Annotated in this window: 55 protein-coding genes and 4 pseudogenes (1 of these 59 only partly in view); 22 read left to right on the top strand and 37 right to left on the bottom strand. The window is 67.3% G+C overall.

Annotated elements, in window-relative coordinates; translation table 11 throughout:
* The 5 genes from H0B43_RS17140 to H0B43_RS17120 all read right to left on the bottom strand — a co-directional run.
* A protein-coding gene (locus tag H0B43_RS17140; protein ID WP_185726836.1) for a hypothetical protein crosses the window boundary here: on the bottom strand, positions 1–24 show its beginning. The gene continues 678 nt to the left of window position 1, outside the view; the window shows 24 of its 702 coding nt (coding positions 1–24); it begins with the start codon at positions 22–24; its stop codon lies beyond the left edge, outside the window.
* A 279-nt stretch (positions 25–303) separates the two neighbouring features.
* Positions 304–468 carry a hypothetical protein gene (locus H0B43_RS17135; RefSeq protein WP_185726837.1) on the bottom strand — a complete coding sequence of 55 codons (165 nt, stop codon included), beginning with the start codon at positions 466–468 and terminating at the stop codon, positions 304–306.
* A gap of 376 nt (positions 469–844) precedes the next feature.
* Positions 845–1,870 (bottom strand): patatin-like phospholipase family protein, encoded by a 1,026-nt coding sequence (locus H0B43_RS17130; protein WP_185726838.1) that lies wholly within the window; start codon positions 1,868–1,870, stop codon positions 845–847.
* 301 nt (positions 1,871–2,171) lie between these two features.
* Entirely contained in the window at positions 2,172–3,335 is a 1,164-nt protein-coding gene (locus tag H0B43_RS17125) for an MFS transporter (protein WP_185726839.1), read from the bottom strand.
* Positions 3,336–3,366: 31 nt separating this feature from the next.
* A complete protein-coding gene (locus H0B43_RS17120; protein WP_185726840.1) occupies positions 3,367–4,077 on the bottom strand; it encodes a GntR family transcriptional regulator in 711 nt (236 codons plus the stop codon).
* Between the two features lie 164 nt (positions 4,078–4,241).
* On the opposite strand from H0B43_RS17120, the gene H0B43_RS17115 reads away from it, so the two are divergent.
* A complete protein-coding gene (locus H0B43_RS17115) occupies positions 4,242–4,601 on the top strand; it encodes an acyl-CoA thioesterase domain-containing protein (protein WP_312037643.1) in 360 nt (119 codons plus the stop codon).
* Between the two features lie 426 nt (positions 4,602–5,027).
* Positions 5,028–7,577 (top strand): LuxR C-terminal-related transcriptional regulator, encoded by a 2,550-nt coding sequence (locus H0B43_RS42850; RefSeq protein ID WP_312033716.1) that lies wholly within the window; start codon positions 5,028–5,030, stop codon positions 7,575–7,577.
* Positions 7,578–7,742: 165 nt separating this feature from the next.
* Here H0B43_RS42850 and H0B43_RS41605 read toward each other — a convergent pair whose 3' ends face one another.
* Entirely contained in the window at positions 7,743–8,636 is an 894-nt protein-coding gene (locus tag H0B43_RS41605) for a hypothetical protein (protein WP_252189768.1), read from the bottom strand.
* On the opposite strand from H0B43_RS41605, the gene H0B43_RS41600 reads away from it, so the two are divergent.
* Entirely contained in the window at positions 8,626–11,517 is a 2,892-nt protein-coding gene (locus tag H0B43_RS41600) for an Ig-like domain-containing protein (RefSeq protein WP_312033717.1), read from the top strand. The two genes, H0B43_RS41605 and H0B43_RS41600, sit on opposite strands and share 11 nt — an antisense overlap.
* Before the next feature lie 87 nt (positions 11,518–11,604).
* Here H0B43_RS41600 and H0B43_RS17100 read toward each other — a convergent pair whose 3' ends face one another.
* The 4 genes from H0B43_RS17100 to H0B43_RS17085 form a co-directional block, all read right to left on the bottom strand.
* A complete protein-coding gene (locus H0B43_RS17100; protein WP_185726843.1) occupies positions 11,605–12,264 on the bottom strand; it encodes a GntR family transcriptional regulator in 660 nt (219 codons plus the stop codon).
* A 126-nt stretch (positions 12,265–12,390) separates the two neighbouring features.
* Positions 12,391–13,380: a transketolase family protein gene (locus H0B43_RS17095; RefSeq protein WP_185726844.1), complete on the bottom strand. Its 990-nt coding sequence runs from the start codon at positions 13,378–13,380 to the stop codon at positions 12,391–12,393.
* On the bottom strand, positions 13,377–14,207 hold the full coding sequence (locus H0B43_RS17090; protein ID WP_185729925.1) for a transketolase: 831 nt from the start codon (positions 14,205–14,207) through the stop codon (positions 13,377–13,379). The genes H0B43_RS17095 and H0B43_RS17090 overlap by 4 nt, the downstream gene beginning before the upstream one ends.
* A gap of 68 nt (positions 14,208–14,275) precedes the next feature.
* The gene (locus H0B43_RS17085) at positions 14,276–15,634 is read right to left on the bottom strand and encodes an MFS transporter (protein ID WP_185726845.1); all 1,359 of its coding nucleotides are present in this window, start codon (positions 15,632–15,634) and stop codon (positions 14,276–14,278) included.
* Positions 15,635–15,814: 180 nt separating this feature from the next.
* Here H0B43_RS17085 and H0B43_RS17080 point away from each other — a divergent pair, with 180 nt between their 5' ends.
* Together H0B43_RS17080 and H0B43_RS17075 are read left to right on the top strand one after the other, a co-directional pair.
* Positions 15,815–16,681 (top strand): sugar phosphate isomerase/epimerase, encoded by an 867-nt coding sequence (locus tag H0B43_RS17080; protein WP_185726846.1) that lies wholly within the window; start codon positions 15,815–15,817, stop codon positions 16,679–16,681.
* 25 nt (positions 16,682–16,706) lie between these two features.
* Positions 16,707–17,480, top strand: a complete 774-nt coding sequence (locus H0B43_RS17075; RefSeq protein ID WP_185726847.1) for an SDR family NAD(P)-dependent oxidoreductase — start codon at positions 16,707–16,709, stop codon at positions 17,478–17,480.
* Positions 17,481–17,593: 113 nt separating this feature from the next.
* On the opposite strand, the gene H0B43_RS17070 is transcribed toward H0B43_RS17075, so the two are convergent.
* Positions 17,594–19,276: an ABC transporter permease gene (locus H0B43_RS17070; protein WP_185726848.1), complete on the bottom strand. Its 1,683-nt coding sequence runs from the start codon at positions 19,274–19,276 to the stop codon at positions 17,594–17,596.
* The gene (locus H0B43_RS17065; protein ID WP_185726849.1) at positions 19,273–20,208 is read right to left on the bottom strand and encodes an ABC transporter ATP-binding protein; all 936 of its coding nucleotides are present in this window, start codon (positions 20,206–20,208) and stop codon (positions 19,273–19,275) included. Before H0B43_RS17065 ends, H0B43_RS17070 begins: the two co-directional genes overlap by 4 nt.
* Positions 20,209–20,346: 138 nt before the next feature.
* Here H0B43_RS17065 and H0B43_RS17060 point away from each other — a divergent pair, with 138 nt between their 5' ends.
* Positions 20,347–20,562: a DUF5652 family protein gene (locus H0B43_RS17060; protein ID WP_252189769.1), complete on the top strand. Its 216-nt coding sequence runs from the start codon at positions 20,347–20,349 to the stop codon at positions 20,560–20,562.
* A 103-nt stretch (positions 20,563–20,665) separates the two neighbouring features.
* Here H0B43_RS17060 and H0B43_RS43170 read toward each other — a convergent pair whose 3' ends face one another.
* Complete coding sequence (locus H0B43_RS43170) at positions 20,666–21,079, bottom strand: DUF2848 family protein (RefSeq protein ID WP_397517462.1); 414 nt, start codon at positions 21,077–21,079, stop codon at positions 20,666–20,668.
* Between H0B43_RS43170 and H0B43_RS17050 the strand changes: the two genes are divergently transcribed.
* The 3 genes from H0B43_RS17050 to H0B43_RS17040 all read left to right on the top strand — a co-directional run bounded on the left by H0B43_RS17050 (position 20,990) and on the right by H0B43_RS17040 (position 24,838).
* Positions 20,990–21,541, top strand: coding sequence for a TetR/AcrR family transcriptional regulator (locus tag H0B43_RS17050; RefSeq protein WP_185726851.1), 552 nt, complete (start codon positions 20,990–20,992; stop codon positions 21,539–21,541). The genes H0B43_RS43170 and H0B43_RS17050 overlap by 90 nt on opposite strands.
* Before the next feature lie 129 nt (positions 21,542–21,670).
* Positions 21,671–23,266, top strand: coding sequence for a GMC oxidoreductase (locus H0B43_RS17045; protein WP_185726852.1), 1,596 nt, complete (start codon positions 21,671–21,673; stop codon positions 23,264–23,266).
* 165 nt (positions 23,267–23,431) lie between these two features.
* Positions 23,432–24,838, top strand: coding sequence for a DUF222 domain-containing protein (locus tag H0B43_RS17040; protein ID WP_397517463.1), 1,407 nt, complete (start codon positions 23,432–23,434; stop codon positions 24,836–24,838).
* Positions 24,839–25,125: 287 nt separating this feature from the next.
* Here H0B43_RS17040 and H0B43_RS17035 read toward each other — a convergent pair.
* The 5 genes and pseudogenes from H0B43_RS17035 to H0B43_RS43165 all read right to left on the bottom strand — a co-directional run.
* A pseudogene (locus H0B43_RS17035) lies at positions 25,126–25,788 on the bottom strand (FAD-binding oxidoreductase); the annotation flags it as partial.
* A 1-nt stretch (position 25,789) separates the two neighbouring features.
* Positions 25,790–26,471 (bottom strand): annotated as a pseudogene (locus tag H0B43_RS17030) (2-keto-4-pentenoate hydratase); the annotation flags it as partial.
* Positions 26,472–26,477: 6 nt separating this feature from the next.
* A pseudogene (locus H0B43_RS17025) lies at positions 26,478–26,900 on the bottom strand (IclR family transcriptional regulator); the annotation flags it as partial.
* A 167-nt stretch (positions 26,901–27,067) separates the two neighbouring features.
* Entirely contained in the window at positions 27,068–27,982 is a 915-nt protein-coding gene (locus tag H0B43_RS17020) for an exodeoxyribonuclease III (RefSeq protein WP_185726853.1), read from the bottom strand.
* Positions 27,903–28,157 (bottom strand): annotated as a pseudogene (locus tag H0B43_RS43165) (hypothetical protein); the annotation flags it as partial. The pseudogene H0B43_RS43165 and the gene H0B43_RS17020, both read right to left, overlap by 80 nt.
* A 300-nt stretch (positions 28,158–28,457) precedes the next feature.
* Between H0B43_RS43165 and H0B43_RS17015 the strand changes: the two are divergent.
* Positions 28,458–30,011, top strand: coding sequence for an AMP-binding protein (locus tag H0B43_RS17015; RefSeq protein ID WP_185726854.1), 1,554 nt, complete (start codon positions 28,458–28,460; stop codon positions 30,009–30,011).
* Positions 30,012–30,185: 174 nt separating this feature from the next.
* Here H0B43_RS17015 and H0B43_RS17010 read toward each other — a convergent pair whose 3' ends face one another.
* Positions 30,186–31,643, bottom strand: a complete 1,458-nt coding sequence (locus H0B43_RS17010; RefSeq protein ID WP_185726855.1) for a wax ester/triacylglycerol synthase family O-acyltransferase — start codon at positions 31,641–31,643, stop codon at positions 30,186–30,188.
* A 332-nt stretch (positions 31,644–31,975) separates the two neighbouring features.
* On the opposite strand from H0B43_RS17010, the gene H0B43_RS17005 reads away from it, so the two are divergent.
* Positions 31,976–32,608 (top strand): nucleoside/nucleotide kinase family protein, encoded by a 633-nt coding sequence (locus H0B43_RS17005; protein WP_185726856.1) that lies wholly within the window; start codon positions 31,976–31,978, stop codon positions 32,606–32,608.
* Position 32,609: 1 nt separating this feature from the next.
* On the opposite strand, the gene H0B43_RS17000 is transcribed toward H0B43_RS17005, so the two are convergent.
* The gene (locus tag H0B43_RS17000; protein WP_185726857.1) at positions 32,610–33,611 is read right to left on the bottom strand and encodes a Gfo/Idh/MocA family oxidoreductase; all 1,002 of its coding nucleotides are present in this window, start codon (positions 33,609–33,611) and stop codon (positions 32,610–32,612) included.
* Between the two features lies 1 nt (position 33,612).
* Positions 33,613–34,797, bottom strand: coding sequence for a Gfo/Idh/MocA family protein (locus tag H0B43_RS16995; RefSeq protein ID WP_185726858.1), 1,185 nt, complete (start codon positions 34,795–34,797; stop codon positions 33,613–33,615).
* A gap of 86 nt (positions 34,798–34,883) precedes the next feature.
* Between H0B43_RS16995 and H0B43_RS16990 the strand changes: the two genes are divergently transcribed.
* Complete coding sequence (locus tag H0B43_RS16990; RefSeq protein ID WP_312033719.1) at positions 34,884–35,939, top strand: LacI family DNA-binding transcriptional regulator; 1,056 nt, start codon at positions 34,884–34,886, stop codon at positions 35,937–35,939.
* A gap of 23 nt (positions 35,940–35,962) precedes the next feature.
* Here the strand turns inward: H0B43_RS16990 and H0B43_RS16985 are convergent, their stop codons facing one another.
* On the bottom strand, positions 35,963–36,325 hold the full coding sequence (locus tag H0B43_RS16985) for a universal stress protein (protein ID WP_185726859.1): 363 nt from the start codon (positions 36,323–36,325) through the stop codon (positions 35,963–35,965).
* A gap of 33 nt (positions 36,326–36,358) precedes the next feature.
* On the bottom strand, positions 36,359–37,777 hold the full coding sequence (locus tag H0B43_RS16980; protein ID WP_252189770.1) for a sugar porter family MFS transporter: 1,419 nt from the start codon (positions 37,775–37,777) through the stop codon (positions 36,359–36,361).
* Between the two features lie 177 nt (positions 37,778–37,954).
* Between H0B43_RS16980 and H0B43_RS16975 the strand changes: the two genes are divergently transcribed.
* Positions 37,955–38,593 carry a TetR family transcriptional regulator gene (locus tag H0B43_RS16975; RefSeq protein WP_185726861.1) on the top strand — a complete coding sequence of 213 codons (639 nt, stop codon included), beginning with the start codon at positions 37,955–37,957 and terminating at the stop codon, positions 38,591–38,593.
* Entirely contained in the window at positions 38,590–39,252 is a 663-nt protein-coding gene (locus H0B43_RS16970; RefSeq protein ID WP_185726862.1) for an enoyl-CoA hydratase-related protein, read from the top strand. The genes H0B43_RS16975 and H0B43_RS16970 overlap by 4 nt, the downstream gene beginning before the upstream one ends.
* A 28-nt stretch (positions 39,253–39,280) precedes the next feature.
* Here H0B43_RS16970 and H0B43_RS16965 read toward each other — a convergent pair whose 3' ends face one another.
* Genes H0B43_RS16965 through H0B43_RS16955 form a run of 3 tightly spaced genes read right to left on the bottom strand, consistent with a single transcriptional unit; the run spans position 39,281 to position 41,939 of the window.
* Complete coding sequence (locus H0B43_RS16965) at positions 39,281–40,480, bottom strand: acetyl-CoA C-acetyltransferase (protein WP_185726863.1); 1,200 nt, start codon at positions 40,478–40,480, stop codon at positions 39,281–39,283.
* A gap of 32 nt (positions 40,481–40,512) precedes the next feature.
* Positions 40,513–41,175 carry a 3-oxoacid CoA-transferase subunit B gene (locus tag H0B43_RS16960; protein ID WP_185726864.1) on the bottom strand — a complete coding sequence of 221 codons (663 nt, stop codon included), beginning with the start codon at positions 41,173–41,175 and terminating at the stop codon, positions 40,513–40,515.
* On the bottom strand, positions 41,172–41,939 hold the full coding sequence (locus H0B43_RS16955; RefSeq protein ID WP_185726865.1) for a CoA transferase subunit A: 768 nt from the start codon (positions 41,937–41,939) through the stop codon (positions 41,172–41,174). The genes H0B43_RS16960 and H0B43_RS16955 overlap by 4 nt, the downstream gene beginning before the upstream one ends.
* A gap of 197 nt (positions 41,940–42,136) precedes the next feature.
* On the opposite strand from H0B43_RS16955, the gene H0B43_RS16950 reads away from it, so the two are divergent.
* Entirely contained in the window at positions 42,137–42,919 is a 783-nt protein-coding gene (locus H0B43_RS16950) for an IclR family transcriptional regulator (RefSeq protein WP_185726866.1), read from the top strand.
* 26 nt (positions 42,920–42,945) lie between these two features.
* Here the strand turns inward: H0B43_RS16950 and H0B43_RS16945 are convergent, their stop codons facing one another.
* The 4 genes from H0B43_RS16945 to H0B43_RS16930 all read right to left on the bottom strand — a co-directional run bounded on the left by H0B43_RS16945 (position 42,946) and on the right by H0B43_RS16930 (position 44,994).
* A complete protein-coding gene (locus H0B43_RS16945; protein ID WP_087555278.1) occupies positions 42,946–43,185 on the bottom strand; it encodes a DUF6400 family protein in 240 nt (79 codons plus the stop codon).
* Between the two features lie 146 nt (positions 43,186–43,331).
* Positions 43,332–43,886, bottom strand: a complete 555-nt coding sequence (locus H0B43_RS16940) for a YceI family protein (RefSeq protein WP_185726867.1) — start codon at positions 43,884–43,886, stop codon at positions 43,332–43,334.
* A 123-nt stretch (positions 43,887–44,009) separates the two neighbouring features.
* Entirely contained in the window at positions 44,010–44,486 is a 477-nt protein-coding gene (locus H0B43_RS16935; RefSeq protein ID WP_185726868.1) for a carboxymuconolactone decarboxylase family protein, read from the bottom strand.
* A gap of 46 nt (positions 44,487–44,532) precedes the next feature.
* A complete protein-coding gene (locus H0B43_RS16930; protein ID WP_185726869.1) occupies positions 44,533–44,994 on the bottom strand; it encodes a MarR family transcriptional regulator in 462 nt (153 codons plus the stop codon).
* Between the two features lie 101 nt (positions 44,995–45,095).
* Here H0B43_RS16930 and H0B43_RS16925 point away from each other — a divergent pair, with 101 nt between their 5' ends.
* The 5 genes from H0B43_RS16925 (at position 45,096) to H0B43_RS16905 (ending at position 48,588) form a co-directional block, all read left to right on the top strand.
* Positions 45,096–45,605: a VOC family protein gene (locus tag H0B43_RS16925; RefSeq protein ID WP_185726870.1), complete on the top strand. Its 510-nt coding sequence runs from the start codon at positions 45,096–45,098 to the stop codon at positions 45,603–45,605.
* Positions 45,606–45,627: 22 nt separating this feature from the next.
* Positions 45,628–46,416, top strand: coding sequence for a pirin-like bicupin family protein (locus H0B43_RS16920; protein ID WP_185726871.1), 789 nt, complete (start codon positions 45,628–45,630; stop codon positions 46,414–46,416).
* 206 nt (positions 46,417–46,622) lie between these two features.
* Positions 46,623–47,210: a hypothetical protein gene (locus H0B43_RS16915; protein WP_213015163.1), complete on the top strand. Its 588-nt coding sequence runs from the start codon at positions 46,623–46,625 to the stop codon at positions 47,208–47,210.
* Between the two features lie 122 nt (positions 47,211–47,332).
* Entirely contained in the window at positions 47,333–47,551 is a 219-nt protein-coding gene (locus tag H0B43_RS16910) for a hypothetical protein (protein ID WP_185726872.1), read from the top strand.
* Positions 47,552–47,649: 98 nt separating this feature from the next.
* The gene (locus H0B43_RS16905) at positions 47,650–48,588 is read left to right on the top strand and encodes a dioxygenase (RefSeq protein ID WP_185726873.1); all 939 of its coding nucleotides are present in this window, start codon (positions 47,650–47,652) and stop codon (positions 48,586–48,588) included.
* 6 nt (positions 48,589–48,594) lie between these two features.
* On the opposite strand, the gene H0B43_RS16900 is transcribed toward H0B43_RS16905, so the two are convergent.
* From H0B43_RS16900 to H0B43_RS16885, 4 genes are all read right to left on the bottom strand, one after another.
* Positions 48,595–49,200: a hypothetical protein gene (locus tag H0B43_RS16900; RefSeq protein ID WP_185726874.1), complete on the bottom strand. Its 606-nt coding sequence runs from the start codon at positions 49,198–49,200 to the stop codon at positions 48,595–48,597.
* 129 nt (positions 49,201–49,329) lie between these two features.
* Positions 49,330–50,385 carry a diguanylate cyclase gene (locus H0B43_RS16895; RefSeq protein ID WP_185726875.1) on the bottom strand — a complete coding sequence of 352 codons (1,056 nt, stop codon included), beginning with the start codon at positions 50,383–50,385 and terminating at the stop codon, positions 49,330–49,332.
* 69 nt (positions 50,386–50,454) lie between these two features.
* Positions 50,455–51,348, bottom strand: coding sequence for a carbon-nitrogen hydrolase family protein (locus tag H0B43_RS16890; RefSeq protein WP_185726876.1), 894 nt, complete (start codon positions 51,346–51,348; stop codon positions 50,455–50,457).
* Between the two features lie 3 nt (positions 51,349–51,351).
* Entirely contained in the window at positions 51,352–52,857 is a 1,506-nt protein-coding gene (locus H0B43_RS16885) for an APC family permease (RefSeq protein WP_185726877.1), read from the bottom strand.
* A gap of 128 nt (positions 52,858–52,985) precedes the next feature.
* Between H0B43_RS16885 and H0B43_RS41590 the strand changes: the two genes are divergently transcribed.
* Both H0B43_RS41590 and H0B43_RS16875 read left to right on the top strand, forming a co-directional pair.
* Positions 52,986–53,606 carry a TetR/AcrR family transcriptional regulator gene (locus tag H0B43_RS41590; RefSeq protein WP_185726878.1) on the top strand — a complete coding sequence of 207 codons (621 nt, stop codon included), beginning with the start codon at positions 52,986–52,988 and terminating at the stop codon, positions 53,604–53,606.
* 180 nt (positions 53,607–53,786) lie between these two features.
* On the top strand, positions 53,787–54,026 hold the full coding sequence (locus tag H0B43_RS16875; protein ID WP_252189771.1) for a hypothetical protein: 240 nt from the start codon (positions 53,787–53,789) through the stop codon (positions 54,024–54,026).
* Here H0B43_RS16875 and H0B43_RS16870 read toward each other — a convergent pair.
* From H0B43_RS16870 to H0B43_RS16860, 3 genes are all read right to left on the bottom strand, one after another.
* On the bottom strand, positions 53,988–54,371 hold the full coding sequence (locus tag H0B43_RS16870) for a hypothetical protein (protein WP_185726879.1): 384 nt from the start codon (positions 54,369–54,371) through the stop codon (positions 53,988–53,990). The two genes, H0B43_RS16875 and H0B43_RS16870, sit on opposite strands and share 39 nt — an antisense overlap.
* A 273-nt stretch (positions 54,372–54,644) precedes the next feature.
* A complete protein-coding gene (locus H0B43_RS16865) occupies positions 54,645–55,724 on the bottom strand; it encodes an alkene reductase (protein ID WP_185726880.1) in 1,080 nt (359 codons plus the stop codon).
* 162 nt (positions 55,725–55,886) lie between these two features.
* A complete protein-coding gene (locus tag H0B43_RS16860) occupies positions 55,887–56,351 on the bottom strand; it encodes a hypothetical protein (RefSeq protein ID WP_185729930.1) in 465 nt (154 codons plus the stop codon).
* Positions 56,352–56,416: the final 65 nt, after the last annotated feature.

Genomic DNA, 56,416 nt, shown 5'->3' with positions numbered 1-56,416 from the left:
GGGCGCGGTGTCGGGGCGCGTCACGCGACGCTCCGGACGAGTGTGGGGCGGGCGGGGGAGTGCATGGGCGAACCGGTCCTCGGGGTGAAGTGCGCGAACGAGATGTCCGCACAGGTCAACGGGTGCGGTTGTTGGCGCGCGCTGCCCCGGCGCCAATCTGCGGAAGCTGGTCAGCCCCTGGAGTGGGTGCCGTCGTCGAGGAGGCGGTGTGCCGATGTGCCCACGAAACGGTCTCCTCTCGAACTGGGTGCTCACAGCTGTTCCACAGAATGTAGCTAAGCCTGCCCTTCATTTGAGGGCTGCTCAAGTAAAAATGTTCGGATCGCCGAAGTCAATACATGTGGTGGCGATCACAGCGGCCGAAGTCGGAGTAACGAAGCGGCGGTTACCAACCGCGATGACGTAACTGATGGTCAGCGGGCCTCGGTCGTAAAATTCTGCACGAAGGTCGTCGAAGGCAGTGAGCATGGCGTCGCACCCCCATGTGGTGAACTACCTACGGCTCGTGCAGGGCGCCCCGGGTCTTTCACGGGGACTGGCTGGTGCGCCAGACCAATCGAGTTACTCGCCGCGCTGGGCCGCCCCCCTCCCCTGGATGCGTACCGGATGACATTCACAGAGCGCGACCTCGACCCGATATCGCCCAGGCGCGGCTGTCGCGACTGTTGCACGAGGAGATCGCCCTGCTGACGGGCGGCCGGCAAGTTCTTCGCCGCCCTCGGGGCGGGGCCACGACGTCGTGCAATGGGCGGTCAAACAGATCAAGTCAAGCAGGTCAGGTAAGTCGTGTCGGTGTGCACGGTGACCGAGGCGGTTCCCGGGCGGATACGCAGCGCAGGGGGAGCTATCCGGGCGGCACCGGCCGGAACCTCCGAACATACGATGCCCAATCCCAGGTGGACAGGAACGCTTGCGCCGCTTCGTATCCGTTCCGGTGCAGAGCCTCGACGTCCTTCTGTCGAAGGTCGAAGTCGAGGACCCCCACCTCGGTGGAGTCCACCCTGATCGCCCGGACACTCACCCACGGCTGGTTGAGGTACGTCTGATCGCGGCCGACGAGCATGGTGCTCAGAACGCTCTCGAACAGGTGCGGTGGCCGGAGCAGGCGCAGAAGTTTGAGATAGGGGATGACGTCATCGTTTCCGGCCGGCAGATTGGGCAGCACGGTGACCCCGAAGGTGGGCCGGCGCGGCACCTGTCCATCGGTCCGGTCCAGCGAATCGATCGGGAAGTTCGAGAGCACCCCGCCGTCCACCAGCGTCGAGGTCATTCCGGCGGCACTGGTCAACGAGACGGGACGGAAGAAGAACGGGATCGCCATCGACGCCCGCACCGCGTCGGCGACGGACTGGGTGTCGGGGTCGAGGCCGTAGACCCGTTCGAAGTCCCAGGGCAATCGCACCAACTGCCCGGTCGTCACGTCGGTCACGGTGACCACCAACCGGTACCGCTGGTTCGGTGGCAGGGTGTCGTCGTCGATCTGCAGGTCTTGGAAGGTCGAGACCCCGAGCCCCGCGAGCGTGTCCTGGAGCCATTGGTGGACACGATCGCCCCGGTAGAGTCCGGTGCCCCGCAGCAGCGCCCACGACTGCCCGACGACCGGGATGCTCTCGAGCAGGCCCGGATCGAGAAACTCGCGGTAGTTCAGATGGGTGAGCTGCTTCAGCTGCTCCCCGGTCATCGGTTCCCCGCCGGCGGTGGCGGCCGCCAGGACGGCGCCCACCACCGCGCCCGCCGACGTACCGGAGACGCGATGAATCGTGTAGCCGGCATCGAGGAGCGCCGAGGCGGCGCCGACCAATCCGATTCCCTTGACGCCACCGCCCGCGAGGACGAGGTCGGCTTCTCTGCTGTCCCCTGATGCGGTCACATCATTCACCCCTGGCCGTCTGTGTCCTCGCTGCGTCGCCGGTGAAGCACGGATTCGAGGGCTTCCGCACCTGGCGTCCAGATTTCAAGTCATCAGTATCACTGGGTGCCGACATGTACATCGTCCGGTTTCCGGCATGCCTTACACGTGGATTCGCACCTGTCGCGTCACCCGGGCATCCGCACCGATGGTGGCGCGGAACCATCGAGCGAGGTAGTTGTCGGTGACCAGCTCCGGATGCGTGCGCAGGTATTCGACGAACCATCCGGCCAGTCCGTCCCACTTGCTGTAATCGCAATGGCTATCGTCGCGTGAGCGCCCGCCATGTCGAGAACGCGGCGCCCGCGAGAAGACCGCCGGTCAGCACGAAGACGGCGTCGGCGCCGGCGGAGCCGGCGATTGCCCCGGCGGTGAGGGGGATGAAGACCTGTCCGAGCCGGTTGCCGGTCAAGCGGAGGGACAGCGCGGAGGCGCGGTTCGGGGGCGGGACCAGTCCAGCCACCCAGGTCATGGTGAGGGGTTGCGCGAGGCCCCAGAAGAACCCGGCAACCGACATGAGGACGGCGACGACGACCGGTTGCGGTACAGCGGGAATGAGGGCGACGGGCAACGCGGAACAGAGGGTACCGGAAATCAGCAGCCATCGGCGTGGGGCGAAATGGAGAAGCTGCGTCAAGAACATGCGGGAGACGATGGCAGCGATCGCACGGGCGGTGAGGATCGCGGTCACGGTCAGCACCGAGAATCCGTACTGCTCACCGAGCACGGGGAGGTACGCGGTGGTCAGATCCATCGAGGTCAGCACGATCAGGCTGCTGAAGACGGCAGGGCGCATGCCGGTGGTGGAAAGCATCGCGATCGTCGACTGCTGTTCGCGTGACTTCGATTTGCGGTGCATCGCGGTGGGGATTCGAAAGTATGGCGAGAGGCTCGCCGTGGTGGCGAGTGTTGCGAGCACCAGCATCACGAGCAGGGAGGCGGTGGTGTCGACGTGCCCTTCGTGGCTGCGGGAGGCGATGAGACCTGCCACCGGAATGCCGATGGACTGGCCTACCGAGATCCACACCGTCAGCCCACCGAAGCGCCGGTCGTACTGGTCGGGTGTCGACATCAGCGGGACGTATCCCTGCCCGGAGACCAGGGTCAAGATGTGGCCGAAGCCGAGCAGGATGGCGCCGAGGGCGAGAACAATCAGGTCGGTGCTGAGGAGAATCGCGCCGACCGCGGCGACGGAAATCGCTGCTCCGAGGCGCAGTACCGCGGCGGCGTGGCGGCCGTCCACGGCCCGGCCTATGGGAATCGCCGCGACGAGGGGGACGAGCGAATACAGCGCTGTCAAGATCCCCACGGTCGCTCCGTCGCCGCCGAGTTCGAGGGCTCGGTACGAGATCATCACGCGGACAGCGGCATAGACCGCCTGAAGGAGAGCCGTGACGATGCAGAGGGAGACGAACCAGGACTTCACTCCCGGGGCCGGCTCTGTGTCGGTCTCACCGTCAGGCCGTCCCGAAGTCTTCGCGCTCGTCCGAACCGGCGGCGCGCAGCTCGGGCTGGCTTTCGCGAATCTTGTACGCGCGCTGGATGTGCTGTGCCATGTAGGCGCCGGCGGCCTTGGCATCTTTGCGCACGATGGCCTCGAGGATGAGGTCGTGGTCCTTTTCCAGCTCGTGCGCGTCCACCGGGTGTCGCCATACCGTGGTGCTGGGAGTCAGCCGGGACCAGAGCAGTTCGATGTGCTGGACGACCAACGGTGACGTCAGGCTGTAGATGGCGAAGTGGAATGCCCGGTTCATCAGGGACAGCTCGGCTGCCGACGCGGTGCCGTCGCGCTGTGCCCGGTCGAGATCGGCGTGCTTCGCTTTGATCAGCTCGAGTCCCGGCGGGGTCATCCGCTCCACCGCCATCTCCGTTGCCTCACGCTCGGCCGCGGCTCGAAGGCGATACAGGTCGCGTGCGGTGTCCGGGGTCATCTCTCGCACGGAGGCGCCCTTGTGGGGGGAGTAGGTGAGCACCCCGTCGGCCGCGAGCAGGCGCATCGCCTCCCGTACGGGTGTGGCACTGACGCCGTATCGCTTCGCCAGCACCGTCTGTTTGATCAGTTCACCTGGTTTGATCGCGCCGGAGGCGACGTCCTGCTTGAGTCGTTCGGCGACGTACTCGGTCCGGCTGACCGGGGGCGCCACCGATCCTGTGTCGCTCGACGTCATGACGACCCCTTCCGCTTCTCCCGGTGAGCAGCTGACACGCCACTCTATTTTCTGTACTCCACACAGTGTGCACGATCGACGTGGCGGTCGCCCGTCTGACTGCTATATGAACAGTAGACCACTCTCTATAGAGTATGTAGCGTCTGTCACGTAGGCTGCGGTAGATAGATGACGACACCGTCGTCGATGCGCCGATCCGGCGCTTCTGGTTCCGCGCCGAACCACTCGGGCACTCGGCCCCTCAGAATCTGCACCGAGCGATCGTGGCGTTCGCGTCCGACCGATCCCTACTGCCCGTGATCGCCAAGACACGCGGCGACCTGGGCAGTGCCGGCGAACAGAAGGTAGCCAGCGTCGATCATGCTCTGTGGTTTCACCAGGACGTCCAGATCGGCGAATGGCTGCTGTACGTCCAAGACAGCCCACACAGCGCAGCACGCGGGCTGGGTACCGCGCGCGGGCTGATCTACTCCTGCACAGGCGATCTCATAGCTACGGTGACCCAGCAGGGGTTTCGGCAGTGATGTTTTCGCAACCAAATCGCCCACCGAGAGGATCCGCTGTAGCGGCTCAACGTCAGAACGCCACAACAGCGGGGGTTTCGCGTTATCGGTCGTGGGCTGGACAATTTCAATCCGCGCACAGACACCGATACCGGCCACGATGCACACGCCCACACTGACCGGATCGCGACCGTGAAACGTCACATGTGACGAAATTCCCGAATGAGCAACCTAAACCATGGAAGCAGTGCGGAATTGGACATATCGTTGTTAGCCGCAATTAGGTATCATTGCGCAGCAACACATTTCACAGCTCGTGTCGACCGCTGACAGCTACCGGCTCGCTCAGGCCGGAGGATTCGTCGCGCCAACTACCGCTGGAAACCCAAAGCATCAGGGATCGATGATTTCCCGCGCGCCTACTAACGCAGTAGCTAAGATTGCGCAGTGGACTGTGTATGGCCACTTATTGGCAGGGATGAAGAACTGCGGCGCATCTGGGCGACTATCGAAGGCTCTGGTGATGGCTCTGGGGTTCTTGTGGCGGGCGGTGCCGGTGTTGGCAAGAGTCGGTTGGCGAGTGCTGCCGTCGCCGTACTTGCCAAACGTCACACCGTCCGGTGGGTCACCGCTACGGCCTCGGCCCGAACTCTTCCGTTGGGAGCGTTTGCTCAATGGGCACCGATCTCGCAGGCCGACCCGATGATGGTCATCCATACCGTCATCAAAGCGCTCACTGCCGGCGACAAGCCCGTAGTCGTGGCCGTCGACGACGTTCACCTGCTCGACGACCTGTCCGTCGTCGTCATCCAACAACTCGTGCAGCGCGGCCTTGCCAGGGTCGTGCTCACCCTGCGCAACACCGAACCGGCCCCCGACACCATTACCACCCTCTGGAAAGACGGGTTCCTCGACCGGCTCGATTTAGATCCCTTGCGCGAGAACGACACTGAACGCCTGCTTTCGCAGGCGCTCGCTGGGCCCGTCGCCCCCGCAACGGCGGCCGAACTGTGGAACCTGACCCGCGGCAATGTGCTGTTCCTGCGGCATCTCGTTCGCCAGGAACGGGACGCCGGACGGCTCGTGAGCGACGTCGGCACCTGGCAGTTGAGCGGTGAACCCGTCGTCTCACCCACCCTCGCCAAACTCATTACCGGCCAGCTTGGTTCGCTGACCGATGACACGGCAGAAGTCCTCGACTACCTCGCGATTGGCGAACCCATTGACGGCACGGTGTTGGAAATCCTCACCAGCCCGCATGCGGTCAAGGATGTGCATTCCCGCGGCCTCATCGACATGACCAGCGACAACGGCGAGATCGCCGTCCGCCTCAGCCACCCCCTCTACGGTGAAGTCCGTCGCAGCACTGGCAACCTCCTGCAACTGCGCCGCCTGCGCGGTCGTCTCGCAACCGCCCTTTCCGCCCGCGCTGATCCAACACCCGCAGCTTTGTTGCGACGGGCATTGCTGACACTCGAATCCGACCTGCCGCCCGACCTGGGGCTTTACCTCGCCGCAACTGCCACCGCACTACGGCTCCACGATGCTCTCCTCGCCCTTCGTTTCGCGGACGCCGGACACATATCTGACAGCGGCTTTCAAGGCGCGATGCTGCACTACTGGGTGCTCAATTACGTTGGTCGGGCACAGGATGCACTCACCCTGCTCGAGGCGCTCGATCAGAACGCGCTAACGATCGAGGAGCAACGGCGACTGTCCGTTATGCGTGTCGGCACCCTATGCTGGAGCCTCGGCGATCCCGAACGGGCGAGACAAGAACTGACAATCGCCAAGGAAGCGCCCCATAATCACAAATCATCCGAGCTAGCCGCATTCGAAGCACTCCTCGAGTCGGTGCAGGGCCGACCTGACAGCGCGATCGCCGCAGGAAACGTAGTCTTTCAGGCTGCGCCGAGCGATATGGCATTCGTGCTCACCTCATGCGCCCTGGTCATTGCCCACGGTTACTCGGGAAAGGCCGCCAAGGTTTTTCCGTTGACCAAGCGAGCCTCCGCTTTAGTCGCAACATCCAGCGATGCTGCCGCGCTGGAGTACGGGATCGTCTACTTCCACATCGAAGCAATGTTCATCGCGGGGTACCTTCAGGCCGCGGAACAAGTCATGACCCAGTTTGTCGAGTATGCCGCGAACACTCCCGGAACCATAGGTTTGTTTGTCTCATTACTCCACAGCTACGTTGACCTGTCCCAAGGTCGCCTGGACGCTGCGCTCGAGGTTCTGAACAGGGCGGATCGCGAATTCCGTACCACCACGTACGACAGATCAGCTGTCGTCAGCTGCCGGGTTTACCTGATTCTCGCGGTATCGCATCGCGGGGACGGGAAACGCGCAGCGGAGCTGGTTCGCGATCTCGACACGCTGAATCCATACGGCTTCCTCCGATCAGCGTGCATCCTCGCCAAAGCATGGGCTGCGGCCGCCCAGCAGATGATCGCCGATGCAATCCGCCTCGCCCGGAAGGCGGCCGCGATCGCGGCCGATCGCGGCCACTTCGGCCAAGAACTCATGTGTCTGCAAGCCGCATCGCAATTCGGCGATCGCACCACAGCGCACCGGCTGAACGAGCTCACCGCCCTCGTCGACGGGCCACGCGTCCACGCCGTTGCACTGCATGCCAGCGGCCTGACCAGAGCCAACGCCGAAAAACTCGCCGAAGCCTCACGACGGTACGAAGAAATCGGTGACATCGTCGCAGCGACCGATGCCTCCGCCCAGGCCGGAACTCTCTTCCGCGAACAGCAACATCACGGTTCCGCACTGACCGCTATCGAACGTGCGAGGACGCTGGCAGGCACCCACCGCGGACTCAACACCCCCGCACTGCGCCAAGCCGGCGAAACCACCCCACTCACGAGGCGGCAGCGCGAAATCGTCGCCCTCGTCTCCCAGGGCCTCACCAACAAAGAGATCGCCGAACGCCTCGGAGTCTCCGTCCGCACAGTCGAAGGCCACCGCTACCACGCCAGGCTGCGCTGATCGCGCGTTGCCGCAGTAATTAGAAATCGCGTAGTCGACTACGCGGTTCAGATCCGCGACTGAGCGTGACGATCATTGCTGTCCCATGCAACTCGAGAAGCGCTTCGGGGCGATAAGTCAGCCCCGCCTCCGGATGGTGCGTCCGGACTGCAGTGCGAAGCGTCCTCATGGAGGAGTAACCATGAATAACGACAAGCACCTCAAGCACCTCGGTGAGCTGGCGGTGGCAGTGGGCATAGGGCTTGCGGTCGCGCCGGCCGGCATAGCGGTGGCAGCACCGTCCGTCGGCGACTCGTCCACGTCGAGTTCCGACTCCTCTGACCAGGCATCGTCCGACGGGAGATCCACGGACCGATCCACGGACGGGACCTCGTCGGACAGGACGTCATCCGACGCATCGCGTACCGACTCGGACTCGTCGAGCGGCAGATCCGGATCGTCGACGACCGAGGACTCGACCACGGATTCGCAATCCACGTCCGGCACGGATTCGCAATCCACCTCCGGCACCGATACCCGATCTACCACGGGCACCGAATCCACGTCCGCCACCTCGAGCGACGACATGGACGGGTCCGGCGCGACGATCCCCGACCCCCCCACGACACCCGACCCCACGACACCCGACAGCTCGTCGACTGCAAACGACGGTGGCATGCCGGATTCGGGCACGACAGCAGACGAGTCCGAGCAGGTCGGATCGAGTTCTGCGACCACGGCACCGGCCACGATCGACGAGTCCGGTGCCGCGGTCGCGCCGGACGACCGGCCTCCGGCTGGAGCAGTCACCGGGCGATCGGATTCGTCCGCGTCATCGATCCCCGCACCGGGTGACGACCGCGCACCCGCGGGCAGCGTCATCGCGCCGAACCCCCCGACGACCCCGGTGACGGGCAGCTCCGGCACGGCACTCGACCCGTCCGCCACGGCGGAGGCCCCGGCAGCGCGCGGACCCGTCCCGGACGCGCCGGCAGCAATTCCGGAAGCAGTTCCGGCGACGGCTCCCGCGAACACCGCGATAGACGGGGCGACAGTCCTTACGCGGTCAGTGTCCGACATCCGTGCCGATGCGGCACAGGTCGGGACGCAGGCATTGGCCCCGGCTCTCCCCACCGCGGCGGTGGACGTCGCATCGAGTGTCGTGTCGAAGGTGCTCGGCGCGCTCGGGCTACGCCCATTCCTGTCGAACGATCCACAGGTACCGATCGAGTCGCCGACGTTCTGGGCGCTGGCCGCGGCATGGTGCCGTCGACAGGAGAAGGTGTTCACCACCGACGCGAACCCAGCGCTGGCTGCCGCCCCCGCCACGACCAGCCAGCCGATCGAATCGTTCGCCGTCACGAGCACCACATCCACCGTCACGAGCTCTGCGTCCACTGCCGGGCCGATCGTCGGTGTGCCCGACCGCAGCACCGGTTCGGTGCGCGGCTCGATCAATGCGTCCGGAAACCAACTCACGTACGCGGTCACCGGACCCCCGAGCGGGGGAACGGTCACCGTAGACGCGACCGGCGGCTTCACCTACACCCCCACGCAGGTAGCGCGCCAGGCCGCTGCGCTGAACCCGGACGCCAATTACGACTCGTTCACCGTCACCGTGACCTCCGGGCAGTCCAGCACCCCGGTGACCGTGCAGGTGCCGGTGTCGGCGGCACGGATGCAGGTCGCGCAGTCCACCACTGTCGGGTCCAACCCGTCCGGTGCGGTGTTCGCCGGCACCAGAACCTATGTGGCAAACCAGGGTTCGAAGAGCGTCTCCGTCCTCGACGCAACCAACGCCGTCGTCGGCTCGGTGTCCGTCGGCACCTCGCCGACCGGCGTCGCGGCCAATCCGGCCGGGACCCGGGTCTACGTCACCAACAGCGGCAGCGGCAACGTGTCGGTGATCAACACCGCCACCAATACCGTCGTGGCCACCGTCAAGACCGGCACCACACCCAATGCTGTCGCTGTCAATCCCGCCGGGACCCGCGCGTACGTCACCAACAGCGGCAGCGGCAACGTGTCGGTGATCAACACCGCCACCAATACCGTCGTGGCCACCGTCAAGACCGGCACCACACCCAATGCTGTCGCTGTCAATCCCGCCGGGACCCGCGCGTACGTCACCAACAGCGGCAGCGGCAACGTGTCGGTGATCAACACCGCCACCAATACCGTCGTGGCCACCGTCAAGACCGGCACCACACCCAATGCTGTCGCTGTCAATCCCGCCGGGACCCGCGCGTACGTCACCAACAGCGGCAGCAACACCGTCTCGGTCATCGACACCGCCACCAACACCGTCGTCGCCACCGTCGCTGTCGGTTCCCAGCCGACCGCCGTACGTGTCACCCCCGACGGAAGCGCAGCCTATGTCGTCTCCGATCCGGACAGGCTGACCGTCATCGACACGCGCACCAACACTGTCGTGTCCACACTCTCCCTCGACTCGCCCGCCGAGTCCGGTCCCCACTCCATCGCGCTGAGTGCCGACGGTTCCCGGATGCTCGTCACCGATGCGGCCGACGGGCGGGTGCGGGCCCTGACGCTCACATACGTGAACTCCGCGCCCACAGCGAGCTGGACGGCCGGCGCACCTCGGGCGTCCGACGGCGCGGTCGTCGTCACCCTCGTCGACCCCAGGGACCCGGATGGTGATCCGGTGACCTTGACGAACGCTGCGCCCGGGTCCGGATCGGTCCTCTCCGACGGCCCGACCTTCACCTACACCCCGACCGCCGCCGCCCGCGACCTCGCCCTGCAAACGCCGGGAGAGGACGCCGACCACTTCACCATCACCCTCACAGACAGCGGCCAAGCGGTGACGAACATCGTTGTCACCGTTCCGATCACGCCGGCGCCTGCCGCGGGTGTGTTCGACATCGACTCGACATCGATTCCGGCGGGAGGCAGCCCGACCGGGGCGGTTCTCGTCGGCGATCGGCTCTACGTCGTCAGCGAGGACGGCTTCGTGCAGGTCGTCGACCGCGACACCAACGCGGTCGTCGGGGCGCCGATCGCGGTCGACTGGGCGTCGTCGAACATCGCGGCCGCCTCGACGTGGGTGTACGTCAACAGCCCCTATACCGGCACCATCTCGGTGATCGACACGAGCACCGGCACCGTCGTCGACACGATCTCGGTTCCCACCACTCCCGACTACCAGGGCGGGACCCTGGCGCAGGAGTTGGCCGTCAGTCCCGACGGGACGCGCCTCTACGCCAGCGGTGAGGACGGCACGGTGTCGGTCATCGACACCGCAACGAACGAGGTGATCACCTCCGAACCCCTCGGATACTTCACCGATCTGGCCGTCAGCGAGGACGGCCGTCGCCTGTACGGCACGAGCGGCGCGTCCGTTACCGTGATCGACACCGAGTCCATGGCCAGGACGGCGGATGTCACTATCGGGCCTGCGTGGGACCTCACCCGCTCGAGCAGCGAGTTCACCGATGTCACCAGCAGTGTCGCGGTCAACGCGGACGGCACGCGAGCGTACGCCACGTACCACGTCAGCACCGTGGAGCTCGCCACCGGCGGCTACTCCAACGGACAGTTCATCACCGACGGCACCGGACGGCTCTGGCGTGTGACGGGCGGATACGAGGTCGTCGCGGTGATCGACGTCGACCCGTCCAGTACCACCTACGGGACCCAGCTCGCCGCGGTCCGGCTGCCAGAGGGAGCGCAAGACGTGGCGATCAGCGCGGACGGCGATCTGCTGTATGTCTCCGGCGCGGACGGCCGGACCGTCTCGGTGGTCGACACCTCGACATACGCCGTCCTCGGGACCTTCGTGACCGACCCGAACGGCTCGACCTCCGGGGCGTACGGGCCCTACCGATCCCTGCTCGTCGATCCGGACACCGGAACGCTGTATGTCACCGACTACACCGACGGCAAAGCGTATGCAGTCACCGGCGCACCGGGCGGCGCACCCGCCGCTGTGCTCACCTGACCGAAAAGACACGCTGGATGACGCGAACGGCCCCCGATCCCTTTGCGGGAGCGGGGGCCGTTCCGGCGGGTGCGACCTGTCACCGGGCTATGCGACGAGATTGCTTGCAGCCCAGGCCATGTGGGTACGTACGGCTTCGGCTGCGGCATGGGGGTCGCCGGTGTCGATGGCGTCGACGACCTCGTAGTGGCGGTCGGCGTCCATGTTTCCGACTGCTCGGTCACGGCCGGCGTACATGATGGACATGCGGATCGAGCCTTCGAGGTTCGTCCAGGAATGCAGCAGGGTTTCGTTGCCCGCGGACCGGCACAGCAGGCGATGGAAATCGAGGTCGGCTTCGATGCGGTCGTCCAGCGTTTCGTCCTTGGGCGCTTTGCTCATCAGGTCCAGCACGCCGCGGAGTTCTGCGGTGATCTTCGGGCGATCGCTGCTCACCGCGACGATGGACGCGGCAAGGCCCTCCAGCGCGGCCCGGACGGCGAAGATGTCGTTGATCTCCGTGGTGTCGAGATGCCGCACGTGGAGGCGCCCACGAGCCCCGGTGACCACGAGTCCTTCCTGCTGCAGCTGGCGAAGTGCTTCACGAAGGGTGCCTCTGCTGATCTGGAGGCGTTCGGAGAGTTCGGTCTCCACGAGGGCGCTGCGTGGGCGGAGTTCGCCGCTGGTGATGGCCGTGCGTAGCGCCGCCACGGCTTGCTGACGGAGGTTTGTCTTCTGCAGTCCGAGGAGAGCGCCGGGTTGCCCCATCGTGGAGACTCCTTTCGTCGGAGACGTCACCTGCGCCTCACTGCAGACAGTCAACCGCTGGCTGTCGACAGTGAGTCTACGGGAGGGTCTTCTCTCATCGGACTGCAGAGACATCGTGCCGCTTTCCTAGAGTTCGGCGAGGATGCGGGCTTCGACGCTGGAAGTCGACAGGCCGTACCGATCGTGGAGGGTGGGGAGCGCCCCGGCGTCGAGGAACTCGTCGGGCAGGGAAATCGAACCGACCTTCTTTCCGATTCCGCGTTCGACGATCGCCGAGGCGACCGTCTCGAACAGTCCACCGATCTTGGTGTGGTTCTCGAGAGTGAACGCAAGACGCGGGGTGTCGAGTTCGGCGAGTACCGTCTCGGCGTCGAACGGTTTGATCGTCGGGGTGTGCACGACAGCGACGTCGACGTTGTGCTTCTCCAGGTTGCTCGCGGCCTGGAGTGCCCGCATCGTCATGAGGCCGCTGGAGACGAGGACGACGTCGTTGCCGGGCCGGATGACTTTCGCCTTGCCGAGTTCGAAGGTGTAGTCGTACTCGTCGAGCACGGTCGCGACCTTGCCTCGCAGCAGCCGCAGATACGTGGGTCCATCGGATGCGGCGAGTTGCGGGACGGCCTGCTCGATGTCGAGGGAATCGCAGGGGTCGACGATCGTCAGGTTCGGCATGCCCCGGAAGATCGCGATGTCTTCGGTGGCTTGATGGCTGGGGCCGTAGCCGGTGGTCAGGCCGGGGAGGCCGCCGATGATGTTGACGTTGAGGTTCGGCTCGGCGATGTCGAGGCACAGGAAGTCGTAGGCGCGGCGCGCCGCGAACACCGAATAGGTGGACGCGAACGGGATCAGGCCGGTTTCGGCCATCCCGGCGGCGGCGCCCAGCAGGAGTTGCTCGGCCATGCCCATCTGGAAGAACCGGTCCGGGAAGGCCTGCGCGAAGATGTGCATGTCGGTGTATTTCGCGAGGTCCGCGCTCAATCCGACGATCTTGTCGTTGCTCTCGGCGGCCTTGACCAACGCGTGCCCGAACGGTGCGGTGGCGGTGCGCTGGCCCGGGTCGACGAAGGAGGCGATCATCGCCGAGGTCTTGAGTTTCGGGGGAGTGGTGGTGGTCATGCCTGGACCTCGTTTTCCTGCAGGTAAGCGGTGTCGGTGAAGCGGTTCGTCAGCTGGTCGCGGCAGACGGCCCACTCGTGCTCGTCGATGCGCATGAAGTGTGCCTTCTCGCGGGTCTCCAGCAACGGGACGCCGAATCCGATCTTGGTGTCGCAGATGATCACCGACGGTGTGCCGACGGGTGCTGCGGACGCACAGGCGGAGTCGAATGCCCGATCCAGTGCCGCGGGGTCGTTGCCGTCGACGCGGTGAACGTTCCACCCTGCGGCGGCCCACTTGTCGTGAACGGGCTCGATGCCCAGAACACCTTCGGTAGGACCGTCGGCTTGGAGCGCATTCATGTCGACCATGGCGATCAGGTTGCCGAGGCGGTGATGGTGGGCGCCCATGGCCGCTTCCCACGTCGAACCCTCGTCGAGTTCGCCGTCGGAGAGAAAGTTGAAGACGCGGGACGACGAATTCTGTAACCGCAGGCCGAGTGCCATGCCGACGGCGACGGCGAGTCCGTGACCGAGGGATCCGCCGGAGATCTCCATCCCCGGCGTGTAGCTGGCCATTCCGGACATCGGAAGCCGGGAGTCGTCGGAGCCGTAGGTGTCGAGTTCGGCGACGTCGACGATGCCGGCTTCGCCGAGCGCGGCGTAGAGGCCGATGGCGTAGTGCCCGGTGGAGAGCAGGAAGCGGTCGCGTTCGTCCCAGTGCGGGTCTTCGGGCCGGTAGTTCAGGCGGTCGGCATAGACGGCAGCGAAGATGTCGGCCGCGCCGAGTGCCTGCCCGACGTATCCCTGACCTTGGGCCTCGCCCATGTCGATGATGTGATGGCGCATGCGGTAGGCGAAGCGGGCTGCGTTCTCGATCCGAGCCTGCGGGTTCTGAACCGGGGCGGTTGTGGTTGTCACAGATGTTCCATTTCACGTGTGGGGACGACGGAGGGCTGAGGGGTGTCGCGTTCGGCTACCTCGGCGAGCCGGCGTTCGGTCGGGCCCCAGGTTTCCTTGGTGGCGATTGCGGATACGAGTCCGATCAGCGCGTAGACGATGAACAGCAGTGCCGGGCCCAGCCATCCGAGCCAGACGAACAGCAGTGTGGTGATGAACGGGGTGAAGCCGGAGACCATGGCCGAGATCTGGTAGGCGAGCGAGGCGCCCGATGCGCGCCGGGATGCGGTGAACAGTTCGGGGAACCAGGCGCCCTGGGCGCCGGCGAGTGCGTTCTGGCAGACGGCGTAGGACAGGACGATCGTGGCGACGACGAAGAAGAACAGGCCGGTGTTCACGAGCAGGAACATCGGAACGCCGAAGAGCGCTGAAAATGTGCAGATCCCGATGTAGAGGGGTCGTCGGCCGATGCGGTCGGTCAGTGCTGCCCACCCCACCGTGGCGAAGATGCCGATGCCGGACGCGATGCACAGGGCGGTGATCGTCTCCGAGGTCGATGCCAGGCTCTGGGTGTGCAGGTAGGAGATCATGTAGGTGACCGACACTGCGTAACCCGCTGTCTCGGCGACGCGAAGGCCGATGCCCCGCAGAATGTTTCGCCAGTCGTGCTTGATCGCATCCTTGATGGGGGAGGCGGTGACGCCGGCTTCCTTGACGTCGTCGAAGACGGGGGATTCGGGGACCTTGGAGCGGATGATCAGCCCGACCGCGACGAGGACGATGCTGAACAGGAACGGAACCCGCCACGCCCAGTCGCCGCCGAGGTGGACGCTGCCGAGGAAGACGAGGTTCGCCAGGAGCAGTCCGACGGGGAACCCGGCCTGCACGATGCCGGTGAATCTGCCCTTCTTACGCCAGGGAGCGTGTTCGTAGCTCATCAGGATCGCCCCGCCCCACTCGGCGCCGAAAGCGAGGCCCTGGATGATTCGGACGGCGACGAGCAGGGCCGGGGCGATGATGCCCACCTGGGCGTAGGTGGGGAGCAAACCGATCGCGAACGTGGCGATTCCCATGAGGATCAGTGATCCGACGAGGACCGGCTTGCGGCCGACCTTGTCGCCGAGGTGTCCTCCGACGATGCCGCCGAGCGGGCGGGCCGCGAACCCGACGCCGAGGGTGGCGAACGCGGCCAGGGTGCCGGTCACCGAATTCTCGCCGGGAAAGAACGCGGTACCGAAATACAGTGCGGCGGCGGTGCCGAAGCCGATGAAATCGTAGGTTTCGATGACGGCACCGACCGAGGACCCGACGGCGACGCGCTTGGCGTCTTTGGTGCCGTGGACCGGTCCGCGCATCTCGAGAGCGTTTTCGCCCATTGGGAACCCTCCTCCAGAGGTAGTGATAACAACTCGTCCAGCGTGACCGTCGACTGTCAACAGTAACTATTGTGACCCACTGCACTATCACTGTCAACAGTCAACCGTCGCCGGTTGACTGTTGGCCGAATGGGACCTACTGTGGGCCGCATCACTGATGAGGCAGCAAGGAGAACGGCGATGATCGACGCTCGACTCGGGTGCTCGACGATCTCGTTCCGGCATCTGGACCTCGGAAGCGCACTGTCCGAGATCAGCCGACTCGGTTTCGGTGAAATTGACCTGGGTTCCCTACCGGGCGTCTGCGAACACGTCCCGATCGCGCTCACGAAGTCCGACGTCGACCAGGTCGCGGACCTGGTAAAGCGGTCCGGTCTCACCGTCCGATCCATCAACTGCGATGTCGGCGACCTGAACGATCCGCGAGTCGACGTTCCGACGTCCGGTCACCTCACCGGGTTACTGGAACTGGCTGCAGCGACGGGAGCACGAGCACTCGTGCTGCCGAACGGTGCACTCGACCACGCACCCATCGCAGACCTCGACTCGGACTTGGACCGCGTCGCCGACAACCTGGCCTACGTCCTCGGGCGAGCCCGGCCCTACGGCCTCGACGTGTGGACCGAATCGCTGCACGTGTTCCGGTTGTGCTGCAACCTGGACCGGGCGGCGGAGCTGACGTCCCGGTTGGATCCGGCAATCGGCATCGTCATGGACTTCAGTCACATCGTGGCCTCCGGCGGCGACCCGGTGCGATTCGTCGGCACCTTCGCCGAGCGCATCACCCACGTCCACATCAGGGACGCCACATTCGGCCGGGTCGTACTCGACCGAGACTGTGTTGTCGACGAACCGGGCAACATCAACTGCAGTGTCGGGCGCGGCGCCGTCGCGTTCGGCGCCGGCATCGATGCGCTGCACGCCGCGGGTTTCGCCGGGCACTACACCCTCGAACTCGAAACCCGAGACATCACCGACGACGAACGACCCGCGGCGGCCGCGGACGCGGCACGCACCGTCACGGCACTTCTCAATCGCAACAGCTGATCACACGACAAACCAGGAGACACACATGAGCACCACGATCCGCACCGCAGTCGTCACCGGCGCTACATCCGAGAAGGGAATCGGCCGGGCCACGGCCGAACGCTACGCCGAAGACGGTTGGGCCGTAGTCATTCTCGACCTCGACGGGGAACTGTCGGCGAAGGTTGCCGCCGAGATCGGCAGCACCTACAACGTGCCGGCATTCGGTCATGCCATCGACGTCTCCGAGGAAGCATCGGTTCAGTCGGCCTACGCCGCCACCGAGGCCGAGGTCGATGCCGGATCCTTGCCGCCGGTCGGGGCGCTTGCCAACATCGCGGGGATCACCTCGCCGGTCCCGTTCCTCGAGACCACCCTCGAGCTGTGGAACAAGGTCTTCGCCGTGAACGCAACCGGGACCTACCTGGTGACCAAGGCCTTCCTGCCGGACATGATCGACCAGGGTTGGGGCCGTATCGTGACGATGTCTTCGGTGTCCGCGCAGCGTGGCGGGGGAGTGTTCGGCAAGGTTCCGTACTCGTCGGCCAAGGCCGCGGTTCTCGGGTTCACGAAATCCCTTGCTCGCGAACTCGAGGACACCGGTGTGACCATCAATGCCGTCACACCGGGAGCGGTAGACACGAACATCCGGGTCGGTAGCACCGAGGAACAGGAAACCACGATCGCGCAGGGCATCCCTCTCGGACGCACCGCGACCACACGCGAAGTTGCCTCGGTCATCACCTTCCTGTCCTCGGAAGACGCCGCCTACCTGACAGGTACGACCATCGACATCAACGGTGGAAGCCACATGCACTGATCCGCCCGAGTGCTCGGCGACTGGCCGACGTGTGCTGAGTGACGCAATATTCGTTATCCGCAGGCAAAACAATTGTGGCGCAACGGCCGCCGACGGCTACGTCGCAACGGACACTAGGAGGTAGTGAGGTCGCGCCGGCGGAACAACATGACCCCGGTGGCACCGACGCCGAGCGCGAGCACCGTGAGCCACACCAGCGGGGTCGCGGTCACGTCTGCGGCCGGCACCGCGGGGACGTGGGTGAAGGGGGACAGGTCCCGGATCTTCTGGGGTAGCCCCAGCAGTGGCCCGAAGAATCCGAAGATCAAGCAGGCTGCGAGCACACCCCAGGACAGCCCCGCCGACCAGGCCGGGGCACCTCCGAACAGCAGCACGACCAGGGCCGCGACCACGGCGATCGCTGGTACGAAGACGAGGGCCGCCCCCGTGAGACTCACAACATTCCCGGGCACGTCCTCGGTCACCAGACCGTAGGCGAGTCCGCTCGCGGCGCCGGTGACCATCTGCAGGACGACGATGCCGGTCACGACCAGGCCGATGTGCGCGAGCATCCACCGCGGACGCGAGACCGCTGTCGCGAGAACGGGTTCGAGCCGACCGGCCGTCTCCTCGGCACGCATCCGCAGCAGCGCCTGCACGGCGTAGCCGGCGACCGCGATCGCCATCATGCCGAAGATCGTGGCGAAGTAGGCGTCGACCATGTCCGTGGTGCCGCCGCCCAGCTGCTCCATCATGTCGGCCACCTGGTCGCCCTCGCCGAGGAAGTCGTCGATCTGGTTGCCGATCGCCCCGTACACCACCGCGAGCACGGCGATGCCGAACGCCCACCAGAACAGGATCGTCCGCTGCATCCGCCACGCCGATCCGACTGCCGTCGGCAGCGAACGGGGCGCCCGGGCGGGCCCCGGTCGGGTCGGGACCAGTCCCGAGCCGACGTCCCGGTGCTCGGTGAGGACGAATGCGCCGGACCCGACCACCAGCGCGAACACTACGGGCAACGCCAGGACCCACCAGGCGTTGTCGTCGTACGGCCGGATCTGCTCGGCCCAGCCGATCGGCGACACCCACGTCGGCCAGCCGCTGATCACCCGGGTGCCGTCCTCCGTCACAGTGCCCGTCATGTCGCCTACCGCGCGCAACAGGAACGCCACCCCGAGCGCGGCACCGGCCAGGCCGTTCGCGGTCCGGGCGCTGTCCGTCACCTGTGCCGTGACCGCGGCGATCGCCGCGAACGCGATGCCGACCCCGGCCACCGCCGCGCCGAGCGCCAGGGACCCGTCGAGCGGCAGGCCCTGTGCCACCAGGACGACGACGTTGAGGAGTCCGAGCACCAGGTTGGCCCCGACGGCGACCACCAGAGCGGCAGTGAGTAGTGCCGCGCGCCCGACAACGGCGGACTCGACGAGTTCGGCGCGGCCCGTCTCCTCGTTCTGGCGGGTGTGCCGCACGACCAGCAGCGTGGTCATCAAGGCGGCGGCGAGCGACAGCGGCATGACGATCTGACACGCGAGCAGGGCCCCGGCGCTGTAGCCGGAGACGAGACCGTTGGTGGCCAATGCGACGGGCGATGCCGCGGTGGCGATCGCGAAGCTGCGCAGGTCGGCCTCCGTGGGATACAGACCGAGCACGCTCGAGGCCGAGAACACCTGCAGCGCGGTGAGGGCGAGCAGCCACACCGGCAACTGGACACGGTCGCGGCGCAGGGCGAGTCGCACGAGCCGGGCAGTGCCCGCGTATCGGCCCCGCCCCGTCGACTCGGAGGGCGGTGCCGGTGCCGGTGCCGTCCGGGTACTCATGGCGTCCGCGTCCCGGATTCGGCTTGCCGGTGGTTCTCGCCCTCCCGGGCCGGTTCGTCGCCGTAGTGCCGGAGGAACAACTCCTCCAGTGTGGGCGGCGTCGACGTCAGCGACAGGACACCGAACGGCAGCAGCTGCCGGAGCACCCCGTCGATCGCACTGGTGTCCACCTCACAGCGGGTGTGCAGGCCGTCGACCCGCACATCGTGCACACCCTCGACGGCGTCGAGTCCGGTCACCGGCCGCTGCGTCTCGGCGGTGATGGACGTGCGTGTGAGGTGGCGCAGTTCGGCGAGTGTGCCGGTCTCCACCGTCCGGCCCTCGCGGATGATGCTCACCCGATCGCACAGCGCCTCGACCTCGGCCAGGATGTGACTCGACAGCAGAACCGTCTTTCCCGCGTCCGACATCTCCTCGACACAGTCCTGGAACACCGACTCCATCAAGGGATCGAGCCCCGACGTGGGTTCGTCGAGAACGTACAGTTCGACGTCAGACGCGAAGGCCGCCACCAGAGCGACCTTCTGCCGGTTGCCCTTGGAGTACGCGCGTGCCTTCTTCGTCGGATCGAGTTCGAACCGTTCGAGCAGTTCGGCGCGCCGCGACTCGTCCAGCCCGCCGCGCAAGCCCGCGAGAAGATCGATCGCCTCACCGCCGGAGAGATTGGGCCACAAATTCACGTCACCCGGAACGTAGGCGAGCCGCCGATGCAGCGACACCGAGTCGCGCCAGGGGTCTCCGCCCAGCAGTTGGACGTCGCCCGAGTCCGCACGCAGCAGGCCGAGCAGCACGCGGATGGTCGTCGACTTGCCGGAACCGTTGGGGCCGAGGAAGCCGTGTACTTCCCCGGGGCCGACGTCGAGGTCGAGGCCGTCGAGCGCGCGGGTCGGCCCGAACGTCTTGACGAGATTCTGCACCGAGATCGCAGCCATGCTGGCGACGCTACGCCGGTCCGCGGGCGGTGACACCAGCGTTGCAGCCGCGACGCGCAGCCGGTGGTGGCTACTGTGGAAGGCACGCAGCGAGCGAACTGTGGGAGGTTGAGGATGCCGGCCAGGCGATGGAGCGAATTGAGTGACCGTGAGCGCCGGTGGCTTCTCGTTGCCTCCGTCGTCGAGGGGGTCTTGAAGATCGCGGCACTGGTCGACATCAAACGTCGGTCGGCGGATGAGATCCGGGGATCGAAGGCGGCGTGGGCTACCGCGGTGGTGCTGGTCAACTCCGTCGGTGTCATCCCGATTGTGTACTTCTTGCGCGGGCGGCGGCCACTGAGAAACGCCGGCTGAGCGACCCGACACCTCCCCGGTCAGAACAGCCAGGGCACCTCGTCGTTGCCGATGTCGTGGGCGCTGTGGACTATGCATTCGAGTTGGGCCAGAGCATCTTTGATCATCGGCAGGCCCGGGCGGCTGTGGTCGCACGGCAGGTCGTCGAAGCTGCGACGAGCTTCTCCTGCACACTGGAGACGAGGAGCGAGTCGGGTTCGTCGTGGCGGCAGGTCAGGGGGTAGTCGAACGAGCTCGTCGCGGCCGGGATGTACGGGCGGCGGACGTAACGGTGAAGATCTGCAGAAGGTTGTGGGGCCCAGTCCGCGATCTCGACCACGCGGGGGCCGACCGGCTTCGGGCAGGCGCGCTTCGAGTCGCCGATGTCGACGGTCGCGAGTTGGCGGTCGGTGTGATCGGAGCCTCGCTCGTGCTCGATAATGGGCGCATGCGATCGCGGAGGAAGATCTTGGGCGCCACCCTCGAGTTGATCGCGAGCGACGGTTTCGAGGGGGTCACCATCGCGGCGGCGGCACACGCTGCCGGCGTCACCCGGCAGACCGTGTACTCCAACTTCGGGTCGCGGGAGGAACTGGTGTCGCAGGCGATCGCCGGTGTCGCCGTCGAGGCGCTGAGCGGGATCCACTCCCACTTGGCGACCACCGAGACGACGGGCGAGTACGTGGTCGAGCTCATCGTCGCGGGTCGTGCCGCGGTGCGCGCACATCCGGTCCTGGCCACGCTGCTCCAGGCGGAACGAGGCAACCCGGTCTTCGACACGGGCATGATGTCTCGCGCGAAACCCGTTGCGCACGAACTGCTCGCGCCGCTCGCCGAGCGCGACCCCGGTGTGGAACCGAATCTGGACGACATCGTCGAGATCGCCCTTCGCCTCGCGTTGTCGGTCGTCCTCTTCGACGACGACGCCGTGCACACCGACGACGACCTCCGCCGGTTCCTCACCCGCTGGCTATTGCCGGCGATGCCGTCCAGCTCGTAACGGCAGTTACAGTAACTTCTTGACACATCTGCCTCAGGGTGTCTAGTTTGAGCTCGCCTGAGAAACGCTCCACACCGATCTTTTCGACATCTCGCCGCGTGAGTTCCGTCTGTGATCTGGGGGAAAGCTGTGTCTGCATTCAATCGCCGGTCCTTCCTGACCGGGGCCGCCGCCGCGGGGGTCGCGCTGGCGAGTCCCCGTATCGCTGAGGCGAAGCCCGGACGCGCGGAACGGGGGAGCGCCGTTCCGCTCACCCGCGAAGACCACCGGGTCATCGTCGTCGGATCGGGATTCGGCGGCGGAGTTGCCGCCCTGCGGCTCGCCGAGGCCGGTGTGCCGGTCCTGGTGCTCGAGCGTGGGATGCGCTGGCCCACAGGGCCGAACGCGGACACCTTCCCGCGCGCGACGGCCCCCGACAAACGCATCCTCTGGTACCGATCCAGCCCGCAACTCTTCGGTGCCCCGGTGGCTCTGGAGCCGCACACAGGCCTGCTCGAGGCGGTGCCCGGCGACAACATGACCGCGCTGTGCGCCGCGGGCGTCGGCGGTGGGTCGCTGGTCTACCAGGGGATGACCCTGCAGCCGGCGGAGGACGTGTTCAACGCGCACCTTCCGGAAGCGCTCGACTGGACCACCATGGACCGGGTCCACTACCCGCGGGTCGCGCGGATGCTGCAACTCGCGGTCGCGCCCGACGAATTGATCGACAGCCCGAACTACCAGGCCGCGAGGGTGTTTGCGCAGAACGTGGAACGCGCCGGCCTGCCCGTGTCGAAGATTCCGATGCCGATCGACTGGAACTACGCGCTGGGTGAACTCCGCGGCGACATGACGCCGTCGTACACCAACGGCGACGGCGCCCTCGGGGTCAACAACGGCGGCAAGCACTCGGTCGATGTCACCTACATCGCCGCCGCGGAGGCTACCGGACTGGCGACGGTGGCAACCCAGCACGAGGTCACCGACGTCGAGCGCGCCCCGGACGGCCGCTGGACGGTGTACGTCGACAGGATCGACACCACCGGCGCGGTGCTGGAGAACAAGATCCTCACCGCGAACGCCCTGGTGATGGCCGCGGGCAGCCTGAACACCACCAAGTTGCTGGTGCGGGCGGCAGCGAAGGGCAAGATCCCCGATCTGCCGGACGAACTGGGCGCCGGCTGGGGCACCAACGCCGACCGCATCTACATCTGGACGAGCGTCGACCAAGCATTCGGCGCCCCGCAGGGCGGCCCCGTCGTCTACGGCAGCCTGAACTGGGACGACCCCACCTCCGCCGTCACGGTCATCCAGGCATCCATCCCGCCGCTGTCCTTCGATGCGCGCAGCACCATGCTGGTCGGCTACGGCGTCAGCGAGGGACGTGGACGATTCGAATACGACTCGGCGAGAGACGAAGCGGTGCTTCGCTGGCCGCGAGAGGGCGACGCCGTCGTCCAGAACGGCCGCATCGATCCGATGGTGCGGAAGATCGCCGGTCCGGGGAGCATACTCACCGACACCAACGCGGTGTTCCCGTCCACGTGGCATCCGCTGGGCGGGGCGTCGATGGGCCCGGTCTGCGACCTCGAGGGCCGCGTGCACGGCCAGCACGGACTGTATGTGCTCGACGGTGCGCTGATGCCCGGCAACACCGCCGCGTGCAACCCCTCTATGACCATTGCGGCCGTGGCCGAACGCGCGCTGGATCAGTTGGTCGCCCACGACGTCGGAACGGTGATCTGATACACGAACGACCACAAGTCCCTGGTTCGGGGTCATGCCGCCGATCCCCTGGTGTGGCCGACCACTTGGGCAGGTCTGATGAGCGAGACATCGAGGCGGGAGTTCGCCTCCAAAACGTGTCGGACCCCCGCGGTAGTATTCGCGCATGAGTTCGACTGGGGGTCGGTGAAAAGCCACGTGGCGCAGCATCTGTCGATGCTCGCTGCCGCGGTCGACGGGCTCCTCGATGCGGGGTTGACGGAATTGTCGGACGGTGAGGTAGTCGACGTGATGCGCGGGGTGGAGCAGTCGCTTCGCCGAGCGGATGCCCTCTCGCACCGGCTGATCGTGGAGAGTGTGGAGCGCTCGGTCCCGGCGAGTCTGGGTTACAACTCACCGAAGAAGATGCTGATCGACGTGCTCCGGATCTCGGCGGCGGACGCGTCCGCCCGTGTCACCTCGGCCCGCGAACTGGGGGTGTGGCACACCCTGTCCGGCGACCCGATGCCGCCGGTGTTACCGGAAACCGCTGCAGCGCAGCGTGACGGCGACATCGGTGTGGGCCATGCGCGCGCGGTCGCGAAGGTGATGCGCAAGATCCCCCACGCCGTGGGCAACGAGGCGCTCGCCGACGCGGAGGAGGTGCTGGCCCGTCTTGCCCGGGACGGCACCCCGGAGGACGTGGAGCAGGCCGGGCACCGGTTGCTGGCATATCTGAATCCGGACGGGAACCTCGGCGACGACCGTGACCGGAAACGCCGGCGGGGTATCTCGATCGGGCGGCAAGACACCGAACTGATGTCGAAGATCTCCGGTGAACTCGACCCTGTCGCGCGGGCGCTGCTCGATCCGATTCTCGCCAAATGGGCCCGGCCGGGGATGAACAACCCGGACGATCCCGCGTCGCCGACCGGCGACGCCGAAGACCCGTCGGTCGATCGAGAGGTGTTGGCGGCGGCGGCCGCCCGCGATACCCGCACCGCGGCGCAACGTCATCACGACGCGTTCAGCGCGATGTTCCGCGTACTGCTCGCCTCGGGGGTGCTCGGCCGGCACCGGGGACTGTCGACCACCGTGATCGTCACGATGACGCTCGAACAATTGGAACGAGCGATCGGCGGTCTCGCCACGACGGCGACAGGCGGACTACTCCCGATCGAGGACGCCTTGGCCCTGGCCGAGGACGCGCATCCGGTGCTCGCGCTGTTCGACCATGCGGGTCGTCCGCTGCACCTGGGGCGGCGGCGTCGTCTGGCCGGCGCCGATCAGCGCCTCGCCCTGATCGCGGCAGACGCGGGATGCACCCGGCCCGGGTGCGCAGCACCGGCGAGTCTGTGTGCGGTGCACCATGTCACGGACTGGCACAAGGGTGGGCGCACCGACATCGACAGCCTGGCCCTGGTGTGCGACGCCTGCCATGCCCAGGTCAACGACGGCCCAGCCGGGTGGTCGACGAGGTCCGCGCCGGAACATTCCGCGCACCCGGGCCGGACCGAATGGATCCCGCCACCGCACATCGACCCCACCCGAAGACCGCGTGTCAACCACCGACATCACCCCGGTGAGTTGATCGCGCATGCGCGACGGCAGTAGGGTGCCCAGCCTGTCTGAGTTCAGGACATCGAGGAAACTGACGAGCCGTGCCCGTGACACCCGAACACTATCTCGCCGTGGCACCGTGGTGTGCATCCTGCAGATTTTGGACGACCAGCCGATGGCCGTGTCGGCACCGCGAGATTCATGAGTGGCCCAGAGCCGGCAAGGCAAAGCCGCAGCCCCGTTACCGTTTAGGTGGTCCTGACCTATGGGGCCAGGGTCGCCAAAGTCGGTATGCCGTCTCGCCCCTGCCTCTCGCGTCGGATCGACGGGGGACTGCGGGATCACACGGCCTCGACCACCTGGCGCGGCGCGCTCACGGTGAACTCCTCCTTGAAGATCAGCCGTGGCGACATGCGTCGGCGTTTGAGCGCCTTGACGGCGGCGACGACCATCGCGGGCGGTCCGCACAGGCCCGTCGCTCCGTTCCAGGACTCCTCGCTGAGGACCGGGTGATAGTGGAAGCGGGAATCGGCCGCCGCGACCGCGCGGAAATGCTCGACGTCGTAGAGATCCGCTTCTCGGCGACCGCCGTGGTAGAGGTGAATGTCCGGGAGCAGATCGCCGTCCAGTGCATGCCGGACAATCGATTTGAGCGGGGCGAGCCCGGTTCCTCCGCCGATCAGGATGGCCGGCTCTTTCCGGGGTTCGGTGACACCGAATTGACCGAGCGGTCCACGCAGATCGATTCGATCGCCCACACGGAGTGTGTCGAAGATCCAGCCTTCGGTGGCGAGGCCGCCCGCCGTGTTACGGACGTGGAACTCGAGCATCCGCCCCTCGGACGGCGGATTCGCCATCGAATACTGCCGTGCGACGCCGGATCCCGGCACGATCAGCTCTGCGTACCGGCCGGCGTCGAACTCCATCGGCTCGTCCAGTTCGACGAGGAGCCTGCGAGTCTGGCGAGCGATGTCCGACAGTTCCCACACGATGCCGTTGTAGTCGCACCACATGGCCGGGCTCGAGCGTCACGCCCATCGGTCCCATCGTGTTCGCCAGCCACACCAGTGCGTTGAGCGGCGAACCGAGGACGGCACCACCCGCGCCGGTGGCCACGAGTTCCCCACCGATGTGCAGTGTGCAACCCGCGAGCCGCAGGTCCACATCGTTCAGCGCGACCGGGCGGCTGCCCAGGATCACTCCACCCGACGACGCGTTGTCGGCGACGGTGTCGAAGATGCCGATCTTCCAGTCCCGGATCCGGGACTCCGACGATCTCGAGCGCGGGCAGCACGAAGTCGACGGCTCGGACGGCCTCGGCCACGGTGACCCTGGGCCCGGACAGCGGCCTGCCCAGCACGAACGCCACCTCGGGCTCGATCCGCGGTTGCAGGAACTGGTCCGCGGGGATGGGCTGGTGCTCGAGGTGGAACATGCTCGCGGTCAGGTGCCCGAAGTCGGGTTGGTTCACGCCCATCTGCCGTTGGATGGCCCGCGACGCGAGGCCCACCTTGTGACCTTTGACGGTGTCGCCGCCCAGCGTCCACGCCTCGACCTGCAGTTGCTGGATTCGGTAGGCGAGTTCGATCGACGCGTCGGGGTGTTCCGGGGTGAGGGGGTCGATCGGTTCGCCCGTCCGGTACACCTCCAGTAACCGGTCGGCGGCCTTGCGTGCGTCGGTATCCATGGCACCTCTGTTCACCGCGGTGCAGTGCGCTTCGAGGCGGGCGCCGACGCGGGCCCCCTGCACGGTGATGTTGTGCGTGCCGACCACCCTGTCGACGTACAGCACATGCCACCGCTCCATCACCGCGAGGTGGCTGGTCTCGCCGAACCGTTCGACGAGACTTTCGATGATCGGCGCCGCGCAGGACCGCACGTCGACGGTGCCCCGCAGAGTCTCGCCGAGTTCGATGACCCGCCAGCCGATCCGATAGCGACCCCGGGTGGGCCATTGCAGCAGTCCGGTGTCGACCAGACTCGACAGCAGCGCGTGCGCACTCGATCGGGGAACGTCGATGGCAGCCGCGACTTCGGAGACTCCCCATTCCGGTTGCGCTGCGGCGAACAGGTCCAACACCGGCCCGATCTTCTGGACCGTCTGCAGTGTCGCCACGGTGTCCGTCCTTCCATCCCACGGCTCAACGGGAATCGCACGTGCGCATCACGTCGAGCGTCTGTGATCTGAAACACTAGGAAGGACGGCGCGGCCGGACATGACCACCAGCGCATGAATGGATGACTGCACGCGCACCACCGCGTCAGGGCGAAGAATCTCCGCGATCAGAAGTCGTAGTCCACGACGACCGGGGCGTGGTCGCTCATCCGGAGGTCGGCGGCCTGCTCGCGGTCGGTGCCGGCGGTGACCGCCGCCCGGGCCAGGTGGGGCGTCGCGAGGTGGTAGTCGATGCGCCACCCGGTGTCGTTCGCGAACGACTGCCCGAGCCACGACCACCACGAGTACGGACCGTCGATGCCCGGATGATGTTGCCGGACGACGTCGATGAGGGTGCGCGGCGACAGGATGGAGTCGAACCACCCCCGCTCCTCCGGCAGATAGCCCTCGACCTGATTGCTGCGCCGCCAGTTCCGGACGTCGTGGCGGGTGTGCGCGATGTTGAGGTCGCCCATCAGCAGGAGTTCCCGGCCCTGCGCGCGTGCCGTGCGGCGGGTGCGGGTCAGCTGTCGCGCGAACGCGGACAGGAAACGCATCTTGCGGTCGTAACGGGCGCCGCCGTCGGGCGCCTCCCGCATGCGCCCGGGCTTCTGGAGGTGCGCCGGAAGCCCGCCTTTCGGCAGGTACATGGACGCGATGGTGATGGGGGCGTCGGCGAGATCGACCTCGACGTAGCGGCCCTGGTTCGCGAATTCTCCCAGTCCCCGAGCCAACGGCTGCGGGTCCAGTTCGACTCTTTCGGTGTGCAATTCGCCTGGTTTACGCAGCAGTGCGGTACCGCTCCACGTCCGAACCGCGACGGGCGCGTGCCGAGTCAGGACTGCGACACCGTTGCGGCCCGCGACGTCCCCCTCGTCATATGCGAGGTGATAGTCGCCGAAGACGCCGGGAGGGATCGCGGCGGCACGAGCCCGCACCTCCTGCAGCGCGACCACGTCGGGTTCACGGTGTCCCAGCCACTCCTCGATCCCACGCCGCTGCGCCGCGCGGATCCCATTGACGTTGAAGGTCGCAATCCGCACCCGTCACAGTGTAGGGATCCCACTCGCGGCCCGGGCCTCGGTATGCGAAGGCCGCGTCGAGTTGGTACAGCAGTTCCGGACTCTGGGCGAGTGCCGTCGCGCCGAGGGGAGGCCCCTTGGACAGCAGTCCACCCGAGGGGTTGGTGACCGCCCGGCCGCCGTACGTGTGGTCGCCGCCGCGGCCGCACCGCACGTTGGCGGGCAGCACTGCAACCGGGTCAGCGGCCCGTAGATCTTCGAGGACGCGAGCACCTCCTCGACGGTGACGAGGCCCGCTGCGCTGTGGCGTAGTCGACGCCTGCATCGGCGAGGGCTGCTCGGGCCGCCGCCTCGCCCGTCTCGGAATAACTGGCGCTTTTCCGGCACACCTGCCGGTTTTCGGTTCGACCGGCCCCGCCCCACGGGCGGAGACCGTACCGTCAGAGGTGGTTCGGTTCGTGCCCCTTGTCGACGTATGGAATCCGTAGGAGAAGTCGTGTTTATCCCGTTCAGCGTCACCGATTTCCTCGACCGCGCCGTCACCGTGTACGGCGACCGGATCGGTGTGGTCGACGAACCCGAGCAACCCGCACCGAGTCAGGGCTCGCTGACGTACTCCGAGATCGGCGACCTCGCGCGCCGGCAGGCCGCCCGACTCGACGACCTCGGCATCGATGTGGGCGAGCGGGTCGCGATCGTCAGCCACAACTCCAGCCGGCTGCTGACCTCCTTCTACGGGGTCAGCGGCTGGGGCCGGGTGCTGGTCCCGATCAACTTCCGGCTGAGCCCCGCCGAGGTCCGCTACATCATCGAGGACTCCGGCGCCCGCGTCCTCTACGTCGACCCCGAACTCGCGGACACACTGAGCGAGGTCGAGTGCGAGCACAAGTTCGTCCTCGGTTCGGACGCTGATCTCTACGCCGCCCCCGACGCGGAGCCGCAGCCGTGGGAGCCGGACGAATCCGCCACCGCCACCATCAATTACACCTCCGGGACCACCGCCCGCCCGAAGGGTGTGCAGATCACTCACCGCAACATCTGGGTCAACGCGGTCACCTTCGGCCTGCACGCCACCATCAGCGACCGGGACGTATATCTGCACACCCTGCCGATGTTCCATTGCAACGGGTGGGGTCAGCCGTTCGCGATGACCGGCGTCGGCGCCCAGCACATCATCCTCCGCAAGATCGACGGCGCCGAGATCCTGCGGCGGGTGCGTGATCACGGGGTCACGTTGATGTGCGCGGCCCCGGCGGTCGCGGCCGCGGTCCTCGACGCCGCCCAGACCTGGGACGGCGAGATCCCCGGCCGGGACCGGGTGCGGATCATCATGGCCGGGGCGCCACCCCCGACGAAGACCGTCGCCCGGGTCGAGGAGGAACTCGGCTGGGAGTTCATCCAGATCTACGGCCTCACCGAAACCTCCCCGTTGCTGACCGTCAACCGCACCCGGGCGGAGTGGGACCACCTCGACCCCGAAGCCCGCGCGGCGAAACTGACTCGGGCCGGCACCCCGGCACTCGGCGTCCGCCTGGCGATCGAGGACACCGAGGACGGCGCCGGTGAGGTGCTGGCCCGGTCCAACGTCGTGATGGAAGGTTATTGGGGCAAACCCGAGGAAACCGAGAAGGCACTGGTCGGCGACTGGTTCCACACCGGCGACGGCGGCGTCATCGGCGACGACGGCTACCTGACCATCGCCGACCGCAAAAAAGACGTGATCATCACCGGCGGCGAGAATGTCTCCTCGATCGAGGTCGAGGACTGCCTGTTCTCCCACCCGGCCGTCGCCGAGGTGGCTGTGATCGCCGTGCCCAGCGAGAAGTGGGGCGAGACGATCAAGGCCCTGGTCGTGCTGCACCCGGACGTCGAACCCGACAGTGCCACCGAGGCGGAATTGATCTCCTGGTGCAAGGAGCACCTGGCCGGCTTCAAGGCGCCGACGTCGGTCGAGTTCCGCCCCGAGTTGGCCCGCACCGCCACGGGCAAGCTGCAGAAGTTCAAACTGCGCGCCCCCTACTGGGACGGGCAAGCACGTCAGGTCAACTGACCTCCCACGCCGGCCGGGACACCCGGGTCAGTCGGTGAACGGCGCCGCCGTTCGCTGCGGCTGCAGGCCCGCACCCCGGCGTCCTTCGGTGGTGCGAAAGAACTCGCGACCGGTGTCCCTCGACGGACCGGGAGTCGCTGCGCTGGCGGCGACCTGACGCTCCCGCCTACCGGGTTACAGCCCGACGGCGGTTTCGAGGAGATCGAGTTCGGCGTCGAGTTGGTCGAGCAAGGGGTGCAGGTCGGGGACGATGCGGCGGCACCCGGTGAGGCCGAAGACGATCTGGTCGTCGCTGCTGGTGCAGGTGATGTTGAGTGCCTGACCGGTCGTCGGGATCGACAGCGGGTAGAGGGACTCGAGCCGGGCGCCGTTCCAGTACAGCGGAGTTCGGGGACCGGCGACGTTGGAGATGACCACGTTGAACGGCGGTCGCAACGGGCCGCGTCGGCCGAGGAACATCTCGACGCCGAGCGGGGCCGCGCCGAGTGCGCTCATCGCGAGAACCTGGGCGGGGCTCATCGCCTGCAGGGCGGCCTTGCCCTCGTTCATGCAGTTGCGCACGGTCTCGAGGCGGTGCGCCGGGTCGGGAAGGTGAGTGGCCAGGTTGCACATGAGCACGCCCACCCGATTGCCGCCGGGCGCGCGGTCGCCGGTGCCGGTGTGCGGTGCGCGCAACGAGACGGGAACCATCGCGATCAACGGGTTGTCCGGCAACGCGTCCCGGGTGTACAGGTAGGCCCGCAGGGTGCCCGCGCACATCGTCAGCACGATGTCGTTGATGGTGGCGTCGGCGTGCTTGGCCAGCAGGCGGATTCGTTCGAGGGGGAACGAGCGGGCGGCTACGTGGCGGGCGCCACTGATCGGCACGTTGAACACGGTGTGCGGCGCGGTGAGCGACACCGCGCCACCCTTGCCGCGGCGGGCCCGATCGACGGTGCCCAGCGCTGCGGGCAGCAGACCGGCCACCTCGCCGGCCGCGGACCGGGCGGCGTCCCACGCCATCGACGGCAACGCGGCACCGAAACCCGCGGCACTGAAACCCGAGGCACCGAACCCAGCGGTCTCGACGACACCGGTAGCCGCGGGTGCCGGGACGGCGGCGAGTGGAGTGCGCGGCTGCCACGGGGCGGGCATGTTCCGGCGCTGCGGGTCCTCGCTCATGCTGTCGCGGAGCAGTCGCATGGCCGACGAACCGTCGGCGAGCGCGTGGTGGATCTTGGTGTAAACGGCGTAGCGGCCGTCGGCCAGTCCTTCGATCAGGTGCATTTCCCACAACGGGCGGCTGCGGTCGAGCAGGGTGCCGTGGAGCCTGGACACCAGCGTCATCAGTTCGGCCATTCCACCGGGCTGGGGGAGTGCGTCCCGGCGCACGTGGTGGTCGAGATCCACGTCTTCCTGCCGGAGGTGGTCCCACCCCCACTGGCCGAGCGAGGTGACCGAACGTCGGGCACGTTTGCGGAAGGGCGGAGCCACCTGGTCGCCGGCCAGGGCGGTATCGAACAACGCCCGCATGTCGGCGGCGGATGCGCCGTCCGGCGGGTTGAAGACAGCCAGGCCGCCGACGTGCATCGGGTGCTCGCGCGACTCGCCGAGGAGGAACAACGAATCGGTCGGTGCCATCGGTAACAGCATGCGTGTCCTTACCGTTCCCGAAACGGGATCCGCGTGCACGGATCCATTCCCCCCGGAACTGCTCTCAATTCTTGTGGTGCCTGTTGCCGTGCTCCGAGGTAACAGTTGGATGTGGTTACCATCACAAACCGGTCTCGCTGTTTGTATTTGTACAGCACAGAAGACGTTTCCGCTACCGGTGCAGCTCGGACGATTCGAAGTCGGCCGAACCGGTCGGTCGTCCAGCCCGTGCCGGCCACCACGTCTCGCTCGCCCAATGTCACAGCGGATCAATCTGATTGACCGGCTGTGACATTGGGCGACCGTTGCGTCGGCTGAGCTACCGTCTGCCTATGGACGACGGTCGACTGGAGGCACTCGTTGCGCGCGCCCGGGTGCTGGCCGACTCGGGGCAGCGCCGCATTCTCGGCATCGCCGGACCGCCGGGTTCGGGTAAAAGCACCGTTGCGTCGGCGGTACTCGCGGCGCTGGGATCGTCGTCCGCGGTGGTGGTGCCGATGGATGGATTCCACCTGTCCGGCGCGGAACTCGCCCGGCTCGGCCGCGCGGGCCGCAAGGGCGCACCCGACACGTTCGACGCCGCCGGCTACGTGGCGCTGTTGCGCCGACTGCGGGAGGCCGGCGGCGAGACGGTGTATGCCCCCGAGTTCCACCGCGAGGTCGAGGAATCCTATGCCGGGTCGATCGCCGTCCCGCCGGACGTTCCGCTGGTGATCACCGAAGGCAACTACCTCCTCCTGGACGACGGACCCTGGTCGCCGGTGCGTGGGCTGCTCGACGAGGCCTGGTTCCTCGTCCCGGACGACGACGAGCGGGTGTCGCGCCTCGTCGAACGCCACATCCGGTACGGCCGGACCGCGGACCGGGCCCGGGAGTGGGTGCGGCACAGCGACGAGAACAACGCCGCGGTGATCGCGCCCGGCCGGGCCCGCGCCGACGTCGTCGTCCTCGGCGACCCCGTGTGACTCAGGCCGGGTAGTCGATCGGCTCCAGCCGGCCGCTGGCGAGGGAGCGGGTCGCGGCCTCGGCAATTGCCTGCGCTTTCAGTGCTTCCGACAGGGTCGGACCGAGGGCGGTGCCGTTCTCCAGTGCGTCGACGAAGTGGTCGAGTGCGGTGCGGTAGCTGGCGCGGATCCGCTCGAACCATCCCGCATGCAAGCCGTCGTCGACGACGCGGCCCGCGCTGTACCGGGACACGGACCCGGCGCGCTGGCGCCGTGCCTCGACCATCCCCGTCGAGCCGAGCACCTCGATGCGTTCGTCGTAGCCGTACCCGATCCGCCGGGTGGAGTCGATCTGGACGAGCGCGCCGCCGGGGAGGCGCAGCGTGACTGCGGAGGTGTCGACGTCGTCGTACTCGGCGAGGCGGGGTTCGGCGAGCGTGGACCCGGTCGCGAAGACGGACTCGGGGTCGAGCCCGGAGATCCATCGCGCCAGGTCGAAGAAGTGGACGGTCTGATCGCGCATCTGCCCGCCCGAGACCGCGATGTACTCGAGCGGCGGCATCGCCGGACCGCGGCTGGTCATCTGGATCAGCTCCACCGAACCGATCTCACCGGACGCGACAACCCGCTGCAGTTCGGCGTAGTCGCGATCGAAGCGGCGATTGAAGTCGACCATCGCCCGCAGTGACCGGGTGTCGGCGAAACGGACGATGTCGACGGCGCGCGCGAGGTCGAGGTCGATCGGCTTCTCGCACAGCGCCGGGATTCCCGCGGTCGCCGCGCTGCGGAGGTGCTCGGCGTGGGTGTCGGTGGACGATGCGATGAAGACGGCGTCGATTGCCGTGGGGTCGAAGACCTCCGCGAGGTCGGTGGTCGCGCGGCTCCCGTGCTGCTTGGCGAGGTCCGTCGCGCGAGCGAGATCGATGTCGAAGACGAGGGCCAGGTCGACGTCGGGGTGTGCGGCGAGGTTGGCGCCGTGCACGCCGCCGATGAATCCGGCGCCGATGAGGGCGAAACGTTGCATGTCAGATACCGACCTTTTCTTGTGCGAAAGCGGGGACGAACCAGGCGGAGTCCGCGGCGTGGGAGGCGGCCGTCGCCTCCACGAACTGGACACCGATCAGGCCGTCGCGCCCGGTGGGGAAGGACAGATCGCGGATGGTGGTGGGTTCGCCGTCGCGGCGGGCGCGCAACTCGTCCGCGAGGTCGCGGTAGAAGTTCGCGAACGCCTCGAGGAACCCCTCGGGGTGCCCCAGACCGGGGCGGGTGAGCCGGCCGGCGTCCTCGGACAGCGTGCGCATCCCCTGCGTGAGGGTCGTCGCGGTGCCGTCGAGGTCGCGCACCGTCAGGTGGTGGGGATCCTCGTGCCGCCATTCGACGCTCGCGGTGTCGCCGAAGACCCGGATGCGCAGGCCGTGCTCGTTGCCGGTGGCGGCCATGCTCGCCCACAGGGTCGCGGGGGCGCCGTTGGAGAGGGTGAGCCGGACGGTCGCGTTGTCGAACACCCGGCGGCCGGCGACGAGGGTGCCGAGTTCGGCCGACACCCGGGTGGCCTCGAGGCCGGTGATGTAGCGCAGGAGCTGGAAGGCGTGGGTGCCGAGGTCGCCGACGACGCTGGGGAAGCCCGCGACGTCGGGGTCGGTGCGCCACCGCGCCTGCCGGTGTTCGCCGAGTTCGAGGGGCGTCGCCGCCCATCCGGACGCGTGCTCCACCGCCACGAACCGGATCCGCCCGAGGTCGCCGTCGCGGACCATCCGGGCCGCGTGCCGGACCATCGCGTATGCCGAATAGCAGTGCGGGACGGCGAGAATCGCGCCGGAGGACTCGGCGATCGCGACCAGTTCGGCAGCCGACTCCGAGTCGCGGGTGAGGGGTTTCTCGCACACCACCGAGATGCCCGCCTCGAGGAACGTGCGCGCGATGTCGAAGTGGCTGTCGTTCGGGGTGGTCACCGCGACCACGTCGACGCCGTCCTCGCGGGCGGATTCCCGTTCGGCCATCTCCCGGTAGTCGCGGTAGGTGCGGTGGGCCGGTACGCCGAGGCTCTCCGCGATCCGCGCCGACGACGCACCGTCCCGTCCGAAGACCCCCGCGTGCAGGTCGTATCGGTCGTCGAGGCGCATCGCGTAGCGGTGGGTCCTGCCGATGTCGGCGCCCTCGCCGCCGCCGACCATGCCCGCGACCAGTCGCAGGCTTCCGTGCTTGCTCAACTCGGCTCCTTCGGAAAAGGGACAAACGTGGACCGGTCCCAGTTGTGAGGAGCGTAACACGGGTGCCGCTCCATATGCTGTGCACCGTGAACGAATCAGATCGCGGCACGGGTGCGGGCGCACCGTCGTTTCGCCCACCGACGATCCGCGACGTGGCCGCGAGGGCGGGTGTGTCCAAATCGCTGGTGTCCCGGGTGCTCCGCGGCGAGGCGAATGTCAGCGCCGCGCGTCGCGAGCAGGTCACGCAGGCGATGAAGGAACTCGACTACCGGACGAACACCATCGCCCGCGGTCTCTCCGAATCACGCAGCGGCACGGTCGGGGTGATGCTCAACGACCTGCGCAACCCGTGGTTCGTCGAATTGCTCGAGGGAATGACGACAACCCTCGACGCCGTCGGCATCGCACCCGTCCTGGCCGACAGCCACATGGATCAGCGCGTCGGACGGGACACCGTCGAGACCCTGCTGTCGCAGCGGATCGACGGGTTGGTCGTGGTCGGCACCACCGATGCGGGTGCCGCGATCGAACGGGCCGCCGCCCTCGTCCCCGTCGTCCTCGCGGGCACCCACGAACCGAGTCTTCCCAACGTCGACATCGCCGCGGACGACGACGTCGCCGGGGCCCGGTTGGCCACCCGGCATCTGCTGGATCTGGGTCATCGGCGGATCGCCTACCTGCAGGGGCCGGGAGTCGTTGGCGCCCTGCGCCGCGACGGCTTCGCCGCGGCGATGACCGAGGCCGGGTGCGGCGACCTCGCGTCGGTGCAGTTCGCCGGCATGACCGAGGAGAGCGGCTACGTTGCGGCCGGCCGGGTGCTCGACGCGGAGCAGCGGCCGACGGCGATCGTCGCGTTCAACGACGTCACGTGTGTCGGGGCGTTGTCGGCGGCCGACGACCGCGGGTTCCGGGTTCCGGACGACCTCTCGCTGGTCGGGTACGACGACACGTATCTCGCGCGCATCAGGCATCTGTCGTTGACGTCGGTGAACAACGGCAACTTCGCGGTCGGCGCGCAGGCCGCCAAGTTCCTCCTGCAGCGGCTGGAACGGCCGTCGCAGTCGCAGCGCATCCATCTCCACACGCCGACGTTGAGCATCCGCCGCTCCACCGCGGCGCCCGGCCTGTCGGCGAGGGAATGACCGCGGTGGAACGGCGGAAGCGGTTACTGCTGTGGGGTTTTGACCGCGAGGACCGGTATCGGTGATTGCAGGATGAGGCGTTGGCTCACGCTGCCGAGTAGAGCCTTACCGACCGCGCTCCGGCGCTTGACGCCGATGACGAGACGTTGGATGTCGGGCCGGTCGTCGAGCAGGTCGAGCACGGCGGTCGCGGGATCGCGGTCTCCGCGGCCGATCCGGTCGAGGACGGTCACGCCGTCGTCCGCGAGGGTGTGCACCTCTTCGGGTTCGGTGAGAGACAGGTTCACCACCAGGAGGTCGGCGCCCAGCATGGCGGCTTCCTGCTTGCCGGCGAGGAGAGCGTGCGACCCTTCGGAGGAATCGGTCACGGCTACGAGCACGGTCATGAGATCAACCTTTCACGGGAGGCGGTGCGGCTGTCACGAATAGTCGCGCCGGAACTGGTCTTCGAGCTCCTCGAGCGAGCGGCCGCGGGTTTCCGGAACCTGGGTCTTGATGAAGACGAGTGCCAGCACGCCGAGGCCCGCGAATATGAAGAAGGTCGCACCGATTCCCAGTGCGGCCACGACGGGTGGGAACAGCAGCGCGACAAGGGCGTTGGCGATCCACAGTGCGAAGATGCAGACGCCGATGGCGAAGCTGCGGATCTTCAGCGGGAAGATCTCCGACAGCATCAGCCACACCAGGGGGCCGATCGTCCCCTGCATCGAGAAGACGAACAACACCACGAACACCAGGATCAGATACGCCTTGAGGGTGCCGTCGGGCAGCAGGAACGCGGACAGGCCGACGAGCACGTGGAAGGTGGTGGTGAGGGTGAAGCCGCCGATGAGCATCTTGCGGCGGTCGATCCGGTTGATCAGGGCGACGCCGGTGAGGACACCGAGCACGCTGAACAGGCCGTTGAGGGTGTTCGCGACGATGGCGGCGTTGGAGGAGAATCCGGCGTCGCCGAGCAGTTGCGTGCCGTAGTACATCACCGAGTTGATGCCGGTGGCCTGCTGGAACACGCCAAGGCCGACGCCGATGAAGATGAGGCGGCGGATCCACTTCACCGACAGGTCCGCGGCGCCGCCGGTCTGCGCGAGCTTCTCTTCCTCGGCGAGCGCCCGGACTTCCTCCATCTCGGCACGTGCCCGCTCCGGGGACCGAACCTGGAGCAGCACGGCGAGCGCTTCGTCGTCCCGATCCTGCAACATCAGCCAGCGCGGGCTCTCCGGCATCCGCAGCATTCCCGCGAACAGGACGATGGCGGGGGTGACGGCGACCAGAAGCATGAAGCGCCAAACGCTTTCGTGCTCACCCCAGATGTTGAAGATGACGGCGTTGATCACGAAGGCGGCGAACTGCCCGACGACGATCATCACCTCGTTGCGGGAGACCACGCTGCCGCGGCGGTCGGCGGGGGACATTTCGGCGAGGTAGACGGGCACCGTTGCGGACGCGCCGCCGACCGCGAGGCCGAGGACGAAGCGGAACAGTGCGAGTATTTCCCACGTCGGGGACAGCACGCAGCCGAGCGTCCCGATCATGAAGATGATCGCGAGAACCAGGATGTTGTGCCGGCGTCCGAATCGATCGGACATCCGTCCGCCGACCAGGGCGCCGATCGCGGCGCCGAAGATCAGGATGCTCACCACGAGGCCCTCGGTGAACGAGGTGAGGTGGAGGTCTTCCTCGAGCGGTGCGAGTGCGCCGTTGATGACTCCGGTGTCGTATCCGAAGAGCAGGCCGCCGAAGGTGGCGACGACGGCGATGATTCCGAGTCTGTGCGAGTGCCGCCCGGGGGCGTCGGTAGTCGGGGACGGGGCGGTAGTTCGGGATAGATCGCTGGCCATGAACATCTCCTCGACGTATTCCATGTACAGAACACGTAATGTGTTTATGTCCGAACAAAGCTAACCTATTGTGACTCGGCGCACAACGGATATCTCATCACGGGGTGACTCTCAGGGCGCGACCTCGCGCCTACTACCGACGAGTAATAGAGCGAACGATCTGTTATCGTTCGTCGTATGCCCAGGCCACGAGTCCACGATCTCGACGAGGCGCTCGATGTCGTGGAGCGCCTGGCCGTCGAGGGCGGACCCAGTGCGGTGACCGTGCGTGCGGTCGCCGCCGCCACCGAAATGTCCAACGGCGCCATTTACCACGCGTTCGGTTCCCGAGGAGGTCTGGTCGGACGCGCCTGGCTCCGGGCGGCGCACCGATTTCTCGACCTGCAGCAGGCATCGGTCGAGCGGGCACTGGAGCGTGGTGCCGTGGACGCCGTCGTCGCGGCCGCCGACACCCCCGCGGTCTTCGCCGAGAAGTTTCCGCAGTCGTCCCGGTTCCTTCTCGCCGTGCGTCGCGACGAACTGCTCGGATCGGACATTCCCGAGGACGTCGACGCCGAGTTGTCGCGGCTCGATTCCGTCCTCGTCGCACTGTTCGTCCGACTGGCGCGTGCGCTCTGGGGACGCAAGGACGGACGCGCCGTCGAGGTGATCGAGGCGTGCGTCGTCGGACTCCCGACCGGACTGCTACTCCAGGCGCGGCGAAAACCGGACGCCGCGATGCGACAACGACTCGAAACGGCCGTCCGGGCCGTCCTCACGCTCGACCCCCCGCCTCCGCGGAAACGTCACGACACCGACACGAAAGGCCCCTCATGACCGCCACCCTGACCTACCGGGACACGATCGCCGTCCTCGACTTCGGCGACGACGAGAACCGTTTCTCTCCGGACTGGCTCGACACCGTCGACCGGCTCCTCGACGACGCCCACGAACACGGCGCGCAGGCCCTCGTCACCACGGCCACGGGGAAGTTCTACTCCAACGGCCTGGACCTGGACTGGCTGATGGCCAACGGCGACCGCGCCGACTGGTACGTGGGCCGCGTCCAGGCACTGTTCAGCCGTATTCTGACGCTCCCGCTGCCGACGGTCGCCGCCGTGAACGGGCACGCGTTCGGTGCCGGTGCCATGCTGGGCATCGCCCACGACTACCGGGTGATGCGATCCGACCGCGGGTTCTACTGCTTCCCGGAGGTCGACATCCACATTCCGTTCACCCCGGGAATGGCGGCGCTGATCCAGGCCAAGCTGACGCCGCAGACCGCGATCACCGCGATGACCACCGGTCATCGTTACGGCGGCGCGGAAGCGCAGGCCACCGGACTGGTCGACGGAACCGCAACCGAAGGTGCGGTCCTCGGCGCCGCTGTCGACCTGATCGCCCCACTCGCGGGCAAGGACTCCGGAACCCTCGGCGCCATCAAGGCGACGATGTTCGCTCCGGTCGTCACCGCGCTCGCGGCGGGGCGATCATGACGTGAAAGCGGTTGTGTGAGTGTGTCCGTCAGGCTCCCGGCACGTGCAGGATCAGGGCGTCGCCCTGTCCGCCGCCGCCGCAGAGAGCCGCGGCGCCGGTGCCGCCGCCACGTCTCTTCAGCTCGAGCGCGAGGTGCAGCACCACGCGTGCGCCCGACATGCCGAGCGGGTGTCCGATGGCGATGGCGCCGCCGTTCACATTGACCCGCGACGGGTCGATCCCGAGTTGCCGGGTCGACTCGATGCCGACGGCGGCGAAGGCCTCGTTGATCTCGACGAGGTCGAGGGCGGAGGGGTCGAGACCGTCACGGGCGCAGGCCTTGTCGATGGCGTTGGCGGGCTGCTGCTGGAGCGTCGAGTCCGGTCCGGCGACGACGCCGTGGGCGCCGATCTCGGCGAGCCATTCGAGTCCGAGTTCCTCGGCCTTGGCCTTGCTCATCACCACGACGGCAGCAGCGCCGTCGGAGATCTGCGACGCGGATCCCGCGGTGACGGTGCCGTCCTTGCTGAAGGCGGGCCGCAGCTTCGACAGCGACTCGGCGGTGGTGTCGGCGCGGATTCCCTCGTCCTCGGTGACGACGAGCGGATCGCCCTTGCGCTGCGGGATGGACACGGGAACGACCTCGTCGTCGAAGAGTCCGTTCTTCCACGCGGCCGCGGCGCGCTGATGTGAGGCAGCGGCGAACGCGTCCTGCTCCTCGCGACCGATCTTGTCGGTGTTCGCGTTCCGGTCCTCGGTGAGGGCGCCCATCGCCTGGTCGGTGAAGATGTCGTAGAGGCCGTCGTAGGCGAGGTGGTCGACGAGGGTGGTGTCGCCGTACTTGAAACCACCGCGGGAGCCGGGCAGCAGGTGCGGTGCCTGCGACATCGATTCCTGTCCGCCGGCGACGACGACGTCGAACTCACCGGCGCGGATCAGCTGGTCGGCGAGGGCGATGGCGTCGAGACCGGACAGGCACACCTTGTTGACGGTCACGGCGGGCACCGACATCGGGATGCCCGCCGCGGCCGCCGCCTGCCGGGCCGGGATCTGACCGGCCCCGGCGGTGAGGACCTGGCCCATGATCACGTACTCCACCAATTCCGGTGCCACCCCGGCCTTGTCGAGAGCGCCCTTGATGGCGATGCCGCCGAGGTCGGAACCGGACAGGGTTGCGAGCGAACCGGTCAGGCGGCCGACGGGAGTCCGGGCGCCTGCGACGATGACGGACCTGGTGGAAGAAGTCATGGGTGTGTCCTTGAGGTAGTGGCGAATGTCGTTCAGACGAGGACGGATTCGCGGATGTCGAGGGGGGTTCCGGTGGCCGCGACGACGTCGTCGACGGTGACGCCGGGGGCGAGCTCACGCAGGGCGAGGGTGCCGTCGCCGACCACGTCGATGACGGCGAGGTTGGTGATGATCCGGTTGACGACGCCCTGGCCGGTCAACGGCAGGGTGCAGGTGTCGAGGATCTTGGCGTTGCCGTCCCGGTCGGTGTGTTCCATGAGGACGATGACGCGGCTGGCGCCGTGCACCAGGTCCATGGCGCCGCCCATGCCCTTGACCATTTTTCCGGGGACCATCCAGTTGGCGAGGTCGCCGGTGCGGGAGACCTGCATACCGCCCAGGACGGCGGTGTCGATGTGGCCACCGCGGATCATCCCGAACGACAGTGCGGAATCGAAGAACGCGGCGCCGGCGTTGACGGTGACCGTTTCCTTGCCCGCGTTGATCAGGTCGGCGTCGATGTTTTCCTCGGTGGGGTACGGGCCGGTGCCGAGGATCCCGTTCTCCGAGTGGAGGGTGACGTTCACGTCGGTGCCGAGGAACCCGGGGATGAGGGTCGGCAGGCCGATGCCGAGGTTGACGTATTCGCCGTCGACCATCTCCGCGGCCGCGCGGGCGGCCATCTGGTCACGTGTCCATCCGTGGGTGCCGGTCATCGAGTGGCTCCTTCCGTGCTGCTGACTGTCCGCTTCTCGATCCGCTTGTTCTGGGGGCCGGTCTCGACGATGCGCTGAACGAAGACTCCGGGCAGGTGTACCTGCGCGGGGTCGATGGTGCCTGCGGGTACGAGTTCCTCGACCTGCGCGATGGTGATCTTCCCGGCCATCGCGGCGAGGGGGTTGAAGTTCAGGGCCGTCTTGTCGAACACCAGGTTGCCCGCGGTGTCGCCGCGCAGTGCGTGGACGAGCGCGAAGTCGGCGGTGATGCCGAGTTCGAGGACGTAGCGCTTGTCGCCGAAGACGCGGGTTTCCTTCGGCGGGGAGGCGAGCGCGACGGAACCGTCGGCGGCGTAACGCCACGGCAGGCCGCCGTCGGCGACGGGGCTGCCGACTCCGGCGGGGGTGAAGAAGGCGGGGATGCCGGCGCCGCCGGCGCGGAGGCGTTCGGCGAGGGTGCCCTGCGGGGTCAGTTCCACCTCGAGTTCACCGGCGAGGTACTGGCGGGCGAATTCCTTGTTCTCGCCGACGTACGACGCGGTGACGCGGCGCACCTGACGGGATCCGAGCAGAATGCCGAGCCCGTGGTCGTCCACGCCGCAGTTGTTGGAGAAGACCTCGAGGTTGCCGACACCCGAGTCGGCGAGCGCGCGGATCAGCGCGTCGGGGATTCCGCACAGGCCGAATCCGCCGACGGCGATCGTGGCGCCGTCGGACACGTCCGCGACAGCTGCTTCCGGGGTGTCGAACACTCTCGATCCCATGTGCTTCCTTTCTTCAGGCCGCCGAACCGGCGAAACCGCCTTCCCGCGACTTCTCGTCCATTCAGTGGACGACCTCTGCGGCGGGCTCTGCTCCACTAAAAAGGGTCCTTTCATGCATTTCAAGGAGTCCCGACATGTTGCTCGCGGTCTGGACGTCGCGGACAAGAGCGTTCACTGAGTGGACATATACTCCGGTCATGAACGAGTCGCAGCGGCCACAGGTCATCCACCGGGTGGGATCGCTCCTGCGGGCCGTCGCGGCCCTCGAATCCTCGGGATGCTCGACGTCCGCCCTGGCGCGTGAGACAGGCCTCGCCCGCCCCACCGCGCATCGCCTCCTCGTCTCGCTGGCCGAGGAGGGGCTGGTCGACCGCGATCTGAAGTCGGGCAAATGGTCGCTCGGACCCGAGCTGTACCTGCTCGGCTCGCTCGCGGCCAGCCGGTACGACATCACGGACCGCTCCCGCGACATCCTCCGCGATCTGGCCCGCGAGACCGGCGAAAGCGTGTTCCTGTCCGCTCGCCGCGGCGACGAAACGGTCTGTATCGCAAGCGAGGAGGGCAGCTTCCCGCTGCGCTCGCACGTGCTGCACATCGGAATCCGATTTCCGCTCGGGGTGGCGACGGCGGGGATGGTCATCCTGTCGCACCTGCCGGACCGCGAGATCGACGAGTACCTGGCACGCTCGGACGTCACCGGCGAATGGGGGCCGCAACACAGCCGGGAGAAGATCGCCGAGCGCATCGCGGAGACCCGCCTCAACGGCTACACCGTCAACCCGGAACTGCTCGTAGAGGGTAGTTGGGGGATGGGCGCCGCCGTCTTCGACACCCAGGGATCACCGGCCTGGGCGCTGAGTATCACCGGGGTGGAGAGTCGGTTCCGTGAGGAACGACGCCGCGAACTGGGAGACTTCCTCCTCCGCGAGGCGCACCGGCTCACCCAGCTACTCGCCGACCGGCCGCGGAGCCGCGGCTGAACCAGCGGTTGCCGTGGTTGTTGGGATCAATCGGCGACCCGGCCGACCGTCCGATCCGGGAGTACACCCGCCTGCACCAGTTCGTCGTAGATGCGCTGCTGCTCGGGGTCGAGCCCGGAGTAGAGCATGTCGTACGCCCGCTCTTCCTCCGCCAGCACGGCGACGGGATCCCAGTCTTCGCCGATCGCTTCGAGGACAGCGCTGCGCCGCCGCGCTTCGTCCAGCGTGAGGTCGAGAGCGAACGAGAGTTCGGAGTCGCTACCCATGTGGTCACCTTCGTTTCACAGTCGCCGATGTCGAAGGGGCCAGGGTCACTCGAGGCGGCCCGAGATCACAATGACCTGGATCACGTCGACGACGACCGCGCCCCGTTCTCCTGGTGGAGGACGGGGCGCGGGTGGTGCGGGATGGGTCAGGCCTGCAGGCCGGCCTCGATCTCGAGGGTGATGGTGATCTTGTCGCCGACGACGGCGCCGCCGCCTTCGAGGGGCATGTCGATGGTGATGCCGAAGTCCTTGCGGTTGAGGACGGTGGTGGCTTCGAAGCCGGCGACCGGTCCGTTGCCCATGCCGGGGTTGACGCCGCCGAATTCGAGGGCGAGTTCGACGGGGCGGGTGACGCCGTGGAGGGTGAACTCGCCTTCGACCACGTAGTCGTCGCCCTTGGCGCGGACGGCGGTGGAGGTGAAGGTGGCGGTGGGGTACTGCTCGGCGTCGAAGAAGTCGGCGGACTTGATGTGGGCGTCGCGGTCGGTGTTCTTGGTGTCGATGGACGCGACCTGGATCTCGGCGGTGACGGTGGGGGTGCCGTCCTCGGCGACGGTGATGGCGCCGGTGAAGTCGTTGAACGTGCCGCGGACCTTGCTGACCATGAGGTGGCGGACGGAGAAGCCGACGGTGGAGTGGACCGAGTCGATGGCCCAGGTTCCGGCGGTGAGGTTGGGCAGGGTGGTGGTGGCGGTGGTCATGAAAACTCCTTGGGCTGACGAGCGAGCTTCGAAACAATGAAGTAATTGAATCTGCAACTACTAACTTAGACCGAAGTCGTTGCGAAGTCAACTAAAACTTGGCAACGGCGGAGAGCTGCGGTGTTACGGCTTCGGCCGCACCGGATGACGGCTGACGATGGAGATCCGATTGAAGGCGTTCATGGCGACGGCGATCCAGCTCACCGTCGCAATGTCCTGCTCGGACAGGAACCGCCGCGCGAAGGCGTAGTCGGACTCCTGGGCGCGCGCGTCCGGCAGCGTGGTGATCGACTCGGCCAGCGTGAGGGCCGCGACCTCCCGGTCGGAGAACAGTGTCGTCTCCCGCCAGGCGGGCAGAACGGCGAGGCGTTGCTGCGACTCGCCGGCAGCGAGTGCCGCGGCGCCGTGGACGTCCAGGCAGTAGGCGCAGCGGTTGATCTGGGACACCCGCACGTTGATCAATTCGACGAACTTCCGGTCCATCCCGGCCTCGGTGGTCGCGTGCCGGACGGCCTTGGCGACGGCAATCTGCGCCTGGTAGACGGCGGGGATCTGCCTGTCGATGTGAACGTAGGTGTTCTCCGCTGACGTACTGCTCATGACGGGCCTTTCGGTGGGCGTCTCAGGGGGTGGCTAGAGGGGTGTCTCAGAGGTTTTCCAGCAGGTGGGCGCGCATTTCGCTGAAGTCGTGCCCGAGGATGGCGACGTCACGCGGGCTGAGTAGGTCGAACATGCTTCGGCGCACCTCGGCCACGTGTCCGGGGCTGGCGGCCGCGAGCGTCTCGGCGCCGGCGTCGGTCAGTTCGGCGAGTGTTCCGCGCTTGTCGTCCTCGCACTCGACGCGTCGCACCCAGCCGGCATCGACCAGGCGGCTGATGGCCCGGGTCACGCCGCTGCGGGTGGTGGTGACCGCGTCGGCGAGTTCACGCATCCGCAATCGGCGCCCGGGCGCCTCCGATAGCACCACGAGGAGTTCGAAGTCCGTGAACGAGATGCCCGCGTCGCGGGTGAGCTGTCGATCGAGTGCCTGCAGGAGCAGGCGCGTGGCGTCCAGGTAGGCACGCCAGGTGTTCTGTTCTTCGGCGCTGAGCCATCGGGTCGGTTCCACGGGACCAGCATAGCCCAAGTAGTTGACAGCGCAACGACTTGGTGTAATCTGAAGTTAGTTGAAAGCGCAATTACTGCGCTCCGCGGAGAGGGGCAGGACACATGGGCACCGCAGACGAGCAGGAGCGTTCGCAGAGGTTCACGGAGCAGCGCGACCGGATCCGCGCCGAGCATCTGAAGCCGGTATCGTCGAGGCCCGCTTCGTCGGCCCGCGGACTCCATCACACGGCGCTGGTCAGCAGCGACGTCGAGCGCACCGTCCGGTTCTACCAGGATCTGCTCGAGTTCCCGCTGACCGAACTGATCGAGAATCGGGACTACCCCGGATCTTCGCATTTCTTCTTCGACATCGGCAACGGCAACCTGCTGGCATTCTTCGACTTCCCGGGCCTCGACGTCGGCCCGTACCAGGAAGTGCTCGGAGGACTCCACCACATCGCGATCAGCGTCGCACCCGAGCGGTGGAATCACCTGCGCACGAAGCTGATCGACGCCGGTGTCGAACTGGTCGAACACAGTGAGGTGTCGATGTACTTCCGCGACCCCGACGGTGCTCGCCTCGAACTCATCGCCGACCCGCTCGGCGAAATGTACGGCTCACACGTTCTGTGACCTCCCTGGAAAGGCCTCACTCATGACTGCTGCCACCGCGGCGCCCCGTTTCGACGTCCGCCGAGCCGACGACCGCTTCAAGACTCGGGCGGGCTGGCTCGATTCCAAGCACTCGTTCTCGTTCAGCAACCACTACGATCCGGCCAACACCCACCACGGCGTGCTCATGGTCAACAACGACGACATCGTCGTCCCGGGCCGGGGCTTCGACACTCACCCCCACCAGGACATGGAGATCGTCACCTGGGTGCTCCAGGGTTCACTGGTGCACCAGGATTCGATGGGCCACTCCGGCGTCATCTACCCGGGGCTGGCGCAGCGGATGAGCGCGGGAACCGGAATCCTGCACTCGGAGAAGAACGACTCGTGGCGACTGGACGGTGTCACCGGGGAGCACGCGGACGAGCACAGCGATCCGGTGCACTTCATCCAGATGTGGGTCGTTCCCGACGAAGCCGGCATCACTCCCGGCTACGAGCAACTGGAAATCGACCACGAATTGCTCGCCGGGGGGCTCGTTCCCGTCGCGTCGGGCATCCCCGATCACGCCGACCACTCGGCGATCCGGATCAAGAACAAGTACGCCGCAATGCATGTCGCCCGCCTGCAGCCGGGGCAGGCGCCGATCACCCTGCCCGACGCCCCGTTCCTCCACGTTTTCGTCGCGCGCGGCGAAGCGTCGATGGAAGGGGTCGGCCTCCTCGCCGAGGGTGACGCCGTCCGGCTCAGCGGTGGCGGCGGTCAGCAGCTGACCACCGACACCGCCGCCGAGATCATCGTGTGGGAGATGCACGCTCGAATCGCCGGGTGACACGGGCCGGAATCCGGTTCTTCCGTTCGGGTTGCCGAAGTTGTCGGTCCCGCACCGCGGTGTGCGGGACCGGCCCTGACCTTCGTTCCCGGGCGTGTCGCACGAGTGTGAGACTCGTCAAGTTTGCCGTTTTGGGTTTCCCTGCGGCCTGATCAGCGGTGACACTGTTGATGCAGACTTTTAACGTGAACGAAATAATGAGGTGAATGGTGTTGGGTCGCTCGAAGGCAACCGTGACGTACTCGGTGTCGGGTCGACCGTCCAACCCGTTCGCGCGACCGGTCGATCGCTTCGCGGCCACGCTGCGAACCGTCGTCGTCACGTGCGCAGGCCTCCTGATCGTGCTCGCCGGTGTGGTCGGCACCTGGCAGTGGCAGGAAGCCGGCGAGCGGGTCGCGCAGCAACACGCCACCACGACCGTCGTCGAGGCCGTCACCAGCGCGGATGCCCCGATCACGATGTCGCCCCGCGGGTCCATCCGGACCACTCCGATGGTGGAGTCGACGTGGATGTGGCAGTCCGAGGTCCACACCGAGACCATCGAGGTGCCGTCGGGGACGCCGGCGGGCACCGAGAAGCGCATCGTCGTCGATGCGGACGGAAACTGGGCCGGCCCGCGGATCACCACCTCCGACGTCGTGAGCTCCGCTGTCGCGGGAGTGCTCGTCTCTCTCGGCGCGGGCGCGCTGCTGCTCGGCGCCGTGTGGGCGCTCTGCGCTCGCGCGGTCGAACGTCGCCGCCAGCAGTACTGGGACGAGAGCCTCAGCAGGCTGTTCGCGACCTACAGCCGCTGATTCTCCCCGCCGTCGCGCCGCGTGACTGCGCGGTGCGGGGCTGCAGATCGTGCGCCGGCGGGCGGCGGTTTCGGCGGACTCACTTCGGGTTATCCAGGTAATCCCGACGAAAGGTGGGAGCCATGTCCGACAGGGATGCTTCTATCTTCGAGAGCGAACGGGACCTCGACGAAGAGTCCGTCCGGAAGGCTCGACGGACCGTCGCCCATCACTCGATCGACGCCGACGATTGCCGGATGCTCCTCGCTGCCCTCGGCATCCCCTTCACGCACGACTCCGACACCGCGACACTCTCCGACACCGAGACACGTTCCGGCACAGCTGATGCCGGATCCGTGTGAGATCTACTCTCACAGCGACTCCACAGCCACTCTCCAGGGCCCTCGTACCGGCGACCGTTTGTATGGACGCAATACCGGAAGAGCCAAGGAGAGAACTCATGACGAACGGCCCGCGTCACCACACCGAAGACGCACACGAGCACGACCGCGGTCTCAGCCACGACCTGAAGTCGATGCTGTCGCGTCGCCGAGCATTGTTCGTATTCGGCGCGGCGGGTGCCACCGCGCTCGCCGGCTGCTCGACGGCGGGATCCACAGCAGCCTCGTCGTCGTCGACAGAGGCGGCAGCGGCGGCTACCGCGGAGACGATGACCGACGGCACGTGCGTGGCCGCGGCGCCGCAGGAAACGGCGGGACCGTATCCCGGCGACGGGTCCAACGGGCCGAACGTTCTGATCGAGTCGGGCATCGTCCGGCGAGACATTCGCAGCAGCTTCGGTGCGTACTCCGGGACGGCGGAGGGGGTCGCGACGACGATCGAACTGACGCTGCAGGACCTGACGAAGGACTGCGCGGCCGGTGAGGGCATGGCCGTCTATCTGTGGCACTGCAACCGGGACGGCGAGTACTCGCTGTACGGCCAGGACCTCACGGAGCAGAACTACCTGCGCGGCGTCCAGGTGGCCGACTCCACCGGCACGGTGTCGTTCACGTCGATCTTCCCGGCCTGCTATTCGGGGCGGTGGCCGCACATCCACTTCGAGGTGTTCGACTCACTGGAATCCGCGGTGGCCGGCGAGGACGCCCGCTTGACGTCGCAGATCGCCGTGCCGCAGGACGCGTGCACCACCGTCTTCGCCTACGACAGCGGCTACGCGAACAGCGTCCGCAACCTGTCGCAGGTGTCCCTGGATTCCGACAACGTGTTCGGTGACGGCTGGGACGCCGAATTGGCGACGGTGTCGGGTGAACCGGCGAGCGGGATGACGATCTCGCTCACGGTCGGCGTCGCCGAGAAGTCGGCGAACACACAGTCCGCGCCGAGCGGTCCGGGCGGGGGCGGCGGACAGCCGCCGATGGGCGCGCCCGGACGGTAGCCGTCGTCAGCTGACGTGCCACCCGGGTGGCCTGTCGAGTTCGTTCCATTCGCGCGTCAATTGAGCCTGGTGGTGGCGGGCGGCCATCAGATGGACGATCAGGAACAAGAGACTGTAGCCGCCGGCCGCCGTCACCCAGATCCCGCACGCGACGCTCACCGCGGTGGCGGCGTTCTGCGAACCGGTCTCCGGTGCGGCGACGACGCTGCCGCTCGCGTCCAGCCAGACGGTGACCGTCTGACCCGACTTCGTACCCGACGCGGTCGGAACGTCGGCGGTGTGCGTGACCCCGTCCACCGACCATTGCACCTTCGCATGATCCTGGTACTGGGGTGAGGCGGGCAGCGGTTCGCTTGCGTTTCCGTTGTGCGAATCCTCGACGAGCGTGGCGGGCACCGCGTGCCGGCTGGAGAGTTCGGCCTGCGTCTGCTGGTCGAGCCGGCTGTACGTCGCGGTTCCGTAGGCGGCGGCGAGCGGCACCATCATGAGGACGAACAACACACCCAGGATGACCATCACGGACTGCAGCCGGTCGCACCCGCGCATGAGCGGGTTCCGGCTCCACGGCCCCAGTCGCCACAGGCGTATCGGTGCTGCATTCGTCTGGCTCATCACGCACCTCCGGTGATTGCCCACCACCATTGTGCAACCGAAACGCCTGCACGTGTAGGGCTTATGGCCCCTTGTTTTCCACGGCGGACGAGGAGGAGGCATCACGCTCCGATGTCGGCGACGCCTCGGTCACGCGTTCCACCGCGTCCGCAACCACGGGTCGTCGGCCGGCGGTTCGGGCGGCCGGTGCCGCTGCTTCGCCGCGTACAGCGCGCGGTCGGCATGCCGGTACAGCATGGTGAGCGGGTCGGAGTCACCGCTGCACGACGCGGTTCCGAAGCTGAACGGGGTCGGGCTGCGCCGGGCGAGACGCGCGATCACGGTGGGCAATTCGGCGTGGTCTTCGCCGACCACGCAGCTGACGAATTCGTCGCCGCCGACGCGGGCGAGCAGGGCGCCGCGCGGCATGCTCGCGGAGAGGTAGTTCGCCAGATCGACCAGCACGGCGTCGCCGGCGGCGTGACCGTATTGATCGTTCGTCGACTTGAACTGGTCGACGTCGATGAGCGCCAACGCCACGGAGACCGGCCCGGATCCCGCCCCTTCCAGCGCGTGCCGGAACGCGAGTTCGAAGCCGGCGCGATTGAGCAGGGCGGTCAGCGCGTCGGTGCTGGCCGATTCGATCAGGGTCCGGGTCAGGGATCCGAACATCTCGGCTGCGCCGAGCACACACGTCACACCCACGACGAGAACGGCGGCCTTCACGGTCACCGTGTTCACCTCGACCGGCACCAGGGTGAAGGCGGTGGGCGCGACCACCACGCCGACCACCATCAACGCGGTGAGCGCGCCGACGAGGAGCCTCGCCTGGAGCTTCGGGTAGAACACGACGAAGTACATCGCGAGAAACATCGCGGCGATCGCACAGAGCAGCTGGGCCACCGCGAGGACGAGTCCGGACATCACGACGGGTGTGGCGAGCAGGGCGGCCGTGGTGCTGACCTGGTAGGCGCGACGACTCGGCCTTCGCCCGGCCCTATACAGCACGACAAGTGCGAACAGTCCGAGGAGAACCCCCGCGCTGCGTGCGGCGGCGGTCTCCGGCCGGATCGGCAGACCGACCATGGGAGGCAAGGCGAAACCTGCGACGTGCACCGCGGACGTGATCCACAGGTAGCGGCGCAGGATGCGCGGCTGATAGTCCTGCAGGACGGTGTCGACGGACGAAGCAGCGAGGGGCCTCACCCTGGCAATTATCCAGGCCCGGCCCCGGAAGGGGTGTGTCTCTCGACAACCACCCCTCCCGGCAAGCCGTCAGTGGGCGGGAGACGCCGGGATCGCGAGTGTGTCGCCGTGCCACGACGGCGTCCGAATGGCCGCGCCGTACATCGGGAGGTGTATCTGTGCGCCGTGCCGCGCGAGCTGATCCCACGGACGGTTGAGGCCGAACGTGCCGTAGGTGCGGACCCGGGTCACGGCGTCGAGGTCGAGTGTGTCGACGAGGACTTCTTCGCCCGACCCCGCCTGCTGGCGGATGACGCCCTCCGGGTCCACGACGACACTCGCACCGACACCCGCCGGGTCGGCGCCGTTGACGTTGACGACGTAGACCTGGTTGGTCCAGGCGTTGGCCCGGGAGCAGACCAGTTCCATCTCGCGGTCGCGGGTGGTGGTGAGGGTGGGCTGGATGATGACGTCCGCGCCGAGCCACGCCAATTGGCGGGCGGTTTCGGGGAATGAGCCGTCGTAGCAGATGGCGAGACCGATCCGGCCGGTGCCGGGAATGTCGAAGACCACGAACTCGTTGCCGGGTGACGTCTGTTCGTACGGTTGCCACGGGAAGATCTTGCGGTAGCGGGCCACGACCTCGCCGAGCGGCGACACGGCGACGGCGGTGTTGTAGATCTTGTCGTCGTCGCGCTCGTAGAGGCTTCCCGGGACGAGCCACAAACCGGTCTCCTCGGCGAGTGAACAGATCCGGTCGAGGTGCGGGCCGGTGAGCGGCTGCGCCACCTCGTCCATCCAGTCCGCGCGGGCCTGCAGGAGCGGCGCCTCGGCGGCGAGCATGAGTTCGGGGACCACGACGAGTTCGACGTGGGGGAACGTGTCGCGCACGGCGCGGACCTGGTCGGCGAACCGCTGCCAGGTGGCCTCCACGTCGAACGGGATCGGGGCGGTCTGGATCGCGGCGATGGTCAGTGTGCGCATGGTTCAGTCCTCTGTGACGGTCAGTTCGGCGACGGCGGTGCGGCCGTCCCGGAAGAAGCGGCGGAAGCGGGTGCGGACGAACGCCGTCACCACGGCGCCGACGGCGATCGAACCGACACCGAGCAGGAACACTCCGCCGACGCCGTGGAACGAGGTGGCCCCGTAGTCCGGGTCGAGCATGTCGTGGGCGCTGCGTGCGAACGCGGCGAGCATGATCGCCGCGCCCAGTGCGGGCAGGATGCCCCGGAGGAACAGGTCGCGCGGCGAGTCGTTCAACCGGTGGCGGAAGTACCAGACGCAGGCGAGGCCGGTGACGCCGTAATAGAAGGCGATCAGCAGGCCGATCGACAGGATCGCGTCGCCGAGGAAATTGCCCGACACGAGAGTGAGCCCGGTGAGCAGCACGGCGGCGGTCGCGCCGAAGAACACGGTGCCGAACGCGGGCGTGCGGTAGCTGGGGTGAATCCGGGTGAAGGCCCGGGGAAGAGCGCCGTGCGCACCCATGGAGAGGGTGGCCCGCGAGCCACCGATCACGCAGGTGAGCAGGGCCGAGATCGCGGACACGCAGATGGCGAGTTCGACCACCTTCGACAGTCCCGTGCCGAGCACCGGCGGTGCCAGCGTGGCGAGGATGTCGGCGGCGTTGTCGGCGTTGCTCAGGCCGAGCCCGTCGGTGCCGGTGCCGGCGAAGCTGATCGCGGCGAATCCGGTGAAGAGGTACGTCCCCAGCAGGACGACGGTGGAGATCACCGCGGCCTGGCCGGGGATGCGATCGCTGTCGCGGGTCTCCTCGTTGACGGTGATCAGCGCGTCCCACCCCCAGTAGATGAACAGGCACAGCAACACGGCCTCGGCGAACGGTCCGAAACCGCCGAACGCCAGCGGGTTGAGCCAGGACAGGCTCGGTGCGGAGGCCCCGCCGCGGGCGAATGCCGCGGCACCGAAACCGAACAGGGCGATCAACTGCAATCCCAGCAGGACGTACTGGACGGATGCGGCGAGTTGCAGACCGCGGTAGGCGATCGTGGTGACGGCGGCGACGAGCAGGACGGCCGTGACGACGACGGCGAAACCGTTGGAAGCCAACGAGTCCAGGCCCAGCAGGGCCAGGAGGTAGCCGGCTCCGACGCGGGCGAGTGCCGTCATCGCGATGAGGGTGGCGATCTGCACCACCCACCCGCCGGACAGCCACCCCGTGTGCGGTCCGAACGCGCGCGTCGTCCAGACGAATGTGGTGCCGCAGTCCGGCATCTCCCGGTTCAACTCACGAAAGGCGAACGCCGTCAGGAGGATCGGCACGAACCCGAGAAGCAGGGCGGCGGGCGCGAGGTCGCCGACGACCATCGTCACGAAGCCGAGGGTGACCGCGATGCTGTAGGCCGGCGCCACCGAGGACAGGCCGAGTGCGACCGCGGCGAGCAGGCCGACGGAGCCTCCCCGGAGTCCTTTTCCGGTGGGGGTGGGTGGTGGGTCGAGGCTGGTCTCGGCGTCGGTGGGATTGGTTGGCACGGGGGCTCCTGAGCTCGCAGCGGATTCGTTAAACGGAAATTTAAGAGAAGTGTGATCTACCTGTCAACAGCTGGGCGGGTATTCTCTAAATCTCCATATAAGAATCAGGGCGAACAGGGGCGACGGCAGTGGCACGGAAGAAGGATCAGGGGGCCCGCCGGGCCGAACTCGGCGAGGCCGTCCAGCGTGCGGTGCTCGCGCGCGGCCTGGAAGGGGTGCGTCTTCGCGACATCGCGGAGCAGGCCGGCGTCACCCCCGCCGCGGTGCTCTACTACGGCGACCTGGATGCCCTGATCTACGACACGTATCAACGGGCGATCGAGCGGTTCAGTCAGGAGCGCGAACGCGTCGCCGAGCAATTCCCCGACGCGCGCGACCGCCTCCGGGCCTGCATCGACCACGGCGTTGCCAGCGGACCGGACGACGAGCTGGTCCGCCTCCTGTTCGAATGCTGGCCGAGATCGCTGCGCGACGCCAAGGCGGCCGCCCTGGACAGTTCCCTGACCGAGCGTCAAATCGCCGTCTACTCCGGCCTTCTCGTCGTCGGACAGGCGCAGGGTCATTTCGTGCTCACCGACCCGCCGCGCCTGCTCGCCGCCAACTTCGTGGCCATGGAGGACGGCTATCAGATGGAAGTGCTGGCCGGACGCCGGACACGCGGCGAGGTGATCGCCAGCATTCATTCCTATGCCCGTGCGGCCACCGGGCACGACCCGGGCGCCGTGCGCGCAACCGAAAGTAACAGTTAGATTGGACCCCACTTCGGAGGCATCGCCGCTGAGCACCGAAAGGGGAGTCTCATCAAGATCCTGCAGCACGTCTCGAATCCACTGACCTGGCCGGAACGTCTCGTCGTCTACGGTGCCGGCGAACTGCGCGAGTGGGAACGCGCCGTCACGACGGTCGCGCTCCGGATCCGACAGATCGGCGTGCTGATCGACCGCCTGGGACCGGCGCTCGACGACCTGTCCGAGCTGCTCGACGCGGCCCAGCAGATCGCCGAGACCGCCGAAGGCCTCGCCGCCAGCGCAAAGGGCATCGACCGGAGCGCCGAGATCATCGCCCGTGACGCGGAGAAGATCGCGCACGCACTGCCCGCGGTCGAGCGATTGGGCAGGCTTGCGGACCGCCTACCTGGCGGGGGCCGGCGCTACGCAACCGGCCGGTGACGAGGGTTCTGTCTCGGGCTCGTCCCCGATTCCGGGGATCGGCAGGGCCGCGAGGGCGCGGTCGAAGGCGTCGACGAGCCACTCCCCGGTCACCTCGACCAACTGGGTGTCCTCGCCCTCGATCTGCCTCTGAACGAAACGCACGGTCCACGGGTGCTGCGCGTCGGGATCGGAACTGAGATCCCCCGGCGCATTGGTGGCCAGCAGATGGACGCTGTGCTCGAAATCGACCCGGACTGCATACCCGGTGCCGGTGTTGACGACGGTCGCCGGCCGGCGGGCCGCCAGCGCGAGGGTCATCAGGGCGTCGGCGTAACGGGTGGTGTGCTGCTCGGTGAGTGGCATGAACGGTGCCTTTCGACTGTTGTGACCGTCGCGCCGCCCGCGGTCTTCATCATGCAGGCACCCCGGAGATCAATGGTCCGGAAGAAACCACTTCCGGCAGATCACGAGAAGTTCGGGTTGAAGGGGCGTCCTCGCGCACTGTGCGCGAGCGCTACGCCAGGACGGAGCACGGACACGTCGGACGTCCCGTGAACTCGGTAGCTGTGTACTCAACTACGACTTACCGTACGGGTCGGGACCGACATGTGCGACACGGGGTCGCGTCAGGCGTGGTCAGCGCTGCAACACCGGGTAATCGGTGTACCCCTTCGCGCCCTCGGAGTAGAAGGTCAGCGGATCCGGCGTGTTCAGCGGCAGGTCTTCCTGCCAGCGCCGCACCAGGTCGGGGTTCGCGATGGCGGGTCGTCCGACGACGACGGCGTCGGCGTGGCCGTCATCGAGCAGCGTCAGTGCCTCGTCCCGGGTGGTGATGGCCGAGAAGCCGCTGTTGACCAGTGTGGGACCGCCGAAGCGCGTCCGCAGGTCCTGGACGAGGGGCCCGGCGGGGTCCTTGTGCAGAATGCTCAGGTACGCGGGCTTCAGCGGTGCGATCGCATCGACGAGTGCGCCGTAGGTTGCGCGAACGTCGTCGGGATCCGATTCCAGGGCGTCCTGGATGTTGTGTTCCGGCGAAATGCGGATACCCACCCGGCCTGCGCCGATCGCGTCGGCAACGGCCCGGACCACCTCGATCACGACGCGCGCCCGGTTCGCGGGTGAGCCGCCATATGCGTCGTCGCGCTGGTTGGACGCCGGCGACAGGAATTCGTGCAGCAGGTAGCCGTTGGCGGCGTGGATCTCGACGCCGTCCAGTCCGGCCGCCACCGCGTTCCTCGACGCCTGGACGAACTCCTCGACGACGGCGGGAATCTCGTCGGTCCGCAATGCGCGCGGGACCGGGTACGGCTCCTTCCCGTCGTAGGTGCGGGTCTCACCCTCGATGGCGATCGCGCTGGGGGCGACGACCTCGTGGCCGCCGGTTGTTCCCTCATGGGTGACGCGACCGGCGTGCATGACCTGCGCGACGATTCGCCCGCCGGCCGCATGGACGGCCTCGGCGACGTTCGTCCACCCGGCGACCTGCTCGGGTGTCACCAGCCCCGGCTGGCCGGGGAAGCCCTGGCCGGCGAGGCTGGGGTACGTGCCTTCGCCGACTATCAGGCCGAGGGATGCGCGCTGCCGGTAGTGCTCCACCACCAGGGGTCCGGGCACACCGTCACGCCCGGATCGAACACGGGTCAGGGGTGCCATCACGACCCGGTTGGGCAGCTCCAGTTCGCCGACTGTCAAGGGGGAGAAGAGATTTACAGACATGAGCACTTTCTCTTGGTCGTTGTCGGCGGGCCCGTACTCCGGGTCGCCGCGCGGGGTTGGGAACCACTGGGGCAACAGGCACACGGCCGGGCCTATTCCGAATTGAGACGGCCGTCACCACGAGGGGACGTCCGACCGGTCGGGGCCAAATCGGTCACGCCACTACCCGAAGTCGCCTACCGAGCCGTGACCGCGATCGAGGAGTGCGTCCAGCCACAGCAATGCTTCGACGAGGGCCTGCGTGCGGGTGAGAGCGGAGTCGGCCGGTACCGGTGGCGGGAGGATGGATCCGGTGCGGTGCCTGCTCTGCAGGAGCCGCACGACGGCGGTGAACAACCACTCGGCCGGCGGGGGCAGTTCCTCGTCGAATTCGGTGGTGTCGTGCACGACGGGGACGACGCTGATGAAGCTGTCCACGGCGTCGTCGACGCTGGCGGTGGGATCCGCGATGAGGTCGGCGATGGTGGTGACCATCCACGTCACCACCGCGGTAAACGCCGATCGATCGCTTTCATCGTGCGCGATCTGCGAGATTGCGGGGGCGAGCGCGTGGAAGTCTCGTTCGCCCACCAAAGTCAGCAGGCGACCGCCCAGTTGTGCACCGTCGTCGGTCCCGTCGGTCCGCATTCCCACGGCAGGTATTCGGCGCGGTCACGATTGCGGATGGGACCGGGCAAGATCACGCTTTCACC

This window comes from Rhodococcus sp. 4CII (genome assembly GCF_014256275.1).
Lineage (GTDB): Bacteria > Actinomycetota > Actinomycetes > Mycobacteriales > Mycobacteriaceae > Rhodococcus_F > Rhodococcus_F wratislaviensis_A.
This window is presented reverse-complemented; position numbering and strand designations above follow the sequence as displayed.

What these genes read in the sequence shown, in the direction of transcription:
- H0B43_RS17135 (WP_185726837.1), bottom strand. Translation starts at nt 468, where the DNA reads ATGCTCACTGCCTTCGACGACCTTCGTGCAGAATTTTACGACCGAGGC.
- H0B43_RS17120 (WP_185726840.1), bottom strand. Translation starts at nt 4,077, where the DNA reads ATGACGTCGAGCGACACAGGATCGGTGGCGCCCCCGGTCAGCCGGACC.
- H0B43_RS41605 (WP_252189768.1), bottom strand. Translation starts at nt 8,636, where the DNA reads ATGTCGGACACTGACCGCGTAAGGACTGTCGCCCCGTCTATCGCGGTG.
- H0B43_RS17100 (WP_185726843.1), bottom strand. Translation starts at nt 12,264, where the DNA reads ATGGGGCAACCCGGCGCTCTCCTCGGACTGCAGAAGACAAACCTCCGT.
- H0B43_RS17095 (WP_185726844.1), bottom strand. Translation starts at nt 13,380, where the DNA reads ATGACCACCACCACTCCCCCGAAACTCAAGACCTCGGCGATGATCGCC.
- H0B43_RS17090 (WP_185729925.1), bottom strand. Translation starts at nt 14,207, where the DNA reads ATGCGCCATCACATCATCGACATGGGCGAGGCCCAAGGTCAGGGATAC.
- H0B43_RS17085 (WP_185726845.1), bottom strand. Translation starts at nt 15,634, where the DNA reads ATGGGCGAAAACGCTCTCGAGATGCGCGGACCGGTCCACGGCACCAAA.
- H0B43_RS17080 (WP_185726846.1), top strand. Translation starts at nt 15,815, where the DNA reads ATGATCGACGCTCGACTCGGGTGCTCGACGATCTCGTTCCGGCATCTG.
- H0B43_RS17075 (WP_185726847.1), top strand. Translation starts at nt 16,707, where the DNA reads ATGAGCACCACGATCCGCACCGCAGTCGTCACCGGCGCTACATCCGAG.
- H0B43_RS17070 (WP_185726848.1), bottom strand. Translation starts at nt 19,276, where the DNA reads ATGAGTACCCGGACGGCACCGGCACCGGCACCGCCCTCCGAGTCGACG.
- H0B43_RS17065 (WP_185726849.1), bottom strand. Translation starts at nt 20,208, where the DNA reads ATGGCTGCGATCTCGGTGCAGAATCTCGTCAAGACGTTCGGGCCGACC.
- H0B43_RS17050 (WP_185726851.1), top strand. Translation starts at nt 20,990, where the DNA reads ATGCGATCGCGGAGGAAGATCTTGGGCGCCACCCTCGAGTTGATCGCG.
- H0B43_RS17010 (WP_185726855.1), bottom strand. Translation starts at nt 31,643, where the DNA reads ATGCTGTTACCGATGGCACCGACCGATTCGTTGTTCCTCCTCGGCGAG.
- H0B43_RS17005 (WP_185726856.1), top strand. Translation starts at nt 31,976, where the DNA reads ATGGACGACGGTCGACTGGAGGCACTCGTTGCGCGCGCCCGGGTGCTG.
- H0B43_RS17000 (WP_185726857.1), bottom strand. Translation starts at nt 33,611, where the DNA reads ATGCAACGTTTCGCCCTCATCGGCGCCGGATTCATCGGCGGCGTGCAC.
- H0B43_RS16985 (WP_185726859.1), bottom strand. Translation starts at nt 36,325, where the DNA reads ATGACCGTGCTCGTAGCCGTGACCGATTCCTCCGAAGGGTCGCACGCT.
- H0B43_RS16980 (WP_252189770.1), bottom strand. Translation starts at nt 37,777, where the DNA reads ATGGCCAGCGATCTATCCCGAACTACCGCCCCGTCCCCGACTACCGAC.
- H0B43_RS16975 (WP_185726861.1), top strand. Translation starts at nt 37,955, where the DNA reads ATGCCCAGGCCACGAGTCCACGATCTCGACGAGGCGCTCGATGTCGTG.
- H0B43_RS16970 (WP_185726862.1), top strand. Translation starts at nt 38,590, where the DNA reads ATGACCGCCACCCTGACCTACCGGGACACGATCGCCGTCCTCGACTTC.
- H0B43_RS16965 (WP_185726863.1), bottom strand. Translation starts at nt 40,480, where the DNA reads ATGACTTCTTCCACCAGGTCCGTCATCGTCGCAGGCGCCCGGACTCCC.
- H0B43_RS16960 (WP_185726864.1), bottom strand. Translation starts at nt 41,175, where the DNA reads ATGACCGGCACCCACGGATGGACACGTGACCAGATGGCCGCCCGCGCG.
- H0B43_RS16955 (WP_185726865.1), bottom strand. Translation starts at nt 41,939, where the DNA reads ATGGGATCGAGAGTGTTCGACACCCCGGAAGCAGCTGTCGCGGACGTG.
- H0B43_RS16950 (WP_185726866.1), top strand. Translation starts at nt 42,137, where the DNA reads ATGAACGAGTCGCAGCGGCCACAGGTCATCCACCGGGTGGGATCGCTC.
- H0B43_RS16945 (WP_087555278.1), bottom strand. Translation starts at nt 43,185, where the DNA reads ATGGGTAGCGACTCCGAACTCTCGTTCGCTCTCGACCTCACGCTGGAC.
- H0B43_RS16940 (WP_185726867.1), bottom strand. Translation starts at nt 43,886, where the DNA reads ATGACCACCGCCACCACCACCCTGCCCAACCTCACCGCCGGAACCTGG.
- H0B43_RS16935 (WP_185726868.1), bottom strand. Translation starts at nt 44,486, where the DNA reads ATGAGCAGTACGTCAGCGGAGAACACCTACGTTCACATCGACAGGCAG.
- H0B43_RS16925 (WP_185726870.1), top strand. Translation starts at nt 45,096, where the DNA reads ATGGGCACCGCAGACGAGCAGGAGCGTTCGCAGAGGTTCACGGAGCAG.
- H0B43_RS16920 (WP_185726871.1), top strand. Translation starts at nt 45,628, where the DNA reads ATGACTGCTGCCACCGCGGCGCCCCGTTTCGACGTCCGCCGAGCCGAC.
- H0B43_RS16915 (WP_213015163.1), top strand. Translation starts at nt 46,623, where the DNA reads ATGGTGTTGGGTCGCTCGAAGGCAACCGTGACGTACTCGGTGTCGGGT.
- H0B43_RS16910 (WP_185726872.1), top strand. Translation starts at nt 47,333, where the DNA reads ATGTCCGACAGGGATGCTTCTATCTTCGAGAGCGAACGGGACCTCGAC.
- H0B43_RS16905 (WP_185726873.1), top strand. Translation starts at nt 47,650, where the DNA reads ATGACGAACGGCCCGCGTCACCACACCGAAGACGCACACGAGCACGAC.
- H0B43_RS16900 (WP_185726874.1), bottom strand. Translation starts at nt 49,200, where the DNA reads ATGAGCCAGACGAATGCAGCACCGATACGCCTGTGGCGACTGGGGCCG.
- H0B43_RS16890 (WP_185726876.1), bottom strand. Translation starts at nt 51,348, where the DNA reads ATGCGCACACTGACCATCGCCGCGATCCAGACCGCCCCGATCCCGTTC.
- H0B43_RS16870 (WP_185726879.1), bottom strand. Translation starts at nt 54,371, where the DNA reads ATGCCACTCACCGAGCAGCACACCACCCGTTACGCCGACGCCCTGATG.
- H0B43_RS16865 (WP_185726880.1), bottom strand. Translation starts at nt 55,724, where the DNA reads ATGTCTGTAAATCTCTTCTCCCCCTTGACAGTCGGCGAACTGGAGCTG.
- H0B43_RS16860 (WP_185729930.1), bottom strand. Translation starts at nt 56,351, where the DNA reads ATGCGGACCGACGGGACCGACGACGGTGCACAACTGGGCGGTCGCCTG.